Origin of the sequence: Acinetobacter sp. ANC5681 (assembly GCF_023488045.1) — a bacterium.
GTDB lineage: Bacteria > Pseudomonadota > Gammaproteobacteria > Pseudomonadales > Moraxellaceae > Acinetobacter.
In genome coordinates this window covers 114,824-169,071 of the sequence record NZ_JAMFKZ010000005.1, presented here as the reverse complement: position 1 = coordinate 169,071, position 54,248 = coordinate 114,824, and the positions used below count along the sequence as shown (strand labels likewise).

Here is a 54,248-nt window from a genome sequence, read left to right as displayed (position 1 = left end):
CAAGTTGTTCTTCTATTCTCTTAATGATCTTCTCGATGATTCGTCATCATCAAGCTAGGTCGGCTATGTTACTCTAATCTAAACTAAAGTCAACAGGTAATTTCGATATTTTTAAAACTCACCAATCAACCCAAGAACCCAACTAATCTAGCCAAATCCTTGTTTCTCAACAAGTTTTTATCTGCATCACCGCCGATGGATGTGCATTCTACACCATTCCTCTCCCAACACAACCCCCTTTCCTAATCTTTTTATTTAAGTGGACGTTTTTTAGACTAACTCAGTTACTTTTTGTCTATTTTCTTTATCGATAAGAACTTTTTTTAAACAATTAAGTTAAGTAGAATGTATCTCTTGCTTCAAACTTTTTGGCATTTTTGATTGAAAATACGGTTTATTATTAAAAAAGTACAATTACTGTTGCTTTTAGCCTTGATCGCTACGAGTCAGATTTGTTACGCCATTTCAAATCATAATTTTTATGAATTAGCATTAACTATATTGAGTTATAGCAAGTGGTCGAATACATCTCGCCCAATTATTTGTGTAATAGATAATGCTGAGGCTTCGAGGCAATTTCAATCCAATATTAAACAACTTGGGTATGATTATCAGGTACAAGCTGTTAATTCAAAAGATTTTAAAAAAACAGAATGTCATGTTGTGTATTTCTCAACAACAACACCGCAACAACAACAAAACTTGATTCAAGCTTATCCATCGCGTTCATTACTGTCATTAAGCATTAATAATCCAGCATGTGAAATTGGCAGTATTTTCTGTTTATACAACAAAAAGACCTCTTCTACATTTAAAATAAATCTAGATGCTTTGAGTTACTCCAAAGTTCATATCGACCCCCGAGTCTTAATCTTGGCGAAGAATACGGAGTAATTAAAGTGATTTCGAATTTATATCAATCTACTTCGCTACATGCTTTATTCCGTAAATCTCAATTTACGATTTTTGCAATTACTTTTTTAATTTGCTCTTGTACTTTTGCAACAATTTCCATATTCACAATGGAAACGCACGCCAAACAAAATTTACAACTATTAAGTCAAACGCTACTTGAACGAATCCAGCCCGCTGTTGTCTTCAAGGACAAAGGAGCAATTGATCAAATTTTAGCGGACTACACAACAGAACATGCGATTCGTAGTATTCATGTTTATGTTCCAGAGCATCAATTATTAGCAGAAAGTACCAAGCAAATCGACCACACATCATTTTTACAAAGCGTATTAGATAAATGGTTTCTACATGATCCAATTAAACTGACGGTTATTCATCATAAGAAACAAGTCGGCGAATTAGTTTTATATGGCAGCTCAGAAAATATTTTACATTTCTTAAAAACCATCATTATTGGTCTAGCCATATCAATGTTTTTTATTGTGATTGCACTGTTATGGTCGGTTAATCTTACCTATCGCCAAATCATGCAAGCGATCAAACCATTAACCCATATTGCTCAATTAGTGAGTGACCAAAAAGCTTACAACTTACGTTTTCCAAATAACCATATTAAAGAGTTTCAAAATCTGAATACGGTATTTAATGAGCTCTTAGAAGAAATACAAGTTTGGCATACTCATTTACAGAAAGAGAATCTCCAACTTTCATTTCAAGCTCGCCATGACCAGCTCACAGGTTTACCTAATCGACACTATTTTTATGAAGAATTGCTCAATATTTTTAAAAATAAGCAATTTCGTCACAATTCAGCACTGATTTTCATAGATAATAATAGGTTTAAAGCAATTAATGATCATTATGGTCATCTTGCTGGTGATGCGGTATTAAGAGAAATGGCAAATCGATTAATGCAGTCTGTCAGACAAGAAGACTTTATTGCTCGTTTGGGTGGTGATGAATTCGCAATCATTTTGCATACCATCCATCATTCTGATCATTTACAAACAATCGCTGAAGGTTTACTAGCAAGTTGTGATGAGCCTTTGGATTTTAACGGACAACTTATCCATTTTAGCTTTAGTTTAGGGATTGCATTTTCACAGTTTGCAGACAATCCAGATGATTTAGTCATGCAAGCAGATCAAGCAATGTATAAAGCTAAAAATTTAAATCCACATTGGTTTCTTTATAAACCAGAAATTTAGGACATGTTATGCGCGCTCACACTTTTAATATCTCCTTTGTAGCGTTACTCTGCCTAACATTGGCTGGCTGTTTAAGTTTTGGTTCTTTGAAATATCGTCAAGTCAAAATGCTTAAAAAAGAAGGTTTCATTTTAACAGAAGAAGGTTGGAGTCTGGGTCTACCTGAACGTTTACTTTTCGACTTTAACAAAGCAGATATCAAACCTGAACATCAAAGAGAAATCGTTCGTCTTGCCAATCAATTGAACAAATATGATCTGCAAAAATTAAAAGTTGTGGGTCACACTGATGATATTGGTAATCCTGAGTATAACCAGAAATTGTCTGAAGAACGCGCTCAAAGCGTTTCTTCGATTTTTATTCATCAAGGTTTCAAGCCAAATAATCTCACTGTGATTGGTCGTGGTGCAAGCCAACCTTTCGTGCCCAATACGTCTGATGAGAACCGCGCGAATAACCGCCGAGTTACGATTATTATTATTCCTTAACTTGTAATTTTTTAAAAAAGCCAACTATTTAAAGTTGGCTTTTTTAATTTATATGAGTTCAATAATATCAATGGTTGGTGGAACCCTAAATCGAAATGGAACGCCAACCATACCTGTCCCAACCGTTACAAATACATCAGCGTGTTCATGTGTATAAAAACCTTTTTTGTGCCCCAAGATAGACACTTTTTTCATAATATATGTTGTAACCCAAGGAAGTTCTATTTGCCCTCCATGTGTATGACCAGCCAGCATTAATGGTCGTATAGGTAATGCTGGCACCATATCTACTGTATCAGGGTTATGAGATAAAATGAGCCATGGTTTATCTTGTGGTAAGTCTGGCATAAATCGCATATTTGCTTTACCCGCCCACAAATCACCAATTCCAATTAAGCGAAACTCATCAAAATCGATAATCTGCCCTTCTATATCAATCACATTATTCTGCTCTAATGCATCTTTTAATAATGTCTGTATAGGTGGACCAGGATACTGCTCATCATGGTTACCGGGGACAGAATATACAGGGGCATGAATTTGTTTTAGTACTGAGAGTTCCTGAATTAAGCGATTCTCAGGTTCATAAGTCCAATCACCTGCAACCACTACAATATCTGGTTTAGCTTCATTTAACTTTTTAACAATGCTTTTTAATTGACGTTCATGACCAGAAAACAATCCCACATGCATATCTGCAATCAAGGCCACTTTAACTGGTTGAATAAAATCACGATCCGGATTTAAACGGTATTGATGATGTTTAACATGAACCATATGTGGTTCAATAAATCGTGCATAAATCAATATGCTCGTTAAAAGGAAAACAAAAATACTTTCATGTAAACTGTAAAACTCAAACCAACCTGCATACAAGCTAAAAAACCAGAGAGGAACTAACAAATAAGAAAGATAAAATGTAGCTAGATGTACAAAAGCTTTAAAAGGATGAATCGTTTCAGTTCTTGCTTGATGAGTCCATGCCTGAGCGAATGCCCACAAGGCTAGAACAATAAAAATAATATAGAAAATTAATATACCTGTGTCCGAATTCGACATTACCACTCTCATTAATCTGATATTAGGACATACATCGCATCTCATATTTATAATTTTTGATGAAATGCTATACTCAAGTCCAACTTTTAATCAGTAAAGATTATGACGCAATTTTCTCATCTAAATCGTAAACATACAAAAATAAGTACAACTACTTACAATAAAAGTATGCTTGCGATTTATTGCAGTATTGCGATCACAATCACAGGATGCAGCACACTACCTAAACATAACATAGAGCCAATACAACAATCTAACATTCAACAATTAGAAATAAATCAGACAACTTTGGCTCAGATCATTCAGCCTTTAGAACAACAAAATCCTGGATTGACGGGTTATCACGTTTTATTTGAACCCCTAGAAGCGTTAGCAGCACGACTACGTTTAATTGATAAGGCAGAGAAAACCTTAGATTTGCAATATTATATTTGGGACAATGACAAAGTAGGTGCTCTTGCTTTGCATGCGCTGATTCGCGCAGCAGATCGTGGTGTCAAAGTGCGATTACTTATTGATGATAATAACGCAAAAAAAACTGAAGGAATCTTCTTAGCTCTGGCACAGCATCCAAATATTGACGTTAAATTATTCAATCCCTATCGTTTTCGCAAATACCGTGCGCTTGATATGGTTTTGGACTTAAAACGTATCAATCGTAGAATGCATAACAAAAGTTTTATTGCAGACCAACAAGTTGCCTTGATTGGTGGACGTAATATGACGAATCAATACTATAACGTGAGTGATAACTATCAGTTTTCTGATGTCGATGTGATGTTGGTGGGCAAAGCGGTCAATGACATTTCACAATCTTTTGACGAATACTGGAATCATAGTTACGCTTACGATGTAAGGGAAATTGTCAATCAAAATGCTCATCACTTGAGCTATGAGAGCCTAAAACAGCAACTTGATGAGCATTATAATAGAGCAACGGTACAGAATTATCTTGATCTGACTGGCAACTCACAGGCAATTGATTCAATTATCAGTCGGGATACTCCTTTAAACTGGGTAAAAGCTGAAGTTGTAAAAGACTCTCCTGACAAAATTAAATCAAAAGCCAAAAAACAAGAACACCTTAATTTCCAATTGATTAATCGTTTAGAACAACCTGAAAAAAATATTGACCTCATCTCAGCTTACTTTGTCCCTGAAAAAAAGGGGGCTAAAATTCTCAACGATCTTGCAAAAGATGGAATCGACGTTCGAGTGCTCACAAATTCATTTCAGGCAAACGATGTCGCTGTTGTTCATGCATTTTATGGAAAATATCGTCAGGATTTACTGGAGCATGGTGTACAGCTATATGAGTTTCTCCCAGCATTAAATAAAAATGATCTCGATAAACATACCGAAGAACTCGCGAAGAAAGCAAAAGTAAATATCAAAGGACTAAGCCGTTCCAGTTTACATGCCAAACTGATGGCGCTAGATGAAAAGCAAGTTTTTATTGGTTCATTTAATTTTGATCCACGCTCTGCTTATCTGAACACTGAAATTGGCGTGCTTTTAGATAGCCCATCTTTAGCGCAAGCTGTTCATGCGACTATGGATCAAAATCTAAGTAAATATGCCTATAAATTAGTGTTAGATGCCAATAAAAAAATTACATGGCGACGTGAAACACCACAAGGTCCTGTCATTTACACCAAAGAACCTCGAATGAAATGGTGGCAAAAGGCAGGACTGAAAATTATTTCATGGCTGCCGATTGAAGGCTTTATGTAATTTAAAGCGAGTATTGTTATGGCTGAGTATTTAAAACTTTGCTTTGTAACTCAAGCAGCCCTGCTCGCATTTGACGATCAACTTCTTTAGTTAAGCTATCTACCGTATGGCCTGTTACAGGAATTGCAGGTAGGGTCAATAAATGTGCGGTAACTTTTGGCATTTCTAAAACACGTTGCACATGTTCTGCAAAAGACATTTCACCAATAAATGGTGCGACCAGATCTAATTCACCTTGTTGATTGACATAGCAAATCACACAAATTTGAACTGGACGTTGCGCGTCAATCGCAGCACCCAATAAGCGCCCATGTACTTTTTTGACCTGACGACCATCTGTGGTTGTAGCTTCTGGAAAGAACAAAACTGGAATATCTTGTTTTAAAAACGCTGTAATTTGTTCTTTTATTCGGATTGAGTCACCAGAACCTCGCTTAATAAATAAGGTTCCACCGCCTTTTGCTAAATTACCCAAAATGGGCCATTTTTCGACTTCTGCTTTTGCTAAGAAGAAAATACGTGCTCCAGAGCCAAGTACAGCAACATCTAACCAAGAAATATGATTACTCACCCAAAGCGCTGGTTCTCTTGGAATAGTGCCATGAATCTGCACTTCGATATTAAAAACTTCGCATAAACGGCGGCAAAAATACTGAACATAACGCGTATTCGTTGGATTATTTGGATCCTTGTATAAACCGTGTCGATAAATGAGATAAAAACCTTCACCAATTGTTTCTAGACCTGAGGCTAATTTTTTACTATACAAGCTCAATTTAGAGATGAAATTTAATGGTGTGTTATTTGCTACTGTTGCTTCTTGAGTCATAAATCATTAAAACCGTACGCATGTATGCACATTGCATTGAACTAGCTCACTTATATCATGCCCGTATCTATTTATAAAAGTTACCACCATGAGAAAAAACGAATGTGAATATAATTATTTTCAATTTTAAAAGGTTTTTTAAATTAAATATCATAAATAGATCGAATTAATGAATTAAGAGGTCATATGATGAATCCTCAACACACAACATCTCATAATCAAGTGAATATTCCTTATGGCTATGCTTTAAGAATATTTTTGGGCTGGTCAATTTTATATATCGGCACACTCGTTGGTTTTATCAAACTTATTCACCACCATGTCATATAAATCCATGAAGCCTTTGCCCTTTGCTTGAAGTTTATTCTAGAATAAGGCTTCAATACTCAGGATATGATAATAGCGTGGAATTTTTTGAGCGGCAACAAAGTGGTGAACGAGCAATTTTAGTCAGTGTTTCTGTGCAGTTACTCGATGACCTTGATGCTGAAGAATTTCGATTGCTCGCTCAATCCGCTGGTGCTGAAATTCTTGAACATATTTCTGTACAAAGAAATAAACCAGACCCTAAATTTTTTATTGGCTCAGGTAAAGTTGATGAAATCGCAGAATTAGTTCAGCAGCTAGAAGCTGAATTAGTTATCTTTGATCACTCTCTTTCACCAGCTCAAGAACGTAATTTAGAAAGAATCTTAAAATGTCGTGTAATTGATCGTACAGGGCTTATTTTAGATATCTTCGCATTACGAGCGCGTACACACGAAGGAAAATTACAAGTTGAACTTGCCCAACTTAAGCATTTATCAACGCGCTTAATTCGAGGCTTCACAGGTAATTTAGAACAACAAAAAGGTGGGATTGGTCTACGTGGTCCTGGTGAATCACAACTTGAAACTGATCGCCGACTCATCAAAGTACGTATTACCCAACTGAAAGACAAATTGGTTAAAGTTCAACAGACGCGATTACAAGGTCGTGCCGCACGCCAAAAAGCAGCAATTCCAACGATTTCTTTGGTTGGTTATACCAACGCCGGTAAATCGACACTGTTTAATATTTTAGCCCAAAGTGATGTCTATGCAGCAGACCAACTTTTTGCAACACTCGATCCAACCTTACGTCGTCTAGAATGGGATGGTATTGGTACCGTCGTACTCGCAGATACAGTTGGATTTGTGAGAAATTTACAGCATGATTTGGTTGAATCTTTCAAAGCGACCTTAGAAGAAACACTAGAAGCGACCTTACTTTTGCATGTAATTGACAGCAGTAGCCCTAACATGCCTGAACAAATCGAAGCAGTGGAATCTGTGCTGAAAGAAATTGGAGCCGATGCACCGATTCTTCATGTTTACAATAAAATTGATCTCAGCGGTGATACGGCAAAAATTATTTATAAAGCAGCGGATTTACCTGATCGCGTTTATGTTTCTGCGCATTCTGGGCAGGGATTGGATTTACTAAGCCAAGCTGTTCAACAATGCCTGATGGGACAGTTACAACATTTCGACTTAGTTCTCAAACCTGCTTACGGTAAACTACGCACACAACTTTATACACTGAATGTCATTCAAACTGAACAATATGATGAGCAAGGTGATTTGCATTTATCAGTTTGTATTGCTCCACAAAAATTGCATCAACTGATCAAACAAGCACATCTACCATTAGATGAAATTCTTGGAAACCAAGCAGCTTTATTTTACAGGCCTTTGGAAGAATTTGAAAAGTAAGCATCAATGTAATAATCGTTTATAAGTGAGAGTTAGAAAAAAGATGAAAGAAATTGATTGGACAGCCTGGTTTTGCACGATTCTATTAATTATTGTATTTCGTGAAGGTGCTGTTGCTATTACCACGGTCTTTCATCACCCAGAATTAGGTAATCTCGTCGGACTGATCAGCTTACTTGCAACTTTATTAATTTGGAGAAGATTTAGAAAAATCTCCAATCGTCTTATCGATACCAACAACAAAATCATGAAAGAAAGTGCTTTTGCCTTTTTGCCAATCTGTGCTGGCTCTTTGATCATGTTGGTACATTTAGGCAAAGAAATTCCAATCTTTTTATTTGTCTTAACCTTGAGTACTTTATTGCCATTGTGGATTTACGCCAAAATGGCGAAACGCTGGTTATAGGAGTTCATGAATATGTTGATGGTTATATATGGATTCGTGATTACCTTAATCAGTTATCTCATCGCAAAACCTTTAAACAAAAAAATTCCACAGATTCCATTAATTGTTTTTGCGATGTTTATTGTGATCGGACTACTCGCAATTTTGGGTATTCCTTATGAACAGTACATGAATAATGTGAATGGTGTCTTTAATCATTTGCTTGGTTATGTGACTGTCGCTTTGGCAATTCCACTGGCTGCAATGCGTTATGATGATTTACCAATTAAATCGATGATTGGCATTTTGTGTTTTGCAAGTATCAGTGCAGTTGCATTGCCGATGGGGCTTGCATATTTATTACACATGTCAGAACCAACAATTATGGCTTTTGCAACCCGAGCTGTAACGACGCCAATTGCTCTGAATATTGCCACACTATTACACGCTCCTCTGATGATGGTATCACTGATTGTGATTTTATCTGGAGTCATTGGCGCCGCATTTTCTCCGTGGATTTTAAAACATATCCATGATGAACGGGCTTCAGGCTTAGCTTTAGGTTTGGCAGCTCATGCAATTGGTACAGCACAAGCATGGCAGCGAGGTCCTGTTACAGGTCGTTATGCCGCTTTTGGTATGGCTGTGAATGGTGTGTTTACTGCTATATGGCTACCCACTTTTATTTTGTCTCTTTCTTAATTTGTCACAGAGATGTCAATTTATATTGAACTAGTTGTCAAAAATCCTACATAATGGGAGTTCAAACGTTAAAAGGATTTTTAATGATGGGAAAACAATTATTCGGTGCGTTGATTTTATCTGTAATGAGTAGTCTAAGCTTTGCAGAGGATATTACAGGTATGTGGCAAAGTATCGATGACAAAACTGGTGCACCAAAAGCTTTAGTCGAAATTCGTAAAGAAGCGAACGGTACTTATGCGGGTAAGATTGTAAAGATTACTCCACGTGCGGGTTACACACCAAAAGAAACGTGTGTAGACTGCCCAGCACCATATACCAATAAACCTATTTTAGGCTTAGACGTGATGACAGGCCTAAAACAAGGTGAGGGGCTGAACTATGTTAATGGTCGTATTCTAGATCCAAATTCTGGCAAAGTTTATAGTATGAAAGCAAAATTAAGTTCTAATGGCAAACGCTTACATTTGCGAGGCTATGTTGGCGTATCTGCATTAGGTCGTAATCAAATTTGGCTTCGCGATGAATAAATTTTAAAACGACATAATCACGCCGACCATCTATATTGGATCAAATTGATCACGGTTTAGCACTATAAAACACCTTTATTTCTTTCAGAATTAAGGGTGTTTTTTTATTAAATTTTAAAAAATTCCTTGAAATTTCAATTATTAATAAAATACACAATTGTAAAATAATAATTGAATCTAGGATTAAAAATCCGAAATAATAGAGAGACAATAATAGTGGCTGAGTAGCTTAGACATGTACACAAAACTCATTACGTTTTTCTTCTTATTTAGTCTTAGCCATCTGACTTTTGCACAAGATATCGTAGGTACTTGGCAAAGCGTTGACGATGTAACAGGAGCGCCTAAAGGACAGGTTGAAATTATCAAAGAAGCTGATGGAACTTATATTGGTAAAGTTATTAAAATTACCCCGCGAACAGGTTATACACCAAAAGAATTCTGTACGGGTTGCCCTGCTCCTTACACGAACAAACCCATCTTAGGCTTAAATGTAATTACTAAGCTGAAGTATAAAAAGGATTTGTCTTATGCAGATGGAAAAATTTTAGATCCAAACACTGGTCGTATGTATAGTCTCGCAGCAAAGTTAAGTAACAATGGACAAAGGTTACATCTACGAGGTTATGTTGGCGTATCAGTATTGGGTCGTAGTCAAATCTGGATTCGTGTGAATAACTAAAAATCTAATCAATAAAAAAGCCCTCAATTTAAGGGCTTTTTTATATTGCTATAACTGTAGTTTAATGGCTTTGTAATTTTGCGTAGTCAATCAAAACATTTGCAGCTTCTGTAATAAAGGTTTCTTCTTCAGGCAATGCTGGTCGTGCATAAGCTTTCATTTTGGCACGTGACTCAATTAATGCATCAATCGAAGCCTGATAGCTTTCCCAGTTGGCATAAGGTGCCTGACCTGTCGCTATACGACGCTGATTTTCAGCATTGAGTGTTTGCTTTTCTAAATCAATTAGCTCAGCTCGACGTTGAGCAATATCTAACTCAACTTTCTTCTGATCAGAACTTTTTTGTGCGATCAGTTTTCGAGCTTCTAAATAATTAAATTGTGAATCAGCTTTCACCCGCTGTTCAGAAGATTGGGTAAGCTTAGCAATATACGGTTGCACAGAACCTTCGCGCTTGAAAGGAGCTGTTGGAATGGTATCCCATTTCAATGCATTTTTAGCTTTACGCTCACCAAACTCTTCATTGTAAATATCAACAAGTTTGATATCAGGAATCACGCCTTTGTTCTGCGTACTTCCACCCGTGACACGATAGAATTTGCGTTGAGTTAACGTTGCCTGACCATGTGCTAAGGAGTCTAATTGAACCTGAGCAGTGCCTTTTCCTGTCGTGGTACTACCTATAATAATACCGCGCTCATAATCTTGGATTGCCGCAGAATAAATCTCACTCGCAGATGCAGAGGCTAAGTTAACAAGCACTGCCATTGGCCCAGCATAAATTTGCTCTCCGCCATCAGTGTCTTCAAAGACATTCACATTGCCATTGCCATCCCGAATTTGTACGACTGGACCAGACTTAATCACCTGACCCAGCATACGAGCAACTTCTTCTAATGAACCACCTGGGTCATTACGTAAATCAACCAGAATACCTTCTACTTTCTGTGCTTTGAGAGATTCAAATGCTTTTGCTGTATCTTCTGAAACTGAACGATATTCTGTACCAGCTCGACGTGAACGATAATCGAAATAGAAAGATGGAATTTCAATCACACCGAAAAGATGTTTTTTCCCATCACGTGTAATTTCAACTGTACGTGAGCGAACACCCGCATCCTCTTCCTGAATCACATCTCGGACTAAACTCACATTACGTGCTTGGCTCATGGAAGCACCCGCACCGAGTAAGCGAACCGTTACTTTAGTTCCACGCTTACCACGAATCAATCCAACAATTTCTGAACTCGACCAACCAATGACATCAATCATTTTTTCGCCGTCTTGGGCAACGCCAATGATTCGATCTCCTGATTTGATTTGACCAGATTTACTCGCTGGCCCACCTTCAACAATGGTTTCAATCTTGGTGTAATCTTCATTGCCTCGTTCTGGGCGAATGGATACCCCAATGCCTTCAAGTTGCAATGTGGTCTGGCGATTTAACTCCATCGCATCAATAGGAGGGTAATAATTACTATGTGGATCGTAAGTTGCCAACATTGCATTTAATGTTTTATCTAAAACATCATCACTCTTTACTCGACCAATACGTTCAAGCTGGCGCGTATAACGTTTTGTCAGCGTTTGTACTGGTGTTAAATCTTCTGGACCAGTTAAATCCTGACCATTTGCAAGCGATGGATCAGCTTTCAAAGCCTTTTGCTTCGCTTGCTCTTCTTCTTTGCTAATCGTTAAATTAATTAGCTGAGACACCAACATTCTCTGCCAATGTGCTTGTTGCTCGGCAGAAGTCTGAAAATAAGGCGCTTTTTCGCGATCAATATCAAGGTAAACACCCTTTTGCTGTAAATTTTGTGGCTTCTTCAATTCAGCCAACATAAATTCGTAGAATTGTTTCAAGCGTTCACGATATTGGGCATGAATCGCAAAAGGTCCAGTTAGGTTTCCTGCTTTTAATGAGCTACCAAAATTTGAACCATATTTATTTTTATATTCTGAAACTTCACTGCTCAGAAATAATGAATGATCTGGATCTAAGCTGTCCAAATACATATCTAAAATACGATTTGATGTCGCAGCATCTAAACGCATATTCAGATAATGCTGACGATCAACTAATGTTGCCAACTGACGTGCGACCAATGCTTGTTCTTGTGATGGCTTGATCACGGTTGAAACAACAGGAGCTTCCGTTGCCGCAAATGCCTCATTCATTGTATGAGAAAAAAATAAACCACCAGTCGCGATTGCAACTGCACACGCTATCATTTGAAGTTTCATAAAATTTTGGTACTTCCTTGGATATGGCAATTATTACATGCTAGTACAATCAATATGAACATATTTCATTCAATATTTTTACCAAACTGTAGTACAGGTTAATCATTATAAATAAATGACCAACAAGCACTTATCATCAATATCATGTAGTTTTATCATATTCTGTACTGACAAAATGTAGCAAATCATTGCACAATTTAGCTATCGCTTTTTTTACATCAAAATTCAAATGGAATCTATATGATCGGCGCATTGATGCTAGACGTTGCTGGCACAGAACTTACTCAAGAAGATATTGAACTATTACAAGCTCCGCAAGTCGGTGGCATGATTTTATTTGCACGAAATATTGAGTCTCCTCAACAAGTTCGTGCTTTAACTGATCATATGCGCCAAATCCGTCCAGATATTCTGATTGCTGTCGATCAAGAAGGTGGGCGTGTTCAACGTTTAAGACAAGGCTTCACCTTGTTACCTGCAATGGGGCGACTTGGTGAACATTATGTACATCATCCCGAACAAGCAATTGAGTTAGCCCAACAGTGTGGTTGGTTAATGGCAACTGAAGTTCTCGCTGTAGGTATCGACTTTAGTTTTGCTCCAGTCTTAGATCTCAATGATATTAGTGATGTGATTGGTGATCGAAGCTTTGCTAAAAATATGCAAGACATCGTTCCACTGGCTGATGCCTTTATGCGTGGAATGAAACAAGCAGGCATGGCGACAACTGGAAAACATTTCCCTGGACATGGTTCTGTAAAAGCTGATTCACATGTCGCTGCGGCGATTGATAGTCGCTCATATCAAGAAATTTACGACAAAGACATGCAAAGTTTTATCAAGTTGATGCCTCAACTTGATGCACTGATGCCAGCGCATGTGATTTATGATCAAGTCGATCCAAACCCAGCAGGCTTCTCTCCGTTCTGGCTACAAAATATTTTACGTCAGCAACTTAAATTTGACGGCGTTTTGTTCTCTGATGATCTCAGTATGCAAGCTGCATGTGTTGCTGGTGGTGCTGATGCACGTATTCAAGCGGCATTAAATGCGGGTTGTGATATGGGATTAGTGTGCAATGATCGAACAGCAGCATGTACAGCTTTAGATGGCATTCAAAAATTGGCTTTACCAAATCAACAACGTCTAGAGCGTATGCGCGGTAAAATTCCAAACATCCAAGTAGGCTCGACACTAAATTTAGATGAAAGTTGGCAGAACGCAAAAAAAGTCATTGAAGACTTTAAGAATTCGTTTTAACTTGCTAATAAGCAAAAGATGATTTAACACACCATCTCCAATTGATCTATTTAAAAATGAATAGGTCAATTTCCTCGCGCAAATGGGTTGTGCATGGGAACAGAATAAAATGAAAAAAATTGAGTCTAGGACAGATGACACAACAACTTTCGAAACACCGCCATATTTCTTTTACTGCACACTATACCGGCTATATTTGGTATCAAATGGGCATTTCCCATCCTGCATTAGCGACAACTAAAGGAAAAACACTAGCAGCCTTAGTCCATCCGATTGAAAGTTGGGCAGAAAAGTATGTTGGTGGAAGTATGCGAACAACCTTGAAACAACGCCATACCATGCTTGATACGCATTTAGAGCAATTGATTCAGCAATATCCAAACCTACAAGTACTTGAAATTGCATGTGGCTTATCGCCACGAGGTTGGTGGTTTAGACAGCATCACCCAGACATTTGTTATCGTGAACTTGACTTACCTGATATGGCCGCAACAAAACAAGCAGCATTACAACAAATTGAACCACATGTTGATGATGTCCTATCCGTTGATTTATTTACAGAAGCATTTGCAAACGTATTTAAAGTCTTTGACCCTAAACGACCTTTGGTGATTATTAGTGAAGGCTTAATTAACTACTTTGAAAAGCCGTTACTTCAGCAACTTATTCAAGCAATTGCGATCTATGGCCGCGACTTCAAAGAACTTCATTATTTAACCGATCTTTATCCAGAACCCACTCAAAATAAATTAGCAACCATTATCTGGAATAGTAGTCGTTTATTGAAATTAATGTCACGCAGCGCTTTTAGCTTCCACTTTAAGACACCAGCAGAGGTAGAGAATTTTTTTCATGAAGCTGGTTTTAAGCAAGTTGAAGTGCTTCAACCTAAAGAATTCTTTGAACAAACACATTTAGAAAACAAGGAACAGCATCTCGGTGATCTTGTTTGGATGATTCAAGCGACCAATAAATAAAAATCAAAAAAAAGAGAAGTGAATTCAAAACACTTCTCTTTTAAATTCTATTAAAAAATAATTAAATTTGTTTCTGACGCTCAATAAAACGAGATAAACGATCCGCAACGTCGAAACTACCGTGTTTAAACAAGATACGTAAACCTTGTTCAGTTGCCTCAAATGTTAAACATTCTATTTTAAACTCACCTTCTTCATCAGCTAAATGTAAGGCTAAATCTCGTGGATGCTGGCTAACAAAATCAAGCTGATCCAAATGATCAAGTTTTAAGTACACGCCAAAGAACGTAATATCTACAATCTTTACTGCTACTTCGGTATCTGAATGTCGATGTGATAATTTAGTGTCTGGTTTTAAAACACGAATACGTTCTTCACCACGACGCTCAATGTTTTTCATCTGTTCGCGGTTCATTGGAATAATACCATCAAGATTGTCGATGGATTCTCCCTTTAAAAACGTAGTAAAAAGCGTCATCGTTTCTTTGCGGCGTTGTAATTGTGGAACATGGTCTGCATTGGCAATTAATGCAAATTCCATATTATTACATTGCAAAGCAAAATCAGCATTTTCATGTGGCAAAGTAAAGCTATCGTACTGCCCTGCTGCAACGAGAGTTTTACACTGCGCAACAGGTACATTGCTTAAACGGAGTAGTCGATTGCAATTAATCTCGTAACGCTCACGTTCAGTTGCAGTAAACTCCGCCATCTGTCTAAAGAATAAACGTTTTGCCGTTGGAGACATCCGCGTTTTATCAAGCTTGGCATGATTCACAAGATACAAAATAACTGCTTGCCCAAACTCCTCCATACGATCTTCACGCATCAAGTGTAAAGATTCCTCGAGCAACATACGCCAGCTTTTACGGGTTTTTTGCATCACACCCATCAAGACCATACGATCAATCAGTTCAGGACGTTGGTGTGCAAATGAAGATGCAACAACTGAACCCAACGACATACCCATGACAGAAACTTTATCAATCCCAACAATATCAAGCCATTGACCCAACATTTTTGATAAATCTGGTAATTCAAGAATTCCAGCTGACTCGCCTGTATCCACATTTCGAATCTGCTGATTTGCGCCCATTGATGGTAAATCAATCAATATGACAGGACCACTCTCAAAGAGTTGCTCAACACAATACTTATAAGAGTTAAAATTTTGAAATGCGCCCCCGACAATTACAATTGGCGTGTTGTAGATCGTCTTAGGATCTGCAATTGCCATATATTCAATTTTCCAACCATCTATCCATGTAGTACGCGCTGGTTGTTTAAAACTGTTTTTATTGTATATGTCGAAAAAACCAAACCCTGTGTAGGTATGATTTAAATCCGAGTCCATTTGGATTATGGAATTCATATCCTTCCTCCATCCTTGTTTATTTTTTTGCTGTAATTAGTCTCATTTTTAGTGAGTTCTAGTTACAAGTTAACAAATTTATAAAATTTGTATTACATTTATCCTATACATTTTTCATTCTATACAAATGCATGATTTATACGCAATCATTTCCTTAACCACTTATCTTGTTTAGATCAATAATATTTTTCAAAATATGTAATCAGCTTGTAAATTCAATTTTAAATCAAAAGAGCTACTCAAAATTTACAATCTATAATTTTTTGAATTATCAGTTCAGCCTATTCATTGTTCAGCATTTGACTGTTACTATCATTATAAATATATGCAATCGTCAAAATGCTATGCAAGATTCTATTCAAAACTATATGCAACAGGTTGGTACTCAGGCACGTAAAGCGTCTCGTATCTTAATGAGCGCATCAACGCATCTAAAGAACCATGCTCTGTCTGCAATTTATACTGCTTTAGAAAATAATCAAGCACAAATTTTGGCAGCCAATCAAATTGATATGCAAAATGGTCACCAACGTCAATTAGATTCTGCCCTCCTTGATCGTCTTGAACTCACTCCTGCTCGCTTTAAAGGCATGCTACAAGGGTTAAAAGATGTTATTGCACTTGTTGACCCAATCGGCGAAATTACGGATTTAGCTTACCGTCCATCAGGTATTCAACTGGGTAAAATGCGGGTTCCTTTAGGTGTAATCGGTATGATCTACGAATCGAGACCGAATGTTACCCTTGAAGCCGCATCATTAGCACTAAAGTCAGGAAATGCCATTATTCTACGCGGTGGTTCAGAAGCAATTGAATCGAATAAAGCAATTGCAATCGCAATTCAGCATGGTTTACAAATTGCTGGCTTACCTGAACATGCTGTTCAAGTGATTGACACACCTGACCGCGCAGCAGTAGGTCATTTAATCACAATGACTGAATTTGTAGACGTCATTGTTCCTCGTGGCGGTAAAAGCTTGATTGAACGTGTAACGAATGAAGCACGTATTCCTGTGATCAAGCATTTAGATGGCAATTGCCATGTTTTTGTTGAAGCACAAGCAGATTTACAAAAAGCATTACCAATTGCGCTCAACTCTAAAACACATCGTTATGGCGTATGTAATGCGATGGAAACATTACTTGTTGATGAAGAAATTGCAGAAGATTTCCTACCAAGTATTGCTGAACTATATGCAGATAAACAAGTTGAACTAAGAGGTTGTGCGGAAACACAACGTATCTTAGGTGAGTCTGTTAAAACAGCCACCGAAGAAGATTGGTACACTGAATATTTAGGTCCTATTCTTGCAATCAAAGTCGTTACAGGTATGGATGAAGCAATCGAACATATTAATAAATATGGTTCTCATCATACCGATGCGATTATTACTGAAAACTTTAGTCTAGCACGTGAGTTTCTCGCACGAGTTGATTCAAGTTCAGTGATGATCAATGCTTCAACCCGCTTTGCTGATGGCTTTGAATATGGCCTCGGTGCAGAAATAGGAATTTCAACAGACAAAATTCATGCACGCGGTCCAGTTGGTCTGGAAGGTCTAACCTCTCAGAAATGGATCGTATTTGGTGATGGTCAAATACGCCAATAAGGCATTTAGATCCAAGTAAAACGCTGCACGGTAAAGCTCATTTATTTGATCTTTATCGTGTTTTTGCATATTTTCATACAAAAACACTGATCAAAATAAACAGATTCATCCTAAGAAGTTTGTATTTACACTCTATAATCATTAGATTCAATTATAAATCAGTTGTATAGGCTAAAGTCTATCTTCGCCAATATGACAACCCATGTTAAAACATTGCACGTGATTGCTCTGCTCGACACGTTGCAGCAAGATCAAAAGTGTTCGTCATAAAATTCAAAATTTGTTAGGTGTTCAAACGTGGCTAAATCTGTACTTGTAATTAACTGTGGTTCATCTTCAATCAAATACGCGCTTATCTCAGAACGCCGTGAAGATCGTATTTATGGATTAGCAGAAAACTTAGGTTCTGCTGAAGCGCGGATCAAAGGCGTTACAATTGGTGGTGAACCACTTGAACTTTCGATTCCACATGCAGATCACGCCAAAGCACTTGAAACTCTTCTTGCACGTTTAGCGAACTACAATCCACAAGCGATCGGTCATCGTGTTGTTCATGGTGGCAATTTAACCAAAGCAGAACTATTAACACCTGAAATTGTAAGCCGCATCGAAGCTGCAACACCACTTGCACCTTTGCACAATCCTGCACATTTGATTGGGATTGAAGCAACCATGCGTTTGTTCCCTGAATTACCTCAGGTTGCTGTATTTGACACTGCATTCCATCAAACCATGCCTGAACACGCGTATCGTTATGCTCTACCACAAAATTTATATACTGAACACCATGTCCGTCGCTATGGTTTTCATGGAACAAGCCACGCTTATGTGACTGAACGTGCAAGTGAACTCGCAGGTGCAAAAAATCAAGGGGGCTGGCTCAGTGCTCACTTAGGCAATGGTAGTTCAACTTGTGCGGTTTGGAATGGTCAAAGTCTTGATACTTCTATGGGCATGACTCCATTAGAAGGTGTAGTGATGGGTACACGTAGTGGTGATGTTGACCCAAGCCTACATTTATTCCTTGCAAGTAATTTAGGCTGGAGTATCCAGAAAATTGACAGTATGTTGAATAAAGAAAGTGGCTTGCTTGGCTTATCTGGTCTGTCAAACGACATGCGCACTTTAGTTGAAGCTTCGGGTAATGGTCATGAAGGAGCAACACTGGCGATTGAAGTATTCTGCTATCGTTTAGCAAAATCATTATCTGCTTTGAGCTGTGGTTTACCGCGTTTAGATGGTTTAGTTTTCACGGGTGGAATCGGTGAAAACTCAGCTTATGTTCGTGAAAAAACCTTGGCTTATCTACCACACTTTGGTTTGCAATTTAGTGCAGAAAAAAATAATACCTTAGCACGCGGCACTGAAGGTCGAATCGATAATGGCACAGGTCCACAAATTTGGGTTGTACCTACAGACGAAGAAGGACGCATTGCGAAAGAAACGCGTCAAGTCATTGAACAGCTCGCTTAATTCACAAAATTTAGATAAATTTTAAGGTTCTTATGAATACGATTTTACTGATTCCAACAGGTGAAGGGGTTGGTCTTACATCTGCCTGTTTAGGAATGATCTACGCTTTAGACTGTAAAGGGATTAATGCTGGTTTTCTTAAACCATTTTCTCAATTAGCAGATTCAACCGTTGATCGTACTGCAACACTTTATCGTCATTTATTTCAACATCAATCTGTTGAACCGATTGCTTATGAAAAGCTCACCCAGCTTCTTGGTTTAGGCGAAACAGATGAGCTACTCGAAGAAGCTGTTGCACTGCATCGTAAAATCTCAGCCAATCACGATGTGATTATTGTCGAAGGTCTTGTACCCAATGGACAAGATCACTTTGCCAGTGAAATTAATGCCGCACTTGCACAAGCACTCGATGCCCAAGTCGTTTTGGTCAGCACAGCAGATTTAGCTGACCCACGTAAAACAGCTGAAAAAGTTGATGCACATTTGCGTCAATTCGGAGGTGCTGCATCACCGCGCACCACAGGCATTTTATTTATGCGAACCAAAGGTCTTCCTGAAAGTACAGCAGCAATTCCTGTCACACTTGATCCAAGTTTGCGTTTAGATAAGCAAATTGCTGAATTTTCAATACAATTACAACGTTACAATCGTTTTATTGGCACAAGTGAATTACCTATCATTGGTTTAGTACCATTCAGTAATATTCTAAGCGTACCGCGTAGCTTAGATATTGCCACTGTTGTGAATGGTACGTGGTTAAATGAAGGTGAAGCAAAACAACGCCGTATTTTACATACCAGTTTAATCGCATCTGATATTGAAGCCGAATTACATAAATTTGTTGCTGGCGAACTCATCATTAGCGCATCTCAACGTACAGATGCTCTACTTGCAGCAAGTCTCGCAAGCAGTAATGGAATTCCTTTAGCGGGTTTGGTTTTAGCTGAACAAGCAGCTCCAGCCGCGAATATTTTGGAATTCTGCCAAGGTGCTATTAAACAAGGCCTACCGATTTTACACACTTCGCTAGACACATTAGAAACAGCACAACGCCTATATCATTTTGGCAATGAAATTCCTGTAGATGATATTGAACGTGCTGAACAAGTGACGCGTTTTGTTTCAAGCCATCTTGATAATAGTTGGCTCGATCAACATACCCAGAACAACCTGAATCCACGATTATCTCCATCTGCATTCCGCTACGAGCTGGTACAAAAATCGATTGCTGCGAAAAAACGCATTGTACTACCTGAAGGTGATGAACCTCGTACTGTACAAGCCGCAGCGATTTGCCAATCACGTGGTATTGCTGAATGTATTTTATTAGCAAAACCTGAAGCTGTTGCTGAAGTTGCTAAAGCGCGTGGTATTCTGCTTCCAGCTGATCTGCAAATTATTGATCCCGATAGTATTCGTGACCAATATATTGAACCTATGGTTGAATTGCGCAAAGGTAAGCTAGATGCATTACAAGCAAAAGCACAGCTACAAGATACTGTAGTCCTTGGTACAATGATGTTAGCACTTGATCAAGTCGATGGCTTAGTATCTGGCGCAATTCATACCACTGCCAATACCGTTCGACCTGCATTTCAATTGATTAAAACAGCCCCGAACTACTCATTAGTTTCATCAATCTTCTTTATGTTGTTGCCTGATGAAGTTTATGTCTACGGCGATTGTGCAATTAATCCAGATCCAAATGCTGAACAGCTTGCTGAAATTGCGATTCAATCTGCAGACTCTGCTAAAGCCTTTGGTCTTGATCCGCGTATTGCCATGATTAGTTATTCAACAGGTACGTCAGGTGCAGGTGCCGATGTTGAAAAAGTGGCTGAAGCAACCAAAATCGCCCAACAACGTCGTCCTGATTTACTGATTGATGGGCCTCTACAATACGATGCGGCTTCAGTTGAAAGCGTTGGACGTCAAAAAGCACCTGAATCTAAAGTTGCGGGTCGTGCCAATGTGTTTATTTTCCCTGATCTCAATACTGGTAACACCACCTATAAAGCAGTACAACGTGCAGCGAATGTGGTCAGTGTCGGTCCAATGCTACAAGGCTTAAACAAGCCCGTAAATGATTTGTCTCGCGGTGCTTTGGTTGATGATATTGTGTTTACTATTGCCTTAACGGCGATTCAGGCAGCGCAACAGGATTAAATCACGATCTTGATATTATAAAAAACCATCTACCAGATAAAAAGTAGATGGTTTTTTATTAGACTTGTTTTTCCATGCGGCCAGCCACACATAAGCAAAACTAAAAATTTCAACACGTCTCCTGCCTATTTAGACCTTTAGCCAAATGTGCGCTAAAACTCCCACAATGATAACTTTTTGTCATATAATTTAGCCCGCCAGCTAATCGCCCGCTCAAGAGAAATTTGATATGACAACGATCATCAAACAAGATGACTTGATTACATCAATCAAGGATGCCCTGCAGTTTATTTCCTACTATCACCCACAGGACTTCATCCAAGCGATGAGCCGTGCCTATGACCGTGAAGAAAACAAGGCTGCAAAAGATGCAATTGCTCAAATCCTCATCAACTCACGTATGTGTGCTGAAGGTCATCGACCAATCTGTCAAGATACAGGGATCGTCAACGTTTTCCTTGAAGTCGGCTTAGATGTTAAATTTGATTTAACCATGAGCTTAGACGATGCAGTGAACGAAGGTGTACGCCAAGGTTACTTAGAAAACTCAAACGTACTTCGTGCTTCAGTGCTTGCTGATCCAGCTTTTGGTCGTAAAAACACCAAAGACAATACACCTGCTGTCATCCACTACAAACTCGTACCTGGTAATAAAGTTGATATTACCGTTGCGGCTAAAGGTGGCGGTTCAGAAAATAAATCTAAACTTGCGATGCTAAACCCATCTGATTCAATCGTAGATTGGGTACTTAAAACTGTACCAACGATGGGTGCAGGCTGGTGTCCACCAGGTATGCTCGGTATTGGTATCGGTGGTACTGCTGAAAAAGCCATGATGCTTGCAAAAGAAGCACTCATGGAAGAAATCAACATGGACGAATTACTTCGTCGTGGTCCACAAAGCAAGATGGAAGAACTCCGTATCGAGATCTTCGAAAAAGTAAATGCACTGGGTATTGGTGCTCAAGGTCTTGGTGGTTTGACGACTGTTCTTGATATTAAAATCAAGGATTACCCATGTCACGCTGCGGGTAAACCAGTGGGTATGATTCCGAACTGTGCTGCCACACGCCACGCACACTTCCAGTTAGATGGTACAGGTGTAGCACACATCCAAGCACCTAAACTTGAAGACTACCCTGCTGTAACTTGGGATTCATCTCAATCAAAACGTGTGAATCTTGATACCATTACACAAGAAGAAATGAATTCTTGGAAACCAGGCGATACTTTACTTCTTAACGGTACAATTTATACAGGTCGTGATGCTGCACATAAGCGCATGGTCGACATGTTAAATAATGGTGAAGAACTTCCAGTCGACTTAAAAGGTAAATTCATTTACTACGTTGGTCCTGTTGATCCTGTTCGTGATGAAGTCGTTGGTCCTGCTGGTCCTACAACTGCAACGCGTATGGATAAATTTACGCGTCAAGTCTTAGAAGCAACTGGCTTGTTCGGTATGATTGGTAAAGCAGACCGTGGTCCTGCTGCAATTGAAGCGATCAAAGACAATCAAGCAACTTACTTGATGGCTGTGGGTGGTGCTGCTTACCTCGTGTCTAAAGCAGTTCGTGAGGCTGAAGTTGTTGCATTTGCTGACCTAGGTATGGAAGCAATCTACAAATTTGTGGTTGAAGATATGCCTGTTTCTGTTGCCGTTGATGTGAATGGTACGTCTATCCACGCAACTGCGCCAAAAATCTGGCAAGCAAAAATTGGTAAAATTCCAGTTGTAGATGCTGCGGCACAATAATCCGCTCATCAAAAAAATAGCCGAATCACTGCATTCGGCTATTTTTTTATTTAAAGCTTCTGTTAAATTATAAAAAACAATAAGGATAACAAGATGAATAAAACAATATCGATCCTAATAATGAGTATTTGCTGTGTAATGGCAACAGAAAATACATTTGCCAGTCCTGCTCAAAAAAAATCTGTAAAAGAACTAATTAAACTCAGTGATTTAGAAAACCTTTTACATTCGTCTCTAGATGAGATGCAGCCTGCATTAGACTCTAAAGCCGAAAGTATGCTTTTAAAAATTTTGGGTAAAGAGAGACTGACAACCAATCAAGAACATCTAGCACTTGTAGAACTCAGTCAATTATTAAAAGACACAAGTTCAAAAATGTTTATGCGGCCTGAAACATTACAAGCAATTGAGCAAATTTATACAGAAACACTGAGTGAAGAGGAAGTACAAGCTTATTTAAAATTTTTGCGAACGCCAGAAGGAAAATCAATCAACCAAAAAATTTAACAATTAGCAGCAATGTTTTTCAATACATGAATAATTTAAATCAAAAGACCTTAAATAATCCTGAGCAAAATTTAAAACTCAAAGAGCAGCTTTTAAGCATCATCAAACCCTTAATTCAAGATGAATAAACGCTGCTCAATATTGACTACCACGTCAATGGATTCCAAAGTTTAAATGGCTTAACCAATAAGACCTCAGATTTTTCATCATACTTAGCTGGCTTTAACTCTTGAGGCTTAGACCGAATTTTACCTGAGGCATCTTGTGCCACAAAGTTATAGCTTGATGATTTTAGGCGGGTAAAGGCAATTTCCTGATGTGCGACTTTATCGGGCATGATCATAAATGGTCCCGTATGTTCGCTGCGAGAAATCTTATTTTCTTCATCATATTTAATAAAATAAGTTTGTGATGCATCAACTGTAAAATCTAAATACTTTGGTTTTTGGAAATGCATACCAGCCAATGGGCGGCTCACACTCAAACGATAAGTACCTGCTGGTAGTTCCACCCAATAATAGTGATTATGCAATAGGCTTGGGATTCGATGCCCATTAATAAATAAGTTTGCTGCTGCAATTTCTTGACGATTCCAACGTGTATCTGGACGATACAAATAAACCACCGCGGCTTGTTCATTTTGTGGTTTGATCGGTGTGTAAAATTGACCTAATTTTTGATTGACCCATCCACCCACAGTAAAACCTCCCACATGATACTGATCAAGCAGACCTGGCTCTTTTGTTGTATCTACTGGAGGTAAAGTTGCTGTGAGTGTTGTCGTATTTTCTTCAACTGTCTTATGACTTTGACAACCAGCCAATACCCCTGCACAACATAATGACAATATTAAATAACGCATGATATCCCTCAAGGCGTTTTCTTGGATTTATTTTTAACAGCGCAAAACTATGCGGATTTTCCAATTTTTAAGATTAACACCTCATTAATTAATTGCAAATAAAAAAAGCATGAAAAGTCTAAGCTTTCATGCTTTTTAGATGAATGAGAATTAAGCAGATTTTGAATCAATAACTTTCAAATCTTTCTTTTCAACTAATTCAGGTGTTGTCACTTGTGGTAAACGTTCAGCTTTAAATGTTGGCTTAGCTGTACCATTAATCACAGCTTCATCCACAATAACCGTCCCCACATCACTACGACTTGGTAAATCATACATAGTTTCTAGCAAAACGTTTTCTAAAATTGAACGTAAGCCACGCGCACCCGTATTTCGTTCAAGTGCTTTCTTCGCTACAGCACGCAATGCAGATTCATCAAAGACAAGATCAACATTTTCCATCGTGAAAAGATACTGATATTGGCGAGTTAATGCATTTTTAGGCTCTGTCAGAATTTGCATTAATGCTTCTTCATCCAGTTCTTCTAAAGTTGCAATCACAGGCAAACGACCAATAAACTCAGGAATCAAACCAAATTTGACTAAATCAGTTGCTTCGACTTGACGGAACAACTCAGAGACTTTTTTACTGTCGTCCTTATTCTTCACATCAGCCGTGAATCCAATACCGCCTTTCTCTTGACGTTGTTGTACAATTTTCTCTAAACCAGAGAATGCACCACCACAAATAAATAAAATATTTGAGGTATCAATTTGAATGAATTCTTGTTGCGGATGCTTACGACCACCTTGTGGCGGAATAGAAGCAACGGTGCCTTCAATCATTTTCAATAATGCTTGTTGTACACCTTCACCCGATACGTCACGAGTAATTGATGGATTCTCCGATTTACGGGTAATCTTATCAATCTCATCAATATAGATAATACCTTTCTGCGCTTTTTCTACATCGTAGTCCGCTTTCTGCAATAACTTTTGTACGATATTTTCAACATCTTCACCCACATAACCCGCTTCTGTGAGTGTCGTTGCATCTGCCATGGCAAAAGGAACATCCAATAAGCGTGCAAGTGTTTGCGCAAGCAAGGTCTTACCTGAACCTGTTGGCCCAATCAACAAGATATTACTTTTCGCAATCTCAATATCTTGATGTGCATGATGCGACTGACCAACTTTCAAACGCTTATAATGATTATAGACCGCAACAGATAGTGTTTTCTTTGCAACATCTTGTCCAATGACATATTGGTCCAACGCAGCACGTATCTCATGTGGTTTAGGCAAAGCTTTAGTCGCCCAGTCACCTGCTTCAACTTGTTGACTGGTTTGCACTAAATCTAAGCAGACATCCACACACTCATTACAAATATATGCGTCCTCACCTGCAATCAATTTTCCAACTTCAGATTGTGTCTTACCACAAAATGAACAATGCTTTTGTCCTTGAGGATGTTCGGACATATTTACTCCACAACTTAAATCTTAAAAACTAGGGACGTTTGCTTAATACTTGGTCAACTAAACCATATTCTTTAGCTGCTTGTGCAGTCATAAAATTGTCACGATCTGTGTCACGTGCAATTCTTTCATAATCTTGACCACTATGCTCAGCCATCAGACGGTTTAGACGCTCTTTGATATAAAGAATTTCACGTGCATGAATTTCGATATCAGACGCTTGACCACGGAAACCACCGAGTGGTTGGTGAATCATCACGCGTGCATTTTCAAGACAGTAACGTTTTCCTTTAGCACCCGCATTCAATAAGAATGCACCCATTGAAGCCGCTTGTCCCATGCAATATGTAACAACATCTGGCTTAATAAACTGCATAGTGTCATAAATTGCCATACCAGCAGTTACTGAACCTCCCGGTGAGTTGATATAAAGATGGATATCTTTCTCTGGATTCTCAGCTTCCAGAAACAACATCTGCGCAACGATAAGATTCGCCATGTTATCTTCCACTTCACCAGTCAAGAAGATCACACGCTCACGTAACAAACGTGAAAAAATATCAAATGAACGCTCACCACGTGATGACTGCTCAACGACTACAGGAACTAAAGCATTTTCAATTGTTGGAACATACATATGTTTATTTATTCCTAAATTATTGTGACTCGATCATGCCAACAATATGAGGGATAATCGCCGAAATTGCAAAAGGTTCAACCCTAAATATTCGACTATTTAGACTAAAAGCTGGCAATTTTTCGATAAATTAACACTTTCATAACACGGATAAAAAAAGGCGCATTAAGCGCCTTTCTTCTGAACTTTTAAAAGATTAGCCACGACGAGCTTGTTGTTCTTTTAATAAGTCTTCGTAGCTTACAGCCACATCATTTACTTTAGCAGCAGCCAAGATGTGATCAACAACTTGGTCTTCTAGCACAACTGCTTCGATTTGAGCACGTTGTTGTTTGTCATTTTTGAAGTATTCAACCACTTCTGTTGGATCTTCATAAGAAGAAGCCATGTCATCGATGTAAGCTTCAACACGTGCTTGATCAACTTCAAGTTTAGCATCAGCCAATACTTTGCTAACCAATACACCAAGCTTCACTGATTTTTCAGCTTGTTCTTTGAACAACTCATCTGGAAGCATGCTGCTATCAAATGCACCTGCACCTTGAGCACCAAACTGTTGAGTGAACTGTTGAATCATTTGTTGACGTTGACGGTCAATTTCCTGAGTAACCATAGAAGCTGGGACTTCAATTTCGTTTGCAGCGACAAGTGCATCAAATGCAGCTTGTTTAACTTGGTTACGAAGACCGTTGCGAACTTCACGTTCCATGTTTTTACGAACGTCAGCTTTTAACTTATCTACGCCTTCTTCTTCAGTTAAACCAAAGATTTTTAAGAATTCAGCATCAATCTCTGGAAGTTTTTGTTTTTCAACAAGCTTCACAGTGATTTTGAATTGAGCTGCTTTACCCGCTAAGTTTTCAGCTTGGTAATCTTCAGGGAAAGTAACATCAATCACTTTCTCTTCGCCTTTCTTCATCCCGATGATGCCATCTTCAAAACCAGGAATCATACGACCAGAACCAAGAACAAGTTTAAAGTCTTCAGCAGCACCGCCTTCAAACTTCTCGCCATCAACTGTACCTTCAAAATCGAAAGTCACTTGCATGTCTTTTTTCGCCATGCCTTTAGTTTCAGTCCAAGAAGCACGTTGTTTTTGCAAGTTTTCAATCATTACATCAACATCAGCATCGTTGATTTCTGATGATTTACGTTCAACTTCTAAGTCAGCAAAAGCTTTCACTTCTACTTCTGGATAAACTTCTACAGTCGCTTCAAAAACTAAAGCATCATCTTTGTTTTCAACTTTTTCAATGTTCGGCATGCCGACCGCATTGATTTTTTCTTGTTGAATTGCTTCGAATACTGTGTCACGAATGATGTCATTCACAACTTCTTGATAAATGCTCGCACCATATTCACGGCGAACAACATTTAAAGGCACTTTACCTGGACGGAAGCCGTTGATCTTCACAGTTTTGGCAGTGCGTTTTAAGCGAGCTTCAAATTGCTCGTTAACACGGCTCGTCGGTACAGAAACATTTAAACGACGGGCAACGCCCGAAACCGCTTCAGTCGTTACTTGCATGGCTTCCTCGATATATAGTTAGTAGTAACATTTTTAAAAGTGCCACATTATATGACAACTTTCTAGATATACAAAATCAGATGATCAAAATTCCCTATTTTTCCTAATTTGCCAGAAAAACAACATTTAAATTCTCAACCTAAAAAATCAAACTAACAATTTTAAAATAATCATTTAAGTATAAAAAACATAGCATTAAAACAAATCAATCGTTAATACTGATTCTCATTATCAAAAACAAGTATAATACCAATTATAAAATTAAATTATAAATATCATAAGCTTAAGCCTATACAATTCATTATACAGCCAAAATCACAATTGATAATAATAATAATTATCATTAGACTTCTCACAAAATATTACATAGCTTAACAATCTACTCACTTTTACTACATTTTTGTAGAAGTTTAAAAAGATCAAAAGCTCTGTCATTCATCTGTTTAATTTCGGGGGTTCTCTCATGGCAAAAATCAAAAGCCGTAAACATATTGCTACAACACCGTTAGTTGCACTTGCAGCAAGTCTACCTTTAGCCAGTCATGCGACAACTAAAGAAGAAAAAGTGACTCAACTTCCAACCATTGAAGTGACAGCACAAGAGATCTATAAAGCCAATACCGTTAGTTCCCCAAAGTACACACAACCTTTAGTAGACACACCTCAAACGATTCAAATAATTAAAAAAGAAATTTTACAAGAGCAAGGGGCTGCTTCTTTAGTGGAGGCATTGCGAAATACTCCTGGGATTACCCTACAAATGGGTGAAAATGGAAATACCAGTGCAGGCGATACTTTCCAAATGCGTGGTTTTTCGACTCAAACTTCGACTTATGTAGATGGAATTCGTGATCTTGGTGCTGTAAGTCGTGATGTATTTAACTTAGAGCAAATTGAAGTTGTTAAAGGTCCTTCAGGTGCTGAAGCTGGTCGTGGCTCTGCTTCTGGTTATATCAATTTAATCACTAAATTACCTAAAACTGAAAATAGCCGTGAAGTCTCTGCACGTTATAACACAGCAGAAAATGCGCGTTTAACGGCTGATATTAATCAGGCAATTAGCGAAAGTACCGCAATCCGTTTAAACGTAATGGGACAAGATGGTGGTGTAGAAGGTCGAGATGTTATAGAAAATAACGGTTGGGCAATTGCACCATCGATTGCATTCGGATTAGACAGCGATACTCGTCTGTATTTGTATTCTCAACATATTCGTCAGAATAATATTCCTGATGGTGGTATTCCAACTATAGGTATGAAAGGCTTTTATGGATACACCTCTAGCTACGCAAACGATAAAAATCTTGCGTTAAGAGATCAAATCCGTGAAGCTATTAATAACTCTGCTGATATGCAAAAAGTGAATAAAGCTTTACAAAATGCGCCTGAAGTTGATCGTAGTAACTTTTATGGAAGCGTAAATGACTATGAAGATATTAGCTCGGATATGATTTCGGCTAAAATCGAAAGTGATTTTAGTGAAAATATCAAATTTACCAATATCTCTAGATTAGGTAAAACCAGCATGAAAAGAGCATTAACTGGAATTAATGCAATTAATGCTCCATCAGCTACAGTTACCGTTAATCCAGATAATAGCTATAGTTACAAATTTAACTATGGGTCATTTGACCCTAATAATAGAGATACATGGGCAATTTCTCGTTCCCATCAAGGCGTAGATCAAGAAAATAAAATCCTTGCGAATACATCAAATTTGAATATTAATTTTAAAACGGGTGCTGTTGAACATGATTTAGTTGCTGGCTTAGAATTTTTGCAGGAACAACAAATCTCTCGTACTTTATCTACCCAAAAACCAGGAACAAAAGCTCCTACAACGCCTGCTGCGAATCTCTATAATCCTAACCATGATGATGTAATGCCTGAATTGGTTTATACAGGTGCATATAGTGATGGTGAAACCAAAACAGCCGCAGCTTATTTATTTGATACGGTAAAACTATTAGATAATCGTTTACAGTTTAATGGTGGCGTACGCCTTGATTACTATCATACCGATTATGAGGCTTTAGCTGTTGCAACGAATGCAACCACCCTTGCGATTACGAAAACTCCCACTCATCTCAAAGCACACGATACTTTGGTGAGCTGGAAATTAGGTAGTTTATTCAAACCAACCAAAAATAGCAGCCTTTATGTGTCTTACGCTAAATCATTGACTCCGCCAGGAAGTGCAAACTTTAGCTTATCGGACACAGGAGCTAATAGTTCAGCAGCTAAACCACAAAAAACTAATCACTATGAAGTAGGTGGAAAATGGGATGTATTAAAGAATAAATTAGCATTAACTAGTGCGATTTATCATACTGAGAATGAAAACCAGTTTACCCAAGATCCAATTACGAAAGAGTCTATTCAAGAAGGCAAAACACGTGTTCAAGGCGTAGAACTTGGAGTCGTTGGTCAAATTACATATGCTTGGAATATTTCTGCGGGCGTTGCTCATATGAAAACTAAGCAAAAAAATCAACAAAGTTTCAATACTACGACAGGTGAAAAAACTGTCACTGATTCGGTACGTTGGTCTCCAGATTGGACTGCTTCATTATGGACAACCTATGATATTGCAGGTTTTAAGTTAGCCCTAGGTGCACGTTATGTTGATGAACAAAAACGTGTGATCACAGACAGTACAGCGCCAGCAAATATGCCTAAAGTTCCATCTTATGTTGTCTTTGATGCAATGGCGGGGTATAGCTTGAACAAGAATGCTTCTGTGAATCTAAATGTCTATAACTTAGCTGATAAAGACTACATTAGTGCTTTAAATAATGGCGGTAGTCGTTTCGTACTTGGTCAGCCACGTTCTGCTGCCTTAACCTTTAACTACAAATTCTAAGTCATTTTATTTAATTCATCATGATTGAATAAATGAACACAGCCTGTCAAAAAAGCTATAATTTTTGACAGGTTGTATTTTTTGGAAGATTCAAAATATGATGTTGCATATCCCCCAAGTACTCAATAAGCATCAAGTTGCTGAGCTACGCGAACAAATACAACAACAATCAGTTTGGATTGACGGTACACATAGTGCAGGTCCACAAGCACAAAAAATTAAAAATAATTTACAAGTCGATATACAGAGTAATGTGTATGAATCTGTTAGCCATTCTGTTTTGAATGCATTACAACAAAATCTGCTTTTGCGTTCAGCTGCCCTCCCTAAACATACGTTATTGCCAATGTTTAACTGCTATCAAAATCAAGGCAATTATGGCAACCATGTTGATAATTCGATTCAATATTCTGCAAAAACAGGGCAAATGATTCGTACTGATGTGTCTATCACCGTCTTTTTATCTGAACCTGATGAATATGAAGGTGGGGAACTGATTATCGAAGATACTTACGGAAGTCATGAAGTGAAACTCGATGCAGGAGATGCAATTGTTTACCCAGCAACAAGTTTGCATCGTGTTGAACCTGTGACACAAGGACGTAGAATCGCAGCATTCACATGGATTCAAAGCATGGTTAAAGATGACTGGCAGCGAACGATGCTATTCAATTTAGACATGACTATTATCAAACTCAGACAACAATTGGGCGATACAGAAGAAGTTGTTAGTTTAACCAGCCATTATCATAATTTATTAAGACAATGGGGGGATTTATAATGCATGACCAGATCCCTACACCCGCTTTGAATACTATTCCTTCGTATATTCAAACCATTCACGACTATCAACAACAAGCTCAGCGACACGTTTCTGAAGATGTTTGGGGATACTTAAATGGTGGAGCGATGCATGAAAGTAGCGTGCAAAATAATTGCCAACAATTTCAAAATATTCAATTGATTCCTAGACATCTAAACGACTTAACACAAGGTAATACTCGTTTTCATTTATTTGGGATGGAATATCCGCATCCTATTTTTCTTGCACCGATTGGCCACCAAGCACTTTTTCATCCTCAAGCAGAAGCTGCATCTGCTCTCGCAGCTGAACTTATGCAAAGTAACTTGGTATTAAGTACATTCACAAATACTCATATGGCACAGTTGAAACCAGAAAACCCGTATAAATGGTTTCAATTGTATTGGCAAGGATGCAGAGAAAAATCATTAACCTTGATCAAACAAGCTGAACAATCAGGTTATCGTGGAATTGTGATTACGGTCGATGCCCCCCATGTGGGTATCCGAGATCGGGAACGTAAGTTATTCTTTCAGTTACCAGAAGAAATGCAACATCCACACACCCCTACCCATTTAAGTTTTCCTGATGTATCGCCATCCGAAAGCCAACTATTTCAAGGCTTAATGCAAATTGCACCTAAGTGGGCGGATATTGCTTGGGTGATTGCAAATACACATTTACCTGTAATCTTAAAAGGAATATTACATCCTGCCGATGCTCAAAAAGCCCTCGATCATGGTGTATCTGGGATTATTGTTTCTAATCATGGTGGGCGCATTGTAGATACGACTATTCCACCCTTAATTGCATTACAAAAAATTCGCGCAATTGTTCCTCCTGATTACCCTGTATTATTAGATGGTGGAATTCGACGTGGTACAGATGTCTTTAAAGCAATTGCATTAGGTGCAAACGCCGTATTGATTGGACGTCCTTATATTTATGGTTTAGCAACAGCAGGCGCTTTAGGTGTTGCTCATGTCATCCGCATGTTAAAGGAAGAATTTGAAATTACGATGGCACTCATGGGAACCGCTACCATAAAGGACATTAATCAAGACTATATTTATCAGCCTTAAGCATATTAATGGGAAATATTTTCTTTAAATTTTATTTTTATGCAAAAAATAGGAAAATATTTCCCATCCATTCAAATTAAAATAAATTATAGACCACTGCAGTCGCTTGTATTTTCACCTAGACTGATTCAAATTAGGTGATTAAGATAACTGCAAAACCCAATACTTTTGCTTTGAACGGTAGATGATGAAAACGAGTGATGATTTTAGCCATCCGTCTGATATAAAAAACCTCACTGCTCTCCTGATGCTGCGCCTCGCGCGCGTATAAATTTTTACCTAGATTTTAGGTACTCAATACATATTCTCTTTAAATTGATTCTTATAGACACCATATATATTCGTAGCACGTTGCATTTATTTTGAAGCAGCAACCATGCTACAACAAGGAGTTATCTCATGATGTTGGCTGACCCAAGCAAAAAATACCGCCGTATGTATCAACGAGTGGATTTACCAGATCGTCAATGGCCGAATAACGAAATCAACCAAGCACCGATTTGGATGAGTACCGACCTTCGTGATGGTAACCAAGCGATTTTTGAACCAATGAATATGGATCAAAAATTAAAAATGTTCCACATGTTGGTTAAAATCGGCTTTAAACATATTGAAATTGGTTTCCCTTCAGCATCTCAAATTGACTTTGACTTTACTCGCAAGTTAATTGAAGAAGATTTGATTCCAGAAGATGTGTATATCGAAGTTTTGGTTCAAGCTCGAGATCATTTAATTGCGCGTACTTTTGAAGCGTTAGTTGATGCTAAACGTGCGATCGTGCATATCTACAATTCAAACGCACCAACATTCCGTCAAAAAGTGTTGAATGTAGATGTAAATGGCGCGAAACAACTTGCGATTAATGCTGCGAATAAAGTGAAAGAATATGCAGCACAATATCCTGAAACAGAATGGATTTTCCAATATAGCCCTGAATGTTTCTCAGCAACAGAATTAGAAGTTGCCAAAGATGTTTGTGATGCGGTCACGGAAATTTGGGAAGCGTCTCCAACCAATAAAGTGATCTTAAACTTGCCTGCAACGGTTGAAGTTTCAACACCAAATGTCTATGCCGATCAAATCGAATGGATGCACCGTAACTTGGCGCGTCGTGATGGCGTGATTATCTCAGTTCACTGTCACAATGACCGTGGTTGTGGTATCGCTGCTTCTGAATTGGCGATCATGGCGGGGGCTGATCGTGTTGAAGGTTGCGTGTTTGGTAATGGTGAACGTACAGGTAACGTCGATGTTGCTGCGATTGCCTTGAACATGTATACCCAAGGTGTTGCACCAAACTTAGACTTCTCTAATATCAATGAAATCATTGCAACTGTTGAAGAATGTACAGGTTTACCTGTGCACCCACGTCATCCATATGCAGGTGATTTAGTCTTTACCGCATTCTCTGGTTCACACCAAGATGCGATTAAAAAAGGCTTCGAATTCCAGAAAAACGAAGAGATCTGGGATATGCCGTACTTACCAATCGACCCTAAAGATTTAGGTCGTGATTATGATGCGGTGATTCGTGTCAACAGCCAATCTGGTAAAGGTGGTATTGCGTATTTATTGGAATCAAATTACAACGTTGCTTTACCACGCCGAGTACAAATCGAGTTCAGCCAAATCGTACAGCAACATACTGATGAAAACGGTACAGAAATCAGTGCACATGAAATCTGGACCTTATTCCAAAATACCTATGTTGATGTGAAAAATAGCCATTACCAAACCAAACATTACCAGTTATCCGATATCAATGGCACACAAATCATTGAATTAGATATTGAAATTAACGGTGAAGTACAACGTTTACGCGGTGAAGGTAACGGTCCAATTTCGGCGATGCTCGATGCGTTACAATTGCCAATTGATGTTGTAAATTATGAAGAACGTAGTATCAGTTCTGGTGCAAATGCCAAAGCACTTGCCTTGATTGAACTTCAAGTCAAAGGCACAGGTAAAAATGCTTTTGGTGCAGGGATTCATGACAACATTGTCACCTCATCGATTGAAGCGATTATTGCATGTACCAATCGTTTAATTGAACAAGGCGTACTTACAACTGAGCAAGTTGCTGCTGCGGCAGTTTAAGCAAAGCTGAGTTGTAATATCAGAAAAAATGACTTTTGAAAGGATACCTGAATTGGTATCCTTTTATTATTGATCAAAGATTTATACAAGGCGAATCATTCCAGTGTCTTTTCCATCGGATTCAGTGGGTTTAGTCACACCACAAAAATTTCAATTTGAGCAACCATTAGAGCTTGAATGTGGGCGTATCCTGCCACGTTTTGATTTGATGGTTGAAACCTATGGAACACTTAATGCAGATAAATCCAATGCAATCTTAATTTGCCATGCATTATCTGGGCATCATCATGCTGCGGGTTATCATCATGCAGATGATAAAAAAGCAGGTTGGTGGGATAGCTGTATTGGTCCCGGCAAAGCGATTGATACCAATCATTTTTTTATTGTTTCTTTAAATAATATTGGTGGTTGTAATGGTTCAACAGGTCCAACATCGCCAAACCCTGAAAATGAAAATCGTCCTTATGGTCCAGATTTTCCATTAGTCACTGTTCGTGACTGGGTGAAGACCCAAGCCATGTTGTCTGATCGCCTCGGAATTGATGTTTGGTTTGCCGTGATTGGTGGTTCTTTAGGTGGCATGCAAGCACTACAATGGTCATTGGACTATGCTGATCGTTTAAAAAAATGTGTCATTATTGCCAGTGCACCAAAATTATCGGCACAAAATATTGCCTTTAATGAGGTTGCCCGTCAGTCAATTCTGTCTGATCCCGATTTCCATCATGGACGTTATCTGGAACATGACAGCTACCCAAAACGTGGCCTGATTCTGGCACGTATGGTCGGTCATATTACGTATTTGTCTGAAGAAGCCATGAAACAGAAATTTGGTCGTGATTTGAAATCTGGCAAATTTATGTACGGCTTTGATGTCGAATTCCAAGTTGAAAGTTATTTACGTTATCAAGGCGAACAATTTAGCCGTAATTTCGATGCAAATACTTACTTGATTATGACCAAGGCCTTGGATTATTTTGATCCCTCGCGTGAGTATGAACATTCCTTGACTAAAGCAATGAGCAAGCCTAAATGCAAATTCTTGGTGATTTCATTTACGACTGACTGGCGTTTCAGCCCAAGTCGTTCACAAGAATTAGTTGATGCTCTAATTGATAATCATAAGCCCGTCAGTTACTTAGATATTGATGCCGAACAGGGTCATGACTCGTTTCTGTTCCCTATTCCACTGTATGTGAAAACATTACGGGCATTTTTAGGTGGAGCGCAACAGTTGCAATCGACCCGTTTGGAGAATATCTGATGCGTATAGATCAACGACTCGCTGAAAAATGGATCAGTCCGAACTCTAGCGTATTAGACTTAGGCTGTGGTGATGGTGAATTATTGGCCCACATGAGCAAACAGCATAATATTCGTGCTTATGGATTAGAAATTGATCAAGAAAAGATTGCAATTGCCATCAGTCGGGGGTTAAATATTATTCAACAGGACTTAAACTTGGGGTTAAGTCGTTTTGCCGACCAGTCTTTTGACTCCGTGGTCATGGCACAGGCATTGCAGGCGGTCGATGCGCCCGATGTACTGCTCCGTGACATGGTGCGTGTTGGCAAACAGGCAATCATTACTTTTCCAAACTTTGCATATTGGAAGACACGTTCTTTTCTTGCATTAAAAGGTAAAATGCCTGTTTCGGAAGCTTTACCCTATATGTGGTATAACACCCCGAATATTCATTTATGTACTTTCCGTGACTTTGAAGCATTATGTGCTGAGAATCGGATTAAAATTATTAATCGACTTGCCGTTAATGGTGACCAACAAGGTAGTATGCTCAGCAAGCATATGCCGAACCTATTTGGTGAAGTCGCAATTTATCGAGTGAGCGCTCTATGAAAAAGACATTAATCAGCACATTTTTATTTGGTCTGATCGGTATGCAGGCGCACGCTGACTATGTTGCCCAACCACAATCGGTTGCAACGCAGGCAGCACGGTATTCAGTGATGAGCGTCAGTGAATTACAAAGCGCAGCGAAAGCGGGTCAGGCAGGTGCACAGTTTTATTTAGCAACGCGTTACCAGTATGGTAAAGATGTTGCCAAAGATGAGAAACAGGCTTTCACCCTGTTTAAGGCGGCGGCTGACCAAGGCTTGTCTGCTGCACAGCTCAATGTTGGGCGTATGTATGCTGATGGGATTGGCACACATAAAGATGAGGCTTTGGCACGCAAGTATTTTGAAAAGGCGGCCAGCAATGGCGATAACCGCGCCAGCTTTAACCTTGCAATGATAGAAGAGCAGAAGAAAAATTATGTGGGTGCTTACCAATGGTATGAGCTTTCAACCCGTGACGGTATGCTGGATACTAAAGTCATTAGTCTTTCTGAAGGTAAGAAAACAGCCTTGGCTGCAAACTTAACCCAAGACCAAATTCGTGCTGCACGTGATCGTGCTGATAAATGGATTCAAGCACAATAGTCTTGCTCAGCTCTATTGAGTGATTTAAAAACCGACTTGTGTGAGTCGGTTTTTTATTTAAGGAAATTAAAGTTTGAAAATATTAACATGGAATTGCAACGGGGCTTTTAGAAAGAAAATCGAGTTTCTTCAACAAATTGAAGCAGACATCTACATCATTCAAGAATGTGAAAATCAACAACAGTCCAAAGGTGCTTATGAAGCATGGTTACCAAATTTAATTTGGAAAGGTAATAATAAAAATAAAGGATTAGGAGTCTTTGCTAGAGAAGACTATAAATTAGAACAATTGTATTGGGAGGATTTCGAATTAGAATTATTTTTACCAATAAGAGTTAATGATAATTTCCAGCTCTTAGCTGCTTGGACTAAATATGCCAATTCCCCTACATTTCAATACATTGGGCAACTTTGGAAATATTTACAGTTACATGAAGAACTAATAAAAGTACAACCTACTCTTATTTGTGGCGATTTAAATAGTAACGCTCAATGGGATGTGTGGGATCGCTGGTGGAATCACAGTGATGTAGTAAATCAATTACAAGCAATGAATATTCATAGCCTTTACCATGAGTTATCAAATGAAGAGCAGGGAAAAGAGACACTTCCCACATTTTTTATGAATAGAAATCATGACAAGAACTATCATATTGACTACTTATTTTGTCATCGTAATTTATTCTCTAAGAATAACTCATCTTTTAAAATTTTCGATAAATATGAATGGCTTAACTACAGTGATCATATTCCTCTACTTTTTGAAATTAATATCTAAACTTGTTGAACATTTACCGAAAATAAATAGTGACTCTCTACTCTATTCTATAAAAACACCCTAAAATTCTACTCAATCTAAGCTAGTCTAAAATGAATATGTCTACTCCACTCTGGCTCAACCAAGGCAGCCTTGTGCTTGCAAGTAATAACAAAGGTAAAGTTGTCGAATTTGAACATCTTTTTCAGCAACTCAATCTTCCTGTTGAAATCATTCCTCAAGGCAAACTAGATATTGAAGATGCCATCGAAGACGGTCTCAGCTTTGTTGAAAATGCCATTATCAAAGCACGTCATGCTTCTAAACTTTCAGGCAAACCAGCGCTAGCAGATGACTCTGGACTTTGTGTTCCGATTTTAGGTGGTGCACCAGGAATTTATTCAGCGCGCTATGCGGGCGAGCATGGCAATGATGCTGCTAATAACCAAAAGCTTTTAGCTGATCTTATACCTTTCCGTAAAGACGGCGAAGTGATTGAGGGCATGTTTGTTTGCGTATTAGCACTGGTCACACATGCCGAAGATCCATTGCCACAAATCTTTCAAGGCATTTGGAAAGGTGAGATTTTAGAAGCAGCGCGCGGTGAGAATGGGTTTGGCTATGATCCATTGTTCTGGCTACCAAAATTCAATCTTTCAAGTGCTGAACTTAGCAAAGCTGACAAAAATAAAATCAGTCATCGTGGTCAAGCAATGCAACTGTTTAAAGCAAGTTTGCTTTAAAGATCATTTGCCCTAGCTAAAACCTAGGGCAAATTATTTAAATTTAGATTGAATAAAAATACTGAATAATGAGTAAAAACTCACTTCAACGAAACATTGATTACAAACCAAAAAGTAAAAAATTATCTATCAACATACTTAATCTCATAATTTTTTGTCGCAAAATTGCAATATAAGTGTCACATCTTTGTCATGCCAAACTGTTGAGATATAACCAAAGTTATATAGGAATAGAATTATGGCTGGTTTATCAATTTGGCACGTACTCATTTTTGCAATCGTGGTTATTTTACTTTTCGGTACATCAAAGCTTAAAAACTTAGGTAAAGATGTCGGTGGTGCCGTTAAAGATTTCAAAAAGTCTATTAAAGAAGATGAAGTTACTGCGCCACTCAATGAGCCTCGTACCATTGATGCTCAAGTTAAAAATGCTGAAAGCTCAGTAAAAAGCTAAGCGAGCGGAATTATGCTGAACTTGGGAATGACTGAGATTTTTTGCTTTGCAGTTATTGCATTGCTGGTGCTCGGTCCTGATAAATTACCTGAAGCTGCACGGTTCGTAGCAAAATGGTATGGGAAAATTAAAAAATTTATCAACAATATTCAGAATGAAATTGATCGAGAGCTCCGTCTTTCTGAGTTCCGCGAAGAAATGCAAAAAGAAATTGAAAAGATTACTGAGCTTGAACGTCGGCTACAAAAACAATTAGATGAATTAAAAACTCAAAATCATGAGGTAGAGACTGCGCCATCAGTAACTAAACCTCAAAATTCGATTCGCTATGTGCCATATCACTCAAGTTCTATTATTCCTTTTTGTGTTCAATACCAAAAATCATCTGTGATTGGTATGGAAGCATACCCATCGTTAAATCAGTTTGATAACGAATTAAAGATTGCCGTATGAGCCAATTACCATCAACTTCAGTCAGTACTGAAGAAACCCTACAACAAATGCCGGTCATGCAGCATTTAATCGTACTTCGCCAATATCTTTTTAAGATTGTTGGCGTAACAATTTTTCTGTTTTTTTGTTTATTACCTTTTAGAAATCAAACCTATCAATGGCTGTCTGAGCCATTGAGACAACAATTACCCGCAACATCAACTATGATTGCGACGGATATCACAGCTACTTTTATGGCACCGTTTAAACTCAATTTATTCGTTGCATTTATGCTGGCAATGCCCTATATCATTTATCAAATTTGGTCATTTATAAAACCTGCGCTATATGAAAAAGAACAACATTTAGCGATTCCTTTGCTATTTGGCAGCATTCTTTTATTCTACTTAGGTGTCGCATTCGCCTATTTCATTACCCTACCTGCTATTTTGCATTTCTTTATTAGTGTATCTCCTGAAACTGTTGCACCTATGACAGATATTAATAGTTATCTGAGCTTCTGCTTAAAACTATTCTTGGTTTTTGGTTTTACCTTTGAAATCCCAATCATTACTCTAGTGCTGATTTTGATTGGTGTCGTGAGTACACAAAGCCTCATTGAAAAACGCCGTTTTATTGTTGTTGGATGCTTTTTCGTGGCGATGTTTGTTACCCCACCTGATGCTTTATCCATGATTATGCTAGCTGTTCCGATGTGGATGCTATTTGAAATCGGTTTACTTTTTGGAAAAATATTAGAAAAGCGTAAAGCAGTTTCAGAATAATAATATCTCTGTTGAATCCCTGAATAATCTCAGGGATTTTTGTATTTTAAACTTATATTTTTCATATATTTATAAAAATTAAATTGTCTTCAAACTGCCTTAAAAGTGTCAAAAAATTGTCATCTATCAAACATAAAATCAATCTAGATTTATTTACCATTTATTAAAGATATGGATTTATTATGACAGCCAATACAAATCAGCCAAGTCGTCGTGATATTTTAAAGTGGTTCGCGGGTGTTCCGTTTTTACCACTAGGGGCAATGGGCACAGCAGCAGCTTTAGCAGGTTGCAATGATAATAACGATACTACCGTTACGCCAACCGTACCTGCTGCAAAATTTAAAAATGCTAAATTTACACCGATGGCAGCGCCTTCAACTGTTGCCGATATGGCGACAACCTCAGTTAAATCTGGTTTGACCATTACGTGGGATGATAATACAACCACAGAATACAAATTAGGTTATCAAGAGTTTTTCCGCACAGGTACTCTAGTCGACAATATCGATGGTGGAAAAATTATTGCAGGTAGTTATTACGATATTAATAATAAAGTAATCAACGATACTTCTGTTGTTGGCAAAGAGCGCCAATTCTTCTCTGACTCACCAGATGGTTCATCACTGATTCATATTAAAGGCGCAAATGTAGCGGGTGTATCAAACCCAGTTTTCCATGTGGTGCAGTTTGAATACACCACCAAAAACTTAGCTAAGCAAAACATGTATGGTAAATTACCGTCACCAATTGCAGTATTAACATTAGATCAAGACCAGAAAACAGGTCATCTTGCATTGAAAAAATATTTCAATGTGGATATGTCAAAAGTTCATGGCTTGTGGATTACATGCGGTGCAAGCCTTTCTCCTTGGAATACACATCTTTCAAGTGAAGAGTATGAACCAGATGCATTTGACCAAATCGGTTCTGATCTTGCGATGTTAAGAGCCTATAGTAAAAACTTATACGGTAATGAAAATACTGCAAATGCGTATAACTACGGTCATTTACCAGAAATTATCCTTGATGGTAAAGGTCGTGCTCAGGCTGTGAAGCATTATTGTCTAGGTCGTATCTCACATGAACTAATTGAAGTAATGCCAGATAATCGCACGGTAATTATGGGTGATGACTATACCAATGGTGGCTTCTTTATGTTTGTGGCAGATAAAGAAAAAGACTTATCTGCGGGCACCTTATATGTTGCAAAGTACACAACTGAATTAAATGAAACATCGACTGCTGCTATTAAATGGATAAAACTAGGTCATACCAATAGTAAAACGATTGAAGACTTAGTGAATGTTCGAGGAATAAAAGCCGAGAACATTATGGAAAGTTTAACGGTAGCTCCTGCTGATTTAACTGGTTATAGCAAGATCGTACTTGATGGAAAATCATTGTGGATCAAGCTAAAAGAAGCCAACAATGGTTTCACGAAAGATGAAATTGAACTTGCAGCAGCATTTCTTGAAACTCATCGCTACGCAGCACTAAAAGGCGGTAGTATGGGCTTCACAAAAATGGAAGGCACAACGGTTAATATTAAAGATAAGGTTGCGTATTCTGCGCTTGCTAATATTCAAGATTCAATGATTGAAGGCAAATCAAGTTGGGTTGCAGAACATAATATTAAGTTCAAAAATACATTGAAAGCAGGTGGTGTACTTGCTCATGATCTAAAAGGCAGTCAAGTTGACCACACCAATACGATCATTAATAGTGAATGGACACCTTACCAAAGCCATATGTTGCTTATGGGTAAAGATATTACAGTTGATAGCTTAGGTAATACAGCTGATCCAAATCTGATTGCAAGTCCAGACAATCTAAAATTCTCTGAGACACTACGTACTTTGTTCATTGGTGAAGATAGCGGTAACCATACCAATAATTTCCTTTGGGCATATAATATCGATACAAAAGCATTAGATCGTATTTTATCTACACCTGCGGGTGCAGAGTCTACAGGTCTACATGCGGTAGATTCAGTGAATGGTTGGACTTACATCATGAGTAACTTCCAACATCCAGGTGATAGTTCTAAACTTACTGCTGAATTAAAAGCAAAAGTTTTAGAGAATTATAATGATGGTTACAGTGCATGTGTGGGTTACATCACCGCTGACATTTTACCGTCAATTGAGAAAAAAGCTGAAAATAAAAAGTAAGCTCTATCTTTAAAAAAATGCCGACTTGATGTCGGCATTTTTTGTTTATTGAAGTGTTAGATCAACTTTAATCTCAACAACCGCACCCTGTCTCTCACCTTGTTGTGTTTTTTCAATCCATTGCCATTGCTCAGATGTCAGCCTTAAAAAATTTGAACAGCGTGTGCCATAAATTGGGCTTTGGATAAAAGTCGAGGACAGCAACGCTTCCATTTCCACACTAATCCCTGTATCTGGCAACAAATCAGAAATGACTTTTCGTTCATCTTCCAAAATATCCCAGACTGAATATTGCAAATCAGATTCTGTAATCGTTGATTGTTGCAACATTGGTAAAAATTCTTGCGTAAAGCGTTTACGTAAATGTTTGGTTTTCTCCCAATCTTCTGACATTAAACCGTTGGAAACAACATAAACACCATTCGCTAAGACTTGTGGTGCTTCCCCCCGATTACTCATATAAACCGCTTGCTCTCGATCACCGATAAACAAATTAAAACCAGCGTAGTCCTGCTGTTGCTGTTCTAATTGTTGTGCAAAACGAAAGGGGGCTAAATCACTTTCTAAAAAAGACTGGATTAAATGCCCACGTGAAGTTGAATATTGGTTCTTATCTCGTCCATTGCGGAAGTTGGTCACAATCGCCCAGCGACCTGATGCAGTCACACCCAGCCATGTTCCACCCGACTGTAAGTCCTGCCCTGCCACAATTGGGTGATTTTCCCATTGATGCAGAGGAGTACTGGGACGATGATAAAACTCATCACGGTTTGAAATAAGGCAAAGCGGCATATCATCCAGCACATGCCATGCAAAAGCGACAATACACATTGATCCTGTTTTCACTCATTTAGCGTCTGTTGACTTTCACATTGAATGTACAACATTTTTCACATCATTCCGCTACAATCTGCTCAAAACTTAATTTCAAATTCTAAATTGAGGAACAGCAATGCTGACCTATCCAAATATTGATCCAGTTGCGCTGAGCTTGGGGCCAGTCAAAGTGCATTGGTACGGACTCATGTATCTCTTGGCATTTTTATGCGCTTGGGGCTTAGCCTCTTATCGTGCTAAACAACGTGATGGTTGGACTGCCGATATGGTCTCCGATCTGGTGTTTTATGGCGCTCTAGGCGTCGTACTTGGTGGTCGTATTGGCTATGTCTTGTTTTATGAGTTTGGCAAATTCTTAGAAAACCCGCTTTGGTTATTCCAAGTCTGGACAGGTGGGATGAGCTTTCACGGCGGTTTCTTGGGTGTCATGATCGCAATGCTATTCTGGTGTAAGAAATATCAGAAAACATGGTTTCAAACCTTGGACTTTATTGCACCCTGTGTACCGACAGGTTTGATGTTTGGTCGTATCGGTAATTTTATTGGTGGTGAATTGTATGGTCGTCAAGTTCAAGACCTTAGCTATCCATTTGGTATGATTTTTCCAACTGATCCTTTAGGTTTAGTTCGCCATCCGTCGCAAATTTATCAAGCGCTCTGTGAAGGTCTGATTCTATTTATCATACTTTGGTGGTTTAGTGCTAAACCACGTCCCCGTATGGCGGTTTCAGCATTATTCCTGATGGGCTACGGAGTTGCACGTTTCTTTATGGAGTTCTTCCGTCAGCCCGATGCAGATCAAGGTTTTATTCTATTCGGTTGGATGACCAAAGGTCAGATTCTCACTGTACCAATGTTACTGATTGGACTGTGGATGATGTGGTATGCCTATCAGAAAAAAATCTACGATTGGCAAATTAAAAAATAAAATAATGGGAGCAGATGCTCCCATTTTTAGATCTAAACTTTTCCTAACAACGCTTTTACGACATCACCTAAACGTTTGCCCTGCGCTTCACACAGGATTTTTTCATCCTGACTTAGGCTCTGGTCATGGCGAGGGCCACTGACATGACTTGCCCCATAAGGTGTGCCGCCTGTTTTGGTATTGGATAATGCAGGGATTGAGTTGGGTAAGCCCAGTATCACCATGCCATGATGAAATAATGGCGGTAACATGCTCAGCAAGGTACTTTCCTGCCCACCATGCATCGAGCCAGAAGAAGTAAAAACACATGCTGGTTTATTATGCAAAGCACCATTCAACCATAAACTCGTGGTTTGATCCCAAAAGTATTTCATCTCGCTCGCCATATTACCAAAGCGAGTAGGTGAACCAAGTGCCAAACCTGAGCAATACGTCAAATCATCCAGCGTACAGTAAATGTCTCCCTCAGCAGGAATGCTCGGTTCTGCTTGGGTAACAACAGTTGCGAGATTAGGAACGGTTCGAATACGAGCTGTGATACCAGAAGACTCAATTCCATCGGCAATTAGATGAGCCATTTCTCGAGTTGAACCATATTTACTGTAATAAAGAACAAGAACGTAAGGTTGCATCACTTTAATAAATTTTGTTAAAAAGAACACTATACGACATTTTTCCTCTTTTGAGCCGTAATTAATCCTGTGCTGACACAGGATTTTATTAAAAATAACTAGGATAGAACCCATGATCTTAAATCGTTATCTAAAAAATCTCCCTTTTTTAGAAAAAACATGGTTTCAATTTATTGTATTTGTGTTACGGCGTTTCGAAGCTGATCGCTGTAGAGAACAAGCTGGAGGACTCACCTACACCACCTTGTTTGCAGTTGTTCCGATGCTGACCGTTTTCTTAGTCATTATCTCCTCAATTAAAGCTTTAGAGCCTGCTCGACAACAACTACAGCAATTGATTTACAGTAATTTTTTACCAAAAAGTACCATTGCCTTTGACAAAGCATTGAACGCATTTACAGATAAATCCAGTAATCTCACAATTATTGGGGTGCTATTTCTGTTTGTGACCACCGTACTTATGCTCACCTCAATCGAAAATGTCTTTAATCGTATTTGGCGTGTCAAAGAAACTCGAACAGGTCTTGTTGGTTTTATGCGTTATTGGACAATAATCTCTTTAGGTCCAATCATTCTAGGCAGTGCTTTTGTACTTTCATCTACTGTCGCCTCAATGAATATTCTGAGCAATAATTTTGCGGGCTATCAATTAGATGGCTCCTTCCTTTTATGGCTTATTTCATTCCTACTTACAATTGTTGGCTTTTTCATTCTTTACTGGACCATTCCTAATCGTAGCGTCCCTATTCTTTCCGCAGTTATTGCTGCATGTTTTAGCGCAACAGTATTTGAAATTTTAAAAAATTTCTTTGGCTGGATTATGAGTAATTTCACCAGTTATGAAATTGTGTATGGTGCTTTTGCTGCTGTTCCAATCTTCCTTCTGTGGATTTATTTGTCTTGGAACATTATCTTATTAGGCGTAGAAATCAGTTATGCACTGACTGCTTTTCATTCAGATAAAGAACAAAAGCGTCATCCTATCTTAATGTTATTAGACATATTGGAGTTATTTTATAAAAAGCAACAAATTGGAGAAAGTGTCAGTGAACAAGAACTTCTTGGGATTATTGGACGTGGTGAATTAGGACGTTTACCTGCATATATCTTACAGTTAGAAAAACAGAATTTAGTCAAACGTACAGACAACGATGAGTATGTATTGGCTAGAAATCTTGCGCAAGTCGATTTCTGGAGCTTTTTTACAGCACTCCCTTATCCCCTACCATTACGTCATGATGTCGCCAATATCCATCAAGATGATGAATGGATTGAGCGTTTAGGGCCATCCCTCATCGAGAGTAATGATTATTTAGCTGCAAAACTTTCGATTCCTCTTTCGACGATCTTTGAACAGAAGTAAAAGAAAGACCTCAACTGAGGTCTTTCTTTTACTGTCTCGCTTATACGAAATTAGGTAGAAGCTATTTATTAACAGCACTTGTTCTTAATCATTATGCTTGAACAAATGTATCCCAATCATATTCTCCTGATTGGGTTATTAGTTTCATGGTTAATTGATCATTTGGGTGTAATGCCCCGACGCCAGCAGGCGTACCCGTCATAATGACATCACCCGCTTCCAAACTAAATGACTGATTAATTTCAACCAATAATGCACCAATATCAAAAATCATGTCTTGGCTAAAACCATGTTGGCGTTCAACGCCATTAATCATTAAAACAAGCTCTAACTGTTGTAAATCGCCAATTTCATCCGCTTCAACCCAGTCTGCCAAGATACATGCACCGTCAAAAGCTTTTGCTCGCTCCCAAGGCTGCCCTTTCGCTTTTAAGTCATTCTGCAAATCACGTAAAGTTAAATCCAACCCTAAAGTCACAGCACCAATCGCTTCTAAAGCTTTGCTTGGATTGGTTTCCTGCGACAATGGGTGTGCGATCTGCAAACAAATTTCACATTCAAAATGACATTCACCCAAAGCCTGATTCCAACGGGCACCTTGGGCTAAGCTACTCAAACTACTTGGTGGTTTGATAAATAAAATTGGGCGATCAGGAATTGCATTACCTAGTTCTTTCGCATGTTCAGCATAATTCCTGCCTACACAAACAATTTTTGACGGACGTGTGCTCATAAAAGCTCCTTGTTCCTTAAATCGCGAATGAAGTTATTTTTTAAAACTATTTTCAAATTTGGTTTGATCTGCTGGATCATTGAATGAACGCTTTGGAACAATAATGACGGTATGATTCTTCAGCTCTAACATATACGTGAGCTTTCCAACTGCAAAAGATTGCACCTCAGCATACTGCGCTATTTGCTTTTTACCTGTTGAATAAAGTTCAAAATGATCTTGATAGAGGTCAATTCCCTGCTCACTTTTTCCAAATTGGTAGCGAACAAATTGACGTTTAAACAACATCGGTAACAACCAATAGCGCATCAATCCTTGCATAATCAGAAAAAAAGCACCTAATGCAACGTAATAACGACCAACATCTGAGAAACCTAAATAGATTCCCCAACCAATAATTGCAATACTAATAACAGGTGTTAGAAAACGACTAAAGGTCTTTTTACCAAAAGTGACAAGAGCAAAACCATCTTGTGATTCTTCTAAATTAAGATAATAGCGCACAGATACAGCTGGACGTTGTTCAGACATTTTTGATTTCTAAGATTTGAAAAAACTCATCTATTAGAACATAAATGACTTGAGCGTAAATCAGATTTATAGCGATTTTATACAAAATTCAAATACGGCGTAGCACTACTCTAAGTTGCTTTTTAACAAAGAGATGGAATTTCTAATTCAGTAATAATCAAATTACACTTAACTGATCAACATTAACCGCTATAAGTATTTACTTGCATAGATAACGCTTTGTCTAAGGTTTCGATGCTCAAGAAAGTTTTACACAATACGACTGTTTTTTAAACAAAAAAACTTTTATTAATAGCAAGGCTCTATCATTTACTGATGAATACCACTGACTATATCACTAAAAAAATCAAAGGAATGTGATGTTTTATTTGAATGGATTTGTATTAACGACTCTTATTTTTAGCATAACGCAAACTTGCTTTGCACAAATGCTGACTTGGAATGACAATATCCCAAGCGCTTTACAACCTTTTCAAAATAACCCCCAGCTTTTGGCAAGCTACACGCAAAATAATATTTTCATTTATGCGCATCCAACAACTAAAACTAACCTCCCCACACTCAAATCCAATTCACAACCAAACGCCAGTTTTACATCCGCTGCACTTATCGTTCCTACCAATGTACAGCAGGTTAGTAAGACGTTGACTGACTTTAATCACTATGTCGGTCTATTTCCAACACTTAAATCGGCCAAAACACTAGAACAATCTGGCAATACTGTAAAAATGAAATATCGTGTCTCCATTCCAACGCCTATTCCAGTGCTCAATTTTAATGAAGACGTTACTTTACAGCATCAGATTAAATCGAACAGTATTTCCAGTTTAGTGATTGATTCTCCTATTCCATACGGTTTAGGAAAGTTTGAATGGTTTGCCTTAGATGATCATCGAACTTTAATTACGCTCACCCAGTGGGGAGATTTAAATCAACCTAAAGGTTTTATTTTTAAAAAAATTCTGAATGCGATTCCAGAGGTCAAATTAGGGATTCCAAGCTCAACCAATGCTTTTATCCTAGAATCACTTCGAACACGCTTTATTAAACAGAATATCGTTGCCTTAAATTCAGGACAAATACCAAGCCCTCAATTAAATGAAGCTCAATTGGCTAAGATTGCACAACTGAGTCAAAATGCACAGCAGCCTGTAAGCTACCTACATGCACCGACTAGTATTTTGTACACCCATGGACGTGAAGCCATGCGCTTCACCACCACCTATCAATTTTATCAACAGCCAACACAGCAATTAAATAAATGGTTAAACCCTTTAGCCTATCAAGATTTATTTCCTCGGCAAATCAAAAAGGTGGTGACTACCCCTATTCAGAATCAGGGACAGGATGCGGATATTCAGGTCAATGTTGGTTTGGGAGTCATTAATATTCCATTTGCCTTTAAACTGCATTTTAATTATCCCAATGCCACCGAAAATAATTTTTATGCCAATGGCGGTGACCTGCGTTTTATTAAAGGTCAGATGGGATTTACCGAGCTTAATCAAGGTACTTTATTTAAAATGACCACCAGCATGAAAATTGATGAAAAAGCGCCATTTTTACTCAGGGCAATGCGAAGCCTGCCGTATCATGACGTATTGCCAGCAGTGGGCGGTAATGCGGTGTTTGTGCAGAAAATCAAGGCAAAGGCATAAGGCACAAAAAAACCGCAATTAAGCGGTTTTTTTCAATCTTTATCTTTCGATAAATTCAAATTGGTGCGCTCAGAGAGATTCGAACTCCCGACCCCTTAGTTCGTAGCCAAGTGCTCTATCCAGCTGAGCTATGAGCGCATATTTGATGGGGCGCATTATACCCATTTTTTTCCTATTGATAAGTGTTTTTTAATAAAATAGAAATCAAATGCTGATAGATTGATCGTTACAAGTTTACAACGCAAGAGTTATTATATTTAAAAACAACATAAACAACTGATTTTATTATTAATAAAAAAATGAAGAGCCTTAATTTGAACATCAAATAGATATTTTATAGTTTAACTATTCCAACTTACAGGCACAAAAAAACCGCAATTAAGCGGTTTCTTCTATTAAGTTGGTGCGCTCAGAGAGATTCGAACTCCCGACCCCTTAGTTCGTAGCCAAGTGCTCTATCCAGCTGAGCTATGAGCGCATTACTTATATTGCCAATTTAGGCATGTGTTACTTTAAATCTTTACTTGGTGCGCTCAGAGAGATTCGAACTCCCGACCCCTTAGTTCGTAGCCAAGTGCTCTATCCAGCTGAGCTATGAGCGCTTTAAGTAAAGTGGCGGTGAGAGAGGGATTCGAACCCTCGGTACAGTTACCCGTACGCATCCTTAGCAGGGATGTGGTTTCAGCCACTCACCCATCTCACCGTAACACGAGCGCAATAATACAAACTAAAACCACATTACACAAGGGATGATCCTGTTTTTTTCTGTTTTTTTAAATCAATCAAATGTTTTTTAACCAATTCTTATATTTTTTCGGCATTTTTTAGCTCAACGCTTGTTAATATAGTGTTCTCTCCTTTATTCAGATTGGACAATAAACAGAATCTTGCAATCTTTGACGTGCAGTTAAAGTTTGAATGACTTATGCTAAACCGATCTGCCAGATGTGAAATGAAACGATATGACTACAAATTGGGTTGATCCCGAAGCAAAAGCAGAAGCGCAACGTTACGATAATCCTATTCCTAGCCGAACTCTTATTCTAACTACATTAGAACAATTAAAAACTGCACAGTCTCATGCAGAACTGGTTGATCACTTTAATATCCCAGATCAAAAAAGTATTGATGCATTGAATCATCGTTTAAGTGCAATGGTTCGCGACGGTCAGTTAATGAAAGATGGTTTTAAATACCAACCTGCAACCGATTTACCAAGCCATGAAGCAACGGTCTATATCAATAGTAAAGGTCTAGGTACGGCCAATATCGCAGGTCAGGATGATGTACTATTACCTGAACGTGAATTACGTCTAGTCTTTAATGGTGATCGCGTTAAAGTACGCCAAACTTCTGTTGACCGTAAAGGTAAAGCTTGGGGCTTTATTACCGAAGTCGTTCAACGCCGTGTCAAACAAATTATTGGTAAAGTCGCTGAACATGAAGGTGAATACTTTATTCAGCCAAGCAATCCAAATCAGCACCAACCAATTACCTTAGAAAAAGAATTGATTGAACATGCCAATGCCAAAGTTGGCGATATGCTACGAGTTGCGATTGATGATTACCCGACTCGCGAAGAATTAGCGACAGGTCATGTTGTACAGTCGATGGCGGACAAAGCTGACACTGAAATTATTATTCCGCAAACCATTTTAGAATTTGGTTTGCCTTATGAATTTCCAGAAGCCGTCATTAAAGAAGCTGAAAGTTTTAAAGAACCTTCAGAACAAGATCGCAAAGGTCGTGTTGATTTACGCGATTTACCACTCGTCACGATTGATGGTGAAGATGCACGTGACTTTGACGATGCCGTATTCGCAGAGAAACGCTCAGGTGGTGGTTACCGTGTTGTCGTGGCAATTGCAGACGTGAGCCATTATGTCCGTTTAGACTCACCTTTAAATGAAGAAGCTGAAGAACGTGGTACATCGGTTTATTTCCCACACTTTGTTTTGCCAATGCTGCCAGAAGCACTATCAAATGGCTTGTGTTCTCTCAATCCACATGTTGATCGTCTGTGTATGGTCTGCGATTTAAAGTTGTCTCGTGCAGGTAAAGTCACAGGTTATGAGTTCTACCCTGCGGTGATGCATTCCAAAGCACGTTTGACCTATAATCAGGTGGCTGCTTATTTTGACGGCGCAACCAATGCCATTCCACAAGATAAAAGCGTTCATAAATCGTTAAATACCCTATTCCAGCTGTATCAGACACTAAAAGAACTACGTGCTAAACGTCATGCGATGGAATTTGAAACCATTGAAACCTACATGACCTTTGATGAGTTGGGCGGCATTAAAGAAATCTTGCCACGTACTCGTAATGATGCGCATAAACTGATTGAAGAATGCATGTTATTGGCGAACGTTGCCGCAGCTGAATACTCATTAGAACATGATATTCCGATGTTGTATCGTGTACATGAAGCGCCAGAATTCTCACGTATTCAAAAAGTCCGTGATTTCGTCAAATTACTCGGTTTGCCATTCCCAGAGCAACCCACTCAAGCTGATTACCAAGCCGTGATTGAAGCGACCAAAGATCGTTTAGATGCGCCAAGTATTCATGCGGTGTTATTACGCTCAATGATGCAAGCCTATTATGGTGCGAATAATGCAGGACATTATGGTCTTGCCTATGAAGCTTATACGCATTTCACTTCACCAATTCGTCGTTACCCAGATTTATTGTTACACCGTGCCATTAAAGCCTATCTCGATAAGAAAGCTTATCCATTGTCTGGTGCAGCTTTAGATGATGCAGGGGAGCATTTTTCACAAACTGAACGTCGTGCCGATGAAGCATCACGTAGTGTGACAACATGGTTGAAATGCCATTATATGCAACAGCATTTAGGCGATGAGTTTGTGGGTATCATTAGTGCGGTGACTGAGTTCGGTCTATTTGTGACGCTGAAAGACCTCTATGTCGATGGCATGATTCATGTCAGTCAGCTCGGTGAAGACTTCTTCCTGTATGATCAAGCCAGCCAAAGTTTGATTGGTCAGAATCGTGGACAGTCATTCAGCCTTGGCGATGAAGTCAAAATTCAAGTGGCAGGCGTGAATCTGGAAGAACGTAAGATTGACTTCCAATTGGTTCAACAACTGACGCATTTGGGACGTACAATTCGTCAAAAAGCGCCAAGAACCAATACTGCAAATCGTGCTTCAACCACTGAAGAGGTATTTGGCAAACCACAATCGACAACAGCTAAACTTAGTGAAGATGGCGAAAAACCTGTGCGTAAGAAAAAGGATAAGAGCAAATCGAATTCTAATTCTTATACCAAAAAAACAGGTAAAAAATCTTCTGCGAAGTCTGAAAGCAAAGAAAAGCCAAAGAAGAAAGTGAAAAAGAAAAAGGACAATGCGAAAGCAAAGTCTGATTAAGTCATTTAAAGCCGTTCTTAATCTTTTGAGCGGCTTTTTTATTTTCAAAGGTCAAATATGTCTGCATTTAAAAAAGCCGAAGTTTTCATTCTTATTGGTCAAATCATTGATGATACCTTATTAACTCAAGATTCTATCCATCGAGACCAAATTGCAGCTCGACTTATTGAGAAATATCCTGACCTAATACAAAATATTGCAACAGGCTATAAAAATCAAAATTTAACATATGTTTCTGGGAATTTAGTGGATTGGTTTTCCGCTGAATTAACTAAAAAAAGTTCTATTTCTAAAGATTGGCAAAACAAGTATAAACAAGAACGAGAAAAAGTAGGAAAAAGAGAAGTTACTGTTTACAAAAATATGTATTCATTTTCATTAGAAGAAAATATTTCCTCTGTGAACACTACAAAATTGATAGAGGGTAATCTTAAAACGATTGTAGTTAATGCTTTTGAACGCAACCCAATTGCTCGAAAACAATGTTTAGAATATTATGGAACGTCATGTTTATGCTGTGGTTTTGATTTCTATAGAACCTATGGTGAAATTGGTCAAAACTACATTCATGTTCATCACATTATCCCGCTTGCAAAAATTAGAAAAAATTATCAAGTTGATCCAATTAAAGATTTAATTCCGCTTTGTGCAAATTGTCATGCAATGATACATCGTACAACCCCAGCCCTTTCTATCGAAAAACTAAAAGAAATCATAAAACAATCTCATCAACCTTGATTTCTCCCCCTCAAAGCCCTACATCTATAACTATGTTTAAAGATGAATATGGCAAAAATAGAATGACACTCCAACAAGCGACACTTCCCCTTCCTCAATTTGATCAAATTCAACTTGCCGATTTAAAACAACAGATCGAACAAACCATTCAAAACGGTCAAAATTTCTTAAATCAACTCAATGAAGTTCCGCAAGGGACTGAAGCCCAACTGGCAACATTGACCGAAGTTGATCAACTTGAAAATAATATGAGTGAAGCATGGGGCATTTTGTCACATCTCAATGCCGTGATGAACAATCCCGAAACCCGTGAAGTCTATCAAGCACTGTTACCAAGTTTGAGTGAATACTACACTCAGTTGGGACAACACACGGCGTTGTATCAAACCTATCAGCAGATTCATGATAGTAATGTATTTCAAACATTGAGCGAAGCACAACAAAGCGCGATTAAACTGGCGCTACGTGACTTTAAACTGTCGGGTGTTGCACTCCAAGGCGAAGCGAAAAAACGTTACGCAGAAATCTCGGCACGTTTATCACAACTGTCTTCAGACTTCTCGAACCATGTACTCGATGCTACCCAAGCCTACTTTAAACCGCTAACAGAAGCACAACTTAAAGGCTTACCGCAAAGCAGTGTTGAACTGTTAAAACAATACGGACAACAACGTGAGCTTGAGCA

General features: G+C 38.5%; 46 protein-coding genes, 4 tRNA genes and 1 pseudogene (1 of these 51 cut by a window edge). 35 read left to right on the top strand and 16 right to left on the bottom strand.

Features of this window, described 5'->3' with window-relative positions:
• Positions 1–381: 381 nt before the first annotated feature.
• Genes yfiR through yfiB form a run of 3 tightly spaced genes read left to right on the top strand, consistent with a single transcriptional unit; the run spans position 382 to position 2,611 of the window.
• Positions 382–894 (top strand): regulatory sequestration protein YfiR, encoded by a 513-nt coding sequence (gene yfiR / locus M5121_RS05335; protein WP_502798268.1) that lies wholly within the window; start codon positions 382–384, stop codon positions 892–894.
• A gap of 5 nt (positions 895–899) precedes the next feature.
• Positions 900–2,123, top strand: coding sequence for a diguanylate cyclase DgcN/YfiN (gene dgcN / locus M5121_RS05330; RefSeq protein ID WP_208727991.1), 1,224 nt, complete (start codon positions 900–902; stop codon positions 2,121–2,123).
• A gap of 8 nt (positions 2,124–2,131) precedes the next feature.
• Positions 2,132–2,611: an outer membrane lipoprotein YfiB gene (gene yfiB, locus M5121_RS05325; RefSeq protein ID WP_249570558.1), complete on the top strand. Its 480-nt coding sequence runs from the start codon at positions 2,132–2,134 to the stop codon at positions 2,609–2,611.
• Positions 2,612–2,659: 48 nt separating this feature from the next.
• Here yfiB and M5121_RS05320 read toward each other — a convergent pair whose 3' ends face one another.
• Positions 2,660–3,670 carry a metallophosphoesterase gene (locus tag M5121_RS05320; RefSeq protein ID WP_249570557.1) on the bottom strand — a complete coding sequence of 337 codons (1,011 nt, stop codon included), beginning with the start codon at positions 3,668–3,670 and terminating at the stop codon, positions 2,660–2,662.
• A 168-nt stretch (positions 3,671–3,838) separates the two neighbouring features.
• Here M5121_RS05320 and M5121_RS05315 point away from each other — a divergent pair, with 168 nt between their 5' ends.
• Entirely contained in the window at positions 3,839–5,404 is a 1,566-nt protein-coding gene (locus tag M5121_RS05315; RefSeq protein ID WP_502798270.1) for a phospholipase D family protein, read from the top strand.
• 16 nt (positions 5,405–5,420) lie between these two features.
• Here the strand turns inward: M5121_RS05315 and M5121_RS05310 are convergent, their stop codons facing one another.
• Positions 5,421–6,233: a lysophospholipid acyltransferase family protein gene (locus M5121_RS05310; protein WP_087536496.1), complete on the bottom strand. Its 813-nt coding sequence runs from the start codon at positions 6,231–6,233 to the stop codon at positions 5,421–5,423.
• Between the two features lie 404 nt (positions 6,234–6,637).
• Here M5121_RS05310 and hflX point away from each other — a divergent pair, with 404 nt between their 5' ends.
• The 5 genes from hflX to M5121_RS05285 all read left to right on the top strand — a co-directional run bounded on the left by hflX (position 6,638) and on the right by M5121_RS05285 (position 10,265).
• On the top strand, positions 6,638–7,966 hold the full coding sequence (gene hflX, locus M5121_RS05305) for a ribosome rescue GTPase HflX (protein WP_087544035.1): 1,329 nt from the start codon (positions 6,638–6,640) through the stop codon (positions 7,964–7,966).
• Positions 7,967–8,009: 43 nt separating this feature from the next.
• Positions 8,010–8,372 carry a hypothetical protein gene (locus M5121_RS05300; RefSeq protein ID WP_004660470.1) on the top strand — a complete coding sequence of 121 codons (363 nt, stop codon included), beginning with the start codon at positions 8,010–8,012 and terminating at the stop codon, positions 8,370–8,372.
• 12 nt (positions 8,373–8,384) lie between these two features.
• Complete coding sequence (locus tag M5121_RS05295) at positions 8,385–9,053, top strand: LrgB family protein (RefSeq protein ID WP_005156147.1); 669 nt, start codon at positions 8,385–8,387, stop codon at positions 9,051–9,053.
• Between the two features lie 86 nt (positions 9,054–9,139).
• Positions 9,140–9,583 carry a DUF2147 domain-containing protein gene (locus tag M5121_RS05290; protein ID WP_162620852.1) on the top strand — a complete coding sequence of 148 codons (444 nt, stop codon included), beginning with the start codon at positions 9,140–9,142 and terminating at the stop codon, positions 9,581–9,583.
• Between the two features lie 235 nt (positions 9,584–9,818).
• Positions 9,819–10,265 (top strand): DUF2147 domain-containing protein, encoded by a 447-nt coding sequence (locus M5121_RS05285; RefSeq protein ID WP_005156153.1) that lies wholly within the window; start codon positions 9,819–9,821, stop codon positions 10,263–10,265.
• Between the two features lie 61 nt (positions 10,266–10,326).
• On the opposite strand, the gene M5121_RS05280 is transcribed toward M5121_RS05285, so the two are convergent.
• Entirely contained in the window at positions 10,327–12,510 is a 2,184-nt protein-coding gene (locus tag M5121_RS05280) for a carboxy terminal-processing peptidase (RefSeq protein ID WP_087536493.1), read from the bottom strand.
• Positions 12,511–12,750: 240 nt separating this feature from the next.
• On the opposite strand from M5121_RS05280, the gene nagZ reads away from it, so the two are divergent.
• Both nagZ and M5121_RS05270 read left to right on the top strand, forming a co-directional pair.
• Complete coding sequence (gene nagZ, locus M5121_RS05275) at positions 12,751–13,770, top strand: beta-N-acetylhexosaminidase (protein WP_249570555.1); 1,020 nt, start codon at positions 12,751–12,753, stop codon at positions 13,768–13,770.
• Between the two features lie 134 nt (positions 13,771–13,904).
• A complete protein-coding gene (locus M5121_RS05270; RefSeq protein ID WP_087536491.1) occupies positions 13,905–14,747 on the top strand; it encodes a class I SAM-dependent methyltransferase in 843 nt (280 codons plus the stop codon).
• 61 nt (positions 14,748–14,808) lie between these two features.
• Here M5121_RS05270 and M5121_RS05265 read toward each other — a convergent pair whose 3' ends face one another.
• Positions 14,809–16,119, bottom strand: a complete 1,311-nt coding sequence (locus tag M5121_RS05265; protein WP_249570554.1) for an alpha/beta fold hydrolase — start codon at positions 16,117–16,119, stop codon at positions 14,809–14,811.
• A 344-nt stretch (positions 16,120–16,463) separates the two neighbouring features.
• Between M5121_RS05265 and M5121_RS05260 the strand changes: the two genes are divergently transcribed.
• From M5121_RS05260 to M5121_RS05240, 5 genes and pseudogenes are all read left to right on the top strand, one after another.
• The gene (locus M5121_RS05260; protein WP_005156167.1) at positions 16,464–17,729 is read left to right on the top strand and encodes a glutamate-5-semialdehyde dehydrogenase; all 1,266 of its coding nucleotides are present in this window, start codon (positions 16,464–16,466) and stop codon (positions 17,727–17,729) included.
• Between the two features lie 297 nt (positions 17,730–18,026).
• Positions 18,027–19,202 (top strand): acetate/propionate family kinase, encoded by a 1,176-nt coding sequence (locus tag M5121_RS05255; RefSeq protein ID WP_249570553.1) that lies wholly within the window; start codon positions 18,027–18,029, stop codon positions 19,200–19,202.
• A 32-nt stretch (positions 19,203–19,234) separates the two neighbouring features.
• Positions 19,235–21,370, top strand: coding sequence for a phosphate acetyltransferase (pta, locus tag M5121_RS05250; protein ID WP_249570552.1), 2,136 nt, complete (start codon positions 19,235–19,237; stop codon positions 21,368–21,370).
• 229 nt (positions 21,371–21,599) lie between these two features.
• Complete coding sequence (locus M5121_RS05245; RefSeq protein ID WP_249570551.1) at positions 21,600–23,126, top strand: fumarate hydratase; 1,527 nt, start codon at positions 21,600–21,602, stop codon at positions 23,124–23,126.
• A 93-nt stretch (positions 23,127–23,219) separates the two neighbouring features.
• A pseudogene (locus M5121_RS05240) lies at positions 23,220–23,761 on the top strand (DUF2059 domain-containing protein).
• A 17-nt stretch (positions 23,762–23,778) separates the two neighbouring features.
• Here the strand turns inward: M5121_RS05240 and M5121_RS05235 are convergent.
• From M5121_RS05235 to tig, 4 genes are all read right to left on the bottom strand, one after another.
• Positions 23,779–24,495, bottom strand: a complete 717-nt coding sequence (locus M5121_RS05235) for a DUF2846 domain-containing protein (RefSeq protein WP_005156180.1) — start codon at positions 24,493–24,495, stop codon at positions 23,779–23,781.
• Between the two features lie 150 nt (positions 24,496–24,645).
• Positions 24,646–25,956: an ATP-dependent Clp protease ATP-binding subunit ClpX gene (gene clpX, locus M5121_RS05230; RefSeq protein ID WP_004660446.1), complete on the bottom strand. Its 1,311-nt coding sequence runs from the start codon at positions 25,954–25,956 to the stop codon at positions 24,646–24,648.
• A 28-nt stretch (positions 25,957–25,984) separates the two neighbouring features.
• On the bottom strand, positions 25,985–26,590 hold the full coding sequence (gene clpP / locus M5121_RS05225) for an ATP-dependent Clp endopeptidase proteolytic subunit ClpP (RefSeq protein ID WP_004660445.1): 606 nt from the start codon (positions 26,588–26,590) through the stop codon (positions 25,985–25,987).
• 196 nt (positions 26,591–26,786) lie between these two features.
• Entirely contained in the window at positions 26,787–28,118 is a 1,332-nt protein-coding gene (gene tig / locus M5121_RS05220) for a trigger factor (RefSeq protein ID WP_249570550.1), read from the bottom strand.
• Positions 28,119–28,581: 463 nt separating this feature from the next.
• On the opposite strand from tig, the gene M5121_RS05215 reads away from it, so the two are divergent.
• The 13 genes from M5121_RS05215 to M5121_RS05155 all read left to right on the top strand — a co-directional run bounded on the left by M5121_RS05215 (position 28,582) and on the right by M5121_RS05155 (position 42,748).
• Positions 28,582–30,981: a catecholate siderophore receptor Fiu gene (locus tag M5121_RS05215; RefSeq protein ID WP_249570549.1), complete on the top strand. Its 2,400-nt coding sequence runs from the start codon at positions 28,582–28,584 to the stop codon at positions 30,979–30,981.
• Positions 30,982–31,078: 97 nt separating this feature from the next.
• Positions 31,079–31,762: a Fe2+-dependent dioxygenase gene (locus M5121_RS05210; protein WP_005156185.1), complete on the top strand. Its 684-nt coding sequence runs from the start codon at positions 31,079–31,081 to the stop codon at positions 31,760–31,762.
• The gene (locus M5121_RS05205; protein ID WP_249570548.1) at positions 31,762–32,865 is read left to right on the top strand and encodes an alpha-hydroxy acid oxidase; all 1,104 of its coding nucleotides are present in this window, start codon (positions 31,762–31,764) and stop codon (positions 32,863–32,865) included. Before M5121_RS05210 ends, M5121_RS05205 begins: the two co-directional genes overlap by 1 nt.
• A gap of 399 nt (positions 32,866–33,264) precedes the next feature.
• Positions 33,265–34,962, top strand: a complete 1,698-nt coding sequence (gene leuA, locus M5121_RS05200) for a 2-isopropylmalate synthase (protein WP_005156188.1) — start codon at positions 33,265–33,267, stop codon at positions 34,960–34,962.
• 103 nt (positions 34,963–35,065) lie between these two features.
• Positions 35,066–36,226 (top strand): homoserine O-succinyltransferase MetX, encoded by a 1,161-nt coding sequence (metX, locus tag M5121_RS05195; protein ID WP_004797344.1) that lies wholly within the window; start codon positions 35,066–35,068, stop codon positions 36,224–36,226.
• Positions 36,226–36,819 (top strand): methionine biosynthesis protein MetW, encoded by a 594-nt coding sequence (metW, locus tag M5121_RS05190; RefSeq protein ID WP_004660432.1) that lies wholly within the window; start codon positions 36,226–36,228, stop codon positions 36,817–36,819. Before metX ends, metW begins: the two co-directional genes overlap by 1 nt.
• Positions 36,816–37,403 carry a tetratricopeptide repeat protein gene (locus tag M5121_RS05185; RefSeq protein WP_249570547.1) on the top strand — a complete coding sequence of 196 codons (588 nt, stop codon included), beginning with the start codon at positions 36,816–36,818 and terminating at the stop codon, positions 37,401–37,403. Before metW ends, M5121_RS05185 begins: the two co-directional genes overlap by 4 nt.
• Positions 37,404–37,476: 73 nt before the next feature.
• Complete coding sequence (locus M5121_RS05180; protein WP_249570546.1) at positions 37,477–38,181, top strand: endonuclease/exonuclease/phosphatase family protein; 705 nt, start codon at positions 37,477–37,479, stop codon at positions 38,179–38,181.
• Between the two features lie 98 nt (positions 38,182–38,279).
• Positions 38,280–38,903: an RdgB/HAM1 family non-canonical purine NTP pyrophosphatase gene (gene rdgB, locus M5121_RS05175; protein WP_249570565.1), complete on the top strand. Its 624-nt coding sequence runs from the start codon at positions 38,280–38,282 to the stop codon at positions 38,901–38,903.
• Between the two features lie 238 nt (positions 38,904–39,141).
• Positions 39,142–39,357 carry a Sec-independent protein translocase subunit TatA gene (locus tag M5121_RS05170; RefSeq protein ID WP_087544054.1) on the top strand — a complete coding sequence of 72 codons (216 nt, stop codon included), beginning with the start codon at positions 39,142–39,144 and terminating at the stop codon, positions 39,355–39,357.
• 12 nt (positions 39,358–39,369) lie between these two features.
• Positions 39,370–39,810 carry a Sec-independent protein translocase protein TatB gene (gene tatB, locus M5121_RS05165; RefSeq protein WP_087536478.1) on the top strand — a complete coding sequence of 147 codons (441 nt, stop codon included), beginning with the start codon at positions 39,370–39,372 and terminating at the stop codon, positions 39,808–39,810.
• A complete protein-coding gene (gene tatC, locus M5121_RS05160; RefSeq protein WP_249570545.1) occupies positions 39,807–40,574 on the top strand; it encodes a twin-arginine translocase subunit TatC in 768 nt (255 codons plus the stop codon). The genes tatB and tatC overlap by 4 nt, the downstream gene beginning before the upstream one ends.
• A gap of 182 nt (positions 40,575–40,756) precedes the next feature.
• Positions 40,757–42,748, top strand: a complete 1,992-nt coding sequence (locus M5121_RS05155) for a PhoX family protein (RefSeq protein WP_249570544.1) — start codon at positions 40,757–40,759, stop codon at positions 42,746–42,748.
• 45 nt (positions 42,749–42,793) lie between these two features.
• On the opposite strand, the gene M5121_RS05150 is transcribed toward M5121_RS05155, so the two are convergent.
• Positions 42,794–43,579, bottom strand: coding sequence for an NRDE family protein (locus M5121_RS05150; RefSeq protein WP_249570564.1), 786 nt, complete (start codon positions 43,577–43,579; stop codon positions 42,794–42,796).
• A gap of 121 nt (positions 43,580–43,700) precedes the next feature.
• Between M5121_RS05150 and lgt the strand changes: the two genes are divergently transcribed.
• The gene (lgt, locus tag M5121_RS05145) at positions 43,701–44,513 is read left to right on the top strand and encodes a prolipoprotein diacylglyceryl transferase (protein WP_087536474.1); all 813 of its coding nucleotides are present in this window, start codon (positions 43,701–43,703) and stop codon (positions 44,511–44,513) included.
• A 32-nt stretch (positions 44,514–44,545) separates the two neighbouring features.
• Here the strand turns inward: lgt and wrbA are convergent, their stop codons facing one another.
• Entirely contained in the window at positions 44,546–45,145 is a 600-nt protein-coding gene (wrbA, locus tag M5121_RS05140; protein ID WP_249570563.1) for an NAD(P)H:quinone oxidoreductase, read from the bottom strand.
• 112 nt (positions 45,146–45,257) lie between these two features.
• On the opposite strand from wrbA, the gene M5121_RS05135 reads away from it, so the two are divergent.
• Positions 45,258–46,508, top strand: a complete 1,251-nt coding sequence (locus M5121_RS05135; RefSeq protein ID WP_249570543.1) for a YihY family inner membrane protein — start codon at positions 45,258–45,260, stop codon at positions 46,506–46,508.
• Positions 46,509–46,599: 91 nt separating this feature from the next.
• On the opposite strand, the gene M5121_RS05130 is transcribed toward M5121_RS05135, so the two are convergent.
• Complete coding sequence (locus M5121_RS05130) at positions 46,600–47,241, bottom strand: fumarylacetoacetate hydrolase family protein (protein ID WP_087536472.1); 642 nt, start codon at positions 47,239–47,241, stop codon at positions 46,600–46,602.
• A 33-nt stretch (positions 47,242–47,274) separates the two neighbouring features.
• Positions 47,275–47,772, bottom strand: a complete 498-nt coding sequence (locus M5121_RS05125; RefSeq protein WP_249570542.1) for a YcxB family protein — start codon at positions 47,770–47,772, stop codon at positions 47,275–47,277.
• A gap of 359 nt (positions 47,773–48,131) precedes the next feature.
• Between M5121_RS05125 and M5121_RS05120 the strand changes: the two genes are divergently transcribed.
• Entirely contained in the window at positions 48,132–49,430 is a 1,299-nt protein-coding gene (locus M5121_RS05120; protein WP_249570541.1) for an SRPBCC family protein, read from the top strand.
• A gap of 61 nt (positions 49,431–49,491) precedes the next feature.
• Here M5121_RS05120 and M5121_RS05115 read toward each other — a convergent pair.
• From M5121_RS05115 to M5121_RS05100, 4 genes are all read right to left on the bottom strand, one after another.
• A tRNA-Arg gene (locus M5121_RS05115) sits at positions 49,492–49,568 on the bottom strand.
• A 263-nt stretch (positions 49,569–49,831) separates the two neighbouring features.
• A tRNA-Arg gene (locus M5121_RS05110) sits at positions 49,832–49,908 on the bottom strand.
• 47 nt (positions 49,909–49,955) lie between these two features.
• Positions 49,956–50,032: transfer RNA gene (locus M5121_RS05105), tRNA-Arg, on the bottom strand.
• Between the two features lie 11 nt (positions 50,033–50,043).
• Positions 50,044–50,133 (bottom strand) — tRNA-Ser (locus tag M5121_RS05100).
• 259 nt (positions 50,134–50,392) lie between these two features.
• Here M5121_RS05100 and rnr point away from each other — a divergent pair.
• From rnr to M5121_RS05085, 3 genes are all read left to right on the top strand, one after another.
• The gene (gene rnr / locus M5121_RS05095) at positions 50,393–52,825 is read left to right on the top strand and encodes a ribonuclease R (protein WP_249570540.1); all 2,433 of its coding nucleotides are present in this window, start codon (positions 50,393–50,395) and stop codon (positions 52,823–52,825) included.
• A 57-nt stretch (positions 52,826–52,882) separates the two neighbouring features.
• A complete protein-coding gene (locus M5121_RS05090; RefSeq protein ID WP_208728009.1) occupies positions 52,883–53,563 on the top strand; it encodes an HNH endonuclease in 681 nt (226 codons plus the stop codon).
• Between the two features lie 62 nt (positions 53,564–53,625).
• A protein-coding gene (locus M5121_RS05085; protein ID WP_249570539.1) for a M3 family metallopeptidase crosses the window boundary here: on the top strand, positions 53,626–54,248 show its start. It continues 1,417 nt past the right edge of the window; 623 of the gene's 2,040 nt are visible here — the first part of the coding sequence; its start codon is at positions 53,626–53,628; its stop codon lies beyond the right edge, outside the window.

Bases quoted from the DNA above. Each gene is read 5' to 3' on its own strand.
- M5121_RS05285 (WP_005156153.1), top strand. From the start codon at position 9,819: ATGTACACAAAACTCATTACGTTTTTCTTCTTATTTAGTCTTAGCCAT.
- lgt (WP_087536474.1), top strand. From the start codon at position 43,701: ATGCTGACCTATCCAAATATTGATCCAGTTGCGCTGAGCTTGGGGCCA.
- M5121_RS05310 (WP_087536496.1), bottom strand. From the start codon at position 6,233: ATGACTCAAGAAGCAACAGTAGCAAATAACACACCATTAAATTTCATC.
- metW (WP_004660432.1), top strand. From the start codon at position 36,226: ATGCGTATAGATCAACGACTCGCTGAAAAATGGATCAGTCCGAACTCT.
- M5121_RS05215 (WP_249570549.1), top strand. From the start codon at position 28,582: ATGGCAAAAATCAAAAGCCGTAAACATATTGCTACAACACCGTTAGTT.
- yfiB (WP_249570558.1), top strand. From the start codon at position 2,132: ATGCGCGCTCACACTTTTAATATCTCCTTTGTAGCGTTACTCTGCCTA.
- M5121_RS05125 (WP_249570542.1), bottom strand. From the start codon at position 47,772: ATGTCTGAACAACGTCCAGCTGTATCTGTGCGCTATTATCTTAATTTA.
- M5121_RS05235 (WP_005156180.1), bottom strand. From the start codon at position 24,495: ATGCGTTATTTAATATTGTCATTATGTTGTGCAGGGGTATTGGCTGGT.
- leuA (WP_005156188.1), top strand. From the start codon at position 33,265: ATGATGTTGGCTGACCCAAGCAAAAAATACCGCCGTATGTATCAACGA.
- M5121_RS05150 (WP_249570564.1), bottom strand. From the start codon at position 43,579: ATGTGTATTGTCGCTTTTGCATGGCATGTGCTGGATGATATGCCGCTT.
- wrbA (WP_249570563.1), bottom strand. From the start codon at position 45,145: ATGCAACCTTACGTTCTTGTTCTTTATTACAGTAAATATGGTTCAACT.
- M5121_RS05295 (WP_005156147.1), top strand. From the start codon at position 8,385: ATGTTGATGGTTATATATGGATTCGTGATTACCTTAATCAGTTATCTC.
- rdgB (WP_249570565.1), top strand. From the start codon at position 38,280: ATGTCTACTCCACTCTGGCTCAACCAAGGCAGCCTTGTGCTTGCAAGT.
- M5121_RS05265 (WP_249570554.1), bottom strand. From the start codon at position 16,119: ATGAATTCCATAATCCAAATGGACTCGGATTTAAATCATACCTACACA.
- pta (WP_249570552.1), top strand. From the start codon at position 19,235: ATGAATACGATTTTACTGATTCCAACAGGTGAAGGGGTTGGTCTTACA.
- M5121_RS05185 (WP_249570547.1), top strand. From the start codon at position 36,816: ATGAAAAAGACATTAATCAGCACATTTTTATTTGGTCTGATCGGTATG.
- M5121_RS05130 (WP_087536472.1), bottom strand. From the start codon at position 47,241: ATGAGCACACGTCCGTCAAAAATTGTTTGTGTAGGCAGGAATTATGCT.
- clpX (WP_004660446.1), bottom strand. From the start codon at position 25,956: ATGTCCGAACATCCTCAAGGACAAAAGCATTGTTCATTTTGTGGTAAG.
- M5121_RS05155 (WP_249570544.1), top strand. From the start codon at position 40,757: ATGACAGCCAATACAAATCAGCCAAGTCGTCGTGATATTTTAAAGTGG.
- M5121_RS05280 (WP_087536493.1), bottom strand. From the start codon at position 12,510: ATGAAACTTCAAATGATAGCGTGTGCAGTTGCAATCGCGACTGGTGGT.
- M5121_RS05260 (WP_005156167.1), top strand. From the start codon at position 16,464: ATGCAAGATTCTATTCAAAACTATATGCAACAGGTTGGTACTCAGGCA.
- M5121_RS05170 (WP_087544054.1), top strand. From the start codon at position 39,142: ATGGCTGGTTTATCAATTTGGCACGTACTCATTTTTGCAATCGTGGTT.
- M5121_RS05320 (WP_249570557.1), bottom strand. From the start codon at position 3,670: ATGTCGAATTCGGACACAGGTATATTAATTTTCTATATTATTTTTATT.
- tatC (WP_249570545.1), top strand. From the start codon at position 39,807: ATGAGCCAATTACCATCAACTTCAGTCAGTACTGAAGAAACCCTACAA.
- nagZ (WP_249570555.1), top strand. From the start codon at position 12,751: ATGATCGGCGCATTGATGCTAGACGTTGCTGGCACAGAACTTACTCAA.
- M5121_RS05300 (WP_004660470.1), top strand. From the start codon at position 8,010: ATGAAAGAAATTGATTGGACAGCCTGGTTTTGCACGATTCTATTAATT.
- M5121_RS05315 (WP_502798270.1), top strand. From the start codon at position 3,839: ATGCTTGCGATTTATTGCAGTATTGCGATCACAATCACAGGATGCAGC.
- M5121_RS05290 (WP_162620852.1), top strand. From the start codon at position 9,140: ATGGGAAAACAATTATTCGGTGCGTTGATTTTATCTGTAATGAGTAGT.
- tig (WP_249570550.1), bottom strand. From the start codon at position 28,118: ATGCAAGTAACGACTGAAGCGGTTTCGGGCGTTGCCCGTCGTTTAAAT.
- M5121_RS05245 (WP_249570551.1), top strand. From the start codon at position 21,600: ATGACAACGATCATCAAACAAGATGACTTGATTACATCAATCAAGGAT.
- M5121_RS05120 (WP_249570541.1), top strand. From the start codon at position 48,132: ATGTTTTATTTGAATGGATTTGTATTAACGACTCTTATTTTTAGCATA.
- M5121_RS05135 (WP_249570543.1), top strand. From the start codon at position 45,258: ATGATCTTAAATCGTTATCTAAAAAATCTCCCTTTTTTAGAAAAAACA.
- M5121_RS05090 (WP_208728009.1), top strand. From the start codon at position 52,883: ATGTCTGCATTTAAAAAAGCCGAAGTTTTCATTCTTATTGGTCAAATC.
- rnr (WP_249570540.1), top strand. From the start codon at position 50,393: ATGACTACAAATTGGGTTGATCCCGAAGCAAAAGCAGAAGCGCAACGT.
- tatB (WP_087536478.1), top strand. From the start codon at position 39,370: ATGCTGAACTTGGGAATGACTGAGATTTTTTGCTTTGCAGTTATTGCA.
- M5121_RS05210 (WP_005156185.1), top strand. From the start codon at position 31,079: ATGATGTTGCATATCCCCCAAGTACTCAATAAGCATCAAGTTGCTGAG.
- clpP (WP_004660445.1), bottom strand. From the start codon at position 26,590: ATGTATGTTCCAACAATTGAAAATGCTTTAGTTCCTGTAGTCGTTGAG.
- M5121_RS05270 (WP_087536491.1), top strand. From the start codon at position 13,905: ATGACACAACAACTTTCGAAACACCGCCATATTTCTTTTACTGCACAC.
- M5121_RS05205 (WP_249570548.1), top strand. From the start codon at position 31,762: ATGCATGACCAGATCCCTACACCCGCTTTGAATACTATTCCTTCGTAT.